Annotated in this window: 51 protein-coding genes; 18 read left to right on the forward strand and 33 right to left on the reverse strand. The window is 71.8% G+C overall.

The features are described from left to right. Positions 1–1,277: 1,277 nt before the first annotated feature. From proC to ACH4VO_RS23915, 10 genes are all read right to left on the reverse strand, one after another. A complete protein-coding gene (gene proC / locus ACH4VO_RS23870; protein WP_360991040.1) occupies positions 1,278–2,087 on the reverse strand; it encodes a pyrroline-5-carboxylate reductase in 810 nt (269 codons plus the stop codon). Positions 2,088–2,144: 57 nt separating this feature from the next. After that, entirely contained in the window at positions 2,145–2,903 is a 759-nt protein-coding gene (locus tag ACH4VO_RS23875) for an ABC transporter permease (protein WP_360991043.1), read from the reverse strand. Continuing rightward, positions 2,900–3,682: an ABC transporter ATP-binding protein gene (locus ACH4VO_RS23880; protein WP_360991046.1), complete on the reverse strand. Its 783-nt coding sequence runs from the start codon at positions 3,680–3,682 to the stop codon at positions 2,900–2,902. Before ACH4VO_RS23880 ends, ACH4VO_RS23875 begins: the two co-directional genes overlap by 4 nt. Positions 3,683–4,446: 764 nt before the next feature. Continuing rightward, entirely contained in the window at positions 4,447–4,620 is a 174-nt protein-coding gene (locus tag ACH4VO_RS23885; RefSeq protein ID WP_360991487.1) for a hypothetical protein, read from the reverse strand. Positions 4,621–4,886: 266 nt separating this feature from the next. Next, complete coding sequence (locus tag ACH4VO_RS23890) at positions 4,887–5,423, reverse strand: hypothetical protein (protein ID WP_360991048.1); 537 nt, start codon at positions 5,421–5,423, stop codon at positions 4,887–4,889. A 413-nt stretch (positions 5,424–5,836) separates the two neighbouring features. Beyond that, the gene (gene ilvD / locus ACH4VO_RS23895; protein WP_360991051.1) at positions 5,837–7,687 is read right to left on the reverse strand and encodes a dihydroxy-acid dehydratase; all 1,851 of its coding nucleotides are present in this window, start codon (positions 7,685–7,687) and stop codon (positions 5,837–5,839) included. A 144-nt stretch (positions 7,688–7,831) separates the two neighbouring features. After that, positions 7,832–9,094 (reverse strand): PQQ-binding-like beta-propeller repeat protein, encoded by a 1,263-nt coding sequence (locus ACH4VO_RS23900; protein ID WP_360991053.1) that lies wholly within the window; start codon positions 9,092–9,094, stop codon positions 7,832–7,834. 153 nt (positions 9,095–9,247) lie between these two features. Then, the gene (locus tag ACH4VO_RS23905) at positions 9,248–9,874 is read right to left on the reverse strand and encodes a TetR family transcriptional regulator (protein WP_360991056.1); all 627 of its coding nucleotides are present in this window, start codon (positions 9,872–9,874) and stop codon (positions 9,248–9,250) included. After that, positions 9,871–10,695 (reverse strand): sugar phosphate isomerase/epimerase, encoded by an 825-nt coding sequence (locus ACH4VO_RS23910; protein WP_360991059.1) that lies wholly within the window; start codon positions 10,693–10,695, stop codon positions 9,871–9,873. Before ACH4VO_RS23910 ends, ACH4VO_RS23905 begins: the two co-directional genes overlap by 4 nt. An 83-nt stretch (positions 10,696–10,778) precedes the next feature. Next, positions 10,779–11,726 (reverse strand): Ppx/GppA phosphatase family protein, encoded by a 948-nt coding sequence (locus ACH4VO_RS23915; RefSeq protein WP_360991062.1) that lies wholly within the window; start codon positions 11,724–11,726, stop codon positions 10,779–10,781. A gap of 118 nt (positions 11,727–11,844) precedes the next feature. On the opposite strand from ACH4VO_RS23915, the gene ACH4VO_RS23920 reads away from it, so the two are divergent. Then, a complete protein-coding gene (locus ACH4VO_RS23920; protein ID WP_360991065.1) occupies positions 11,845–12,684 on the forward strand; it encodes a hypothetical protein in 840 nt (279 codons plus the stop codon). 210 nt (positions 12,685–12,894) lie between these two features. On the opposite strand, the gene ACH4VO_RS23925 is transcribed toward ACH4VO_RS23920, so the two are convergent. Further along, positions 12,895–14,766, reverse strand: coding sequence for a hypothetical protein (locus ACH4VO_RS23925; protein WP_360991067.1), 1,872 nt, complete (start codon positions 14,764–14,766; stop codon positions 12,895–12,897). 186 nt (positions 14,767–14,952) lie between these two features. Here ACH4VO_RS23925 and radA point away from each other — a divergent pair, with 186 nt between their 5' ends. Further along, entirely contained in the window at positions 14,953–16,365 is a 1,413-nt protein-coding gene (gene radA, locus ACH4VO_RS23930; protein WP_360991070.1) for a DNA repair protein RadA, read from the forward strand. Between the two features lie 79 nt (positions 16,366–16,444). Next, on the forward strand, positions 16,445–17,569 hold the full coding sequence (gene disA / locus ACH4VO_RS23935; protein WP_360991073.1) for a DNA integrity scanning diadenylate cyclase DisA: 1,125 nt from the start codon (positions 16,445–16,447) through the stop codon (positions 17,567–17,569). A 277-nt stretch (positions 17,570–17,846) separates the two neighbouring features. On the opposite strand, the gene ACH4VO_RS23940 is transcribed toward disA, so the two are convergent. Continuing rightward, positions 17,847–18,683 (reverse strand): hypothetical protein, encoded by an 837-nt coding sequence (locus ACH4VO_RS23940; RefSeq protein WP_360991458.1) that lies wholly within the window; start codon positions 18,681–18,683, stop codon positions 17,847–17,849. Positions 18,684–18,943: 260 nt separating this feature from the next. Between ACH4VO_RS23940 and ACH4VO_RS23945 the strand changes: the two genes are divergently transcribed. From ACH4VO_RS23945 to cseC, 5 genes are all read left to right on the forward strand, one after another. Further along, a complete protein-coding gene (locus tag ACH4VO_RS23945; protein WP_360991075.1) occupies positions 18,944–19,846 on the forward strand; it encodes an A/G-specific adenine glycosylase in 903 nt (300 codons plus the stop codon). Between the two features lie 188 nt (positions 19,847–20,034). Beyond that, positions 20,035–20,631 carry a SigE family RNA polymerase sigma factor gene (locus tag ACH4VO_RS23950; RefSeq protein ID WP_360991461.1) on the forward strand — a complete coding sequence of 199 codons (597 nt, stop codon included), beginning with the start codon at positions 20,035–20,037 and terminating at the stop codon, positions 20,629–20,631. Next, positions 20,619–21,326 carry a hypothetical protein gene (locus ACH4VO_RS23955; RefSeq protein WP_360991078.1) on the forward strand — a complete coding sequence of 236 codons (708 nt, stop codon included), beginning with the start codon at positions 20,619–20,621 and terminating at the stop codon, positions 21,324–21,326. Before ACH4VO_RS23950 ends, ACH4VO_RS23955 begins: the two co-directional genes overlap by 13 nt. 97 nt (positions 21,327–21,423) lie before the next feature. Beyond that, entirely contained in the window at positions 21,424–22,137 is a 714-nt protein-coding gene (gene cseB / locus ACH4VO_RS23960) for a two-component system response regulator CseB (RefSeq protein WP_360991081.1), read from the forward strand. Beyond that, entirely contained in the window at positions 22,134–23,459 is a 1,326-nt protein-coding gene (gene cseC, locus ACH4VO_RS23965) for a two-component system sensor histidine kinase CseC (RefSeq protein ID WP_360991084.1), read from the forward strand. Before cseB ends, cseC begins: the two co-directional genes overlap by 4 nt. A gap of 353 nt (positions 23,460–23,812) precedes the next feature. Here the strand turns inward: cseC and ACH4VO_RS23970 are convergent, their stop codons facing one another. Then, a complete protein-coding gene (locus ACH4VO_RS23970; RefSeq protein WP_360991087.1) occupies positions 23,813–25,408 on the reverse strand; it encodes an MDR family MFS transporter in 1,596 nt (531 codons plus the stop codon). 134 nt (positions 25,409–25,542) lie between these two features. On the opposite strand from ACH4VO_RS23970, the gene ACH4VO_RS23975 reads away from it, so the two are divergent. Further along, positions 25,543–26,139 carry a helix-turn-helix domain-containing protein gene (locus ACH4VO_RS23975; protein WP_360991090.1) on the forward strand — a complete coding sequence of 199 codons (597 nt, stop codon included), beginning with the start codon at positions 25,543–25,545 and terminating at the stop codon, positions 26,137–26,139. Positions 26,140–26,156: 17 nt separating this feature from the next. On the opposite strand, the gene ACH4VO_RS23980 is transcribed toward ACH4VO_RS23975, so the two are convergent. Next, the gene (locus tag ACH4VO_RS23980) at positions 26,157–26,879 is read right to left on the reverse strand and encodes a M23 family metallopeptidase (protein ID WP_360991093.1); all 723 of its coding nucleotides are present in this window, start codon (positions 26,877–26,879) and stop codon (positions 26,157–26,159) included. An 890-nt stretch (positions 26,880–27,769) separates the two neighbouring features. After that, positions 27,770–30,295, reverse strand: coding sequence for an ATP-dependent Clp protease ATP-binding subunit (locus ACH4VO_RS23985; RefSeq protein WP_069171966.1), 2,526 nt, complete (start codon positions 30,293–30,295; stop codon positions 27,770–27,772). Between the two features lie 427 nt (positions 30,296–30,722). Here ACH4VO_RS23985 and ACH4VO_RS23990 point away from each other — a divergent pair, with 427 nt between their 5' ends. After that, positions 30,723–31,307 carry an SCO3374 family protein gene (locus ACH4VO_RS23990; RefSeq protein ID WP_360991096.1) on the forward strand — a complete coding sequence of 195 codons (585 nt, stop codon included), beginning with the start codon at positions 30,723–30,725 and terminating at the stop codon, positions 31,305–31,307. Here the strand turns inward: ACH4VO_RS23990 and ACH4VO_RS23995 are convergent. From ACH4VO_RS23995 to ACH4VO_RS24040, 10 genes are all read right to left on the reverse strand, one after another. After that, positions 31,286–31,621 carry an Lsr2 family protein gene (locus ACH4VO_RS23995; RefSeq protein WP_069171964.1) on the reverse strand — a complete coding sequence of 112 codons (336 nt, stop codon included), beginning with the start codon at positions 31,619–31,621 and terminating at the stop codon, positions 31,286–31,288. The genes ACH4VO_RS23990 and ACH4VO_RS23995 overlap by 22 nt on opposite strands. Before the next feature lie 144 nt (positions 31,622–31,765). Beyond that, positions 31,766–32,347: an amino-acid N-acetyltransferase gene (locus ACH4VO_RS24000; protein WP_360991099.1), complete on the reverse strand. Its 582-nt coding sequence runs from the start codon at positions 32,345–32,347 to the stop codon at positions 31,766–31,768. Between the two features lie 9 nt (positions 32,348–32,356). Beyond that, positions 32,357–32,791, reverse strand: coding sequence for a BlaI/MecI/CopY family transcriptional regulator (locus ACH4VO_RS24005; RefSeq protein WP_360991102.1), 435 nt, complete (start codon positions 32,789–32,791; stop codon positions 32,357–32,359). Positions 32,792–32,892: 101 nt separating this feature from the next. Continuing rightward, the gene (locus ACH4VO_RS24010) at positions 32,893–33,072 is read right to left on the reverse strand and encodes a hypothetical protein (RefSeq protein ID WP_360991105.1); all 180 of its coding nucleotides are present in this window, start codon (positions 33,070–33,072) and stop codon (positions 32,893–32,895) included. A gap of 46 nt (positions 33,073–33,118) precedes the next feature. Then, a complete protein-coding gene (locus ACH4VO_RS24015; protein WP_360991464.1) occupies positions 33,119–33,712 on the reverse strand; it encodes a hypothetical protein in 594 nt (197 codons plus the stop codon). 139 nt (positions 33,713–33,851) lie between these two features. Continuing rightward, on the reverse strand, positions 33,852–34,649 hold the full coding sequence (locus ACH4VO_RS24020) for a type III pantothenate kinase (protein ID WP_360991107.1): 798 nt from the start codon (positions 34,647–34,649) through the stop codon (positions 33,852–33,854). After that, positions 34,649–35,695, reverse strand: a complete 1,047-nt coding sequence (gene nadC / locus ACH4VO_RS24025; RefSeq protein ID WP_360991110.1) for a carboxylating nicotinate-nucleotide diphosphorylase — start codon at positions 35,693–35,695, stop codon at positions 34,649–34,651. Before nadC ends, ACH4VO_RS24020 begins: the two co-directional genes overlap by 1 nt. Positions 35,696–35,697: 2 nt before the next feature. Continuing rightward, positions 35,698–37,458 (reverse strand): L-aspartate oxidase, encoded by a 1,761-nt coding sequence (locus ACH4VO_RS24030; protein ID WP_360991113.1) that lies wholly within the window; start codon positions 37,456–37,458, stop codon positions 35,698–35,700. Then, on the reverse strand, positions 37,455–38,468 hold the full coding sequence (gene panC / locus ACH4VO_RS24035) for a pantoate--beta-alanine ligase (protein ID WP_360991115.1): 1,014 nt from the start codon (positions 38,466–38,468) through the stop codon (positions 37,455–37,457). The genes ACH4VO_RS24030 and panC overlap by 4 nt, the downstream gene beginning before the upstream one ends. Further along, complete coding sequence (locus tag ACH4VO_RS24040; protein ID WP_360991118.1) at positions 38,465–39,442, reverse strand: DUF2520 domain-containing protein; 978 nt, start codon at positions 39,440–39,442, stop codon at positions 38,465–38,467. Before ACH4VO_RS24040 ends, panC begins: the two co-directional genes overlap by 4 nt. 162 nt (positions 39,443–39,604) lie before the next feature. Here ACH4VO_RS24040 and ACH4VO_RS24045 point away from each other — a divergent pair, with 162 nt between their 5' ends. Continuing rightward, a complete protein-coding gene (locus tag ACH4VO_RS24045; RefSeq protein WP_360991121.1) occupies positions 39,605–40,741 on the forward strand; it encodes a beta-eliminating lyase-related protein in 1,137 nt (378 codons plus the stop codon). Between the two features lie 329 nt (positions 40,742–41,070). Here ACH4VO_RS24045 and ACH4VO_RS24050 read toward each other — a convergent pair whose 3' ends face one another. Beyond that, positions 41,071–41,226: a hypothetical protein gene (locus ACH4VO_RS24050; RefSeq protein WP_360991124.1), complete on the reverse strand. Its 156-nt coding sequence runs from the start codon at positions 41,224–41,226 to the stop codon at positions 41,071–41,073. 104 nt (positions 41,227–41,330) lie between these two features. Between ACH4VO_RS24050 and ACH4VO_RS24055 the strand changes: the two genes are divergently transcribed. Further along, positions 41,331–42,443, forward strand: coding sequence for a DUF5937 family protein (locus tag ACH4VO_RS24055; RefSeq protein ID WP_360991466.1), 1,113 nt, complete (start codon positions 41,331–41,333; stop codon positions 42,441–42,443). 201 nt (positions 42,444–42,644) lie between these two features. On the opposite strand, the gene ACH4VO_RS24060 is transcribed toward ACH4VO_RS24055, so the two are convergent. Together ACH4VO_RS24060 and ACH4VO_RS24065 are read right to left on the reverse strand one after the other, a co-directional pair. Beyond that, positions 42,645–43,319 carry a response regulator transcription factor gene (locus tag ACH4VO_RS24060; RefSeq protein WP_360991126.1) on the reverse strand — a complete coding sequence of 225 codons (675 nt, stop codon included), beginning with the start codon at positions 43,317–43,319 and terminating at the stop codon, positions 42,645–42,647. Between the two features lie 31 nt (positions 43,320–43,350). Then, positions 43,351–44,559, reverse strand: a complete 1,209-nt coding sequence (locus tag ACH4VO_RS24065; RefSeq protein ID WP_360991129.1) for a sensor histidine kinase — start codon at positions 44,557–44,559, stop codon at positions 43,351–43,353. Positions 44,560–44,655: 96 nt separating this feature from the next. On the opposite strand from ACH4VO_RS24065, the gene ACH4VO_RS24070 reads away from it, so the two are divergent. Both ACH4VO_RS24070 and ACH4VO_RS24075 read left to right on the forward strand, forming a co-directional pair. Then, complete coding sequence (locus ACH4VO_RS24070; RefSeq protein WP_360991131.1) at positions 44,656–45,645, forward strand: SAM-dependent methyltransferase; 990 nt, start codon at positions 44,656–44,658, stop codon at positions 45,643–45,645. Positions 45,646–45,675: 30 nt separating this feature from the next. Continuing rightward, entirely contained in the window at positions 45,676–46,818 is a 1,143-nt protein-coding gene (locus ACH4VO_RS24075) for an NADH-quinone oxidoreductase subunit D (RefSeq protein ID WP_360991134.1), read from the forward strand. Between the two features lie 22 nt (positions 46,819–46,840). Here ACH4VO_RS24075 and ACH4VO_RS24080 read toward each other — a convergent pair whose 3' ends face one another. The 4 genes from ACH4VO_RS24080 to ACH4VO_RS24095 form a co-directional block, all read right to left on the reverse strand. Continuing rightward, positions 46,841–47,866 (reverse strand): hypothetical protein, encoded by a 1,026-nt coding sequence (locus ACH4VO_RS24080; protein WP_360991137.1) that lies wholly within the window; start codon positions 47,864–47,866, stop codon positions 46,841–46,843. 183 nt (positions 47,867–48,049) lie between these two features. Beyond that, positions 48,050–49,030, reverse strand: a complete 981-nt coding sequence (locus tag ACH4VO_RS24085) for an ABC transporter substrate-binding protein (protein ID WP_360991140.1) — start codon at positions 49,028–49,030, stop codon at positions 48,050–48,052. Between the two features lie 52 nt (positions 49,031–49,082). After that, complete coding sequence (locus ACH4VO_RS24090) at positions 49,083–49,754, reverse strand: ABC transporter permease (protein WP_360991143.1); 672 nt, start codon at positions 49,752–49,754, stop codon at positions 49,083–49,085. A 3-nt stretch (positions 49,755–49,757) separates the two neighbouring features. Further along, the gene (locus ACH4VO_RS24095) at positions 49,758–50,468 is read right to left on the reverse strand and encodes an ABC transporter permease (RefSeq protein ID WP_360991146.1); all 711 of its coding nucleotides are present in this window, start codon (positions 50,466–50,468) and stop codon (positions 49,758–49,760) included. A 142-nt stretch (positions 50,469–50,610) separates the two neighbouring features. On the opposite strand from ACH4VO_RS24095, the gene ACH4VO_RS24100 reads away from it, so the two are divergent. Beyond that, positions 50,611–51,789 carry a betaine/proline/choline family ABC transporter ATP-binding protein gene (locus ACH4VO_RS24100; RefSeq protein ID WP_360991149.1) on the forward strand — a complete coding sequence of 393 codons (1,179 nt, stop codon included), beginning with the start codon at positions 50,611–50,613 and terminating at the stop codon, positions 51,787–51,789. A 180-nt stretch (positions 51,790–51,969) separates the two neighbouring features. On the opposite strand, the gene ACH4VO_RS24105 is transcribed toward ACH4VO_RS24100, so the two are convergent. Further along, positions 51,970–53,097, reverse strand: coding sequence for an alpha/beta hydrolase-fold protein (locus tag ACH4VO_RS24105; protein ID WP_360991152.1), 1,128 nt, complete (start codon positions 53,095–53,097; stop codon positions 51,970–51,972). Between the two features lie 143 nt (positions 53,098–53,240). Here ACH4VO_RS24105 and ACH4VO_RS24110 point away from each other — a divergent pair, with 143 nt between their 5' ends. From ACH4VO_RS24110 to ACH4VO_RS24120, 3 genes are all read left to right on the forward strand, one after another. After that, positions 53,241–55,076: a phosphatidylglycerol lysyltransferase domain-containing protein gene (locus ACH4VO_RS24110; protein WP_360991155.1), complete on the forward strand. Its 1,836-nt coding sequence runs from the start codon at positions 53,241–53,243 to the stop codon at positions 55,074–55,076. Between the two features lie 175 nt (positions 55,077–55,251). Continuing rightward, on the forward strand, positions 55,252–56,112 hold the full coding sequence (gene folP / locus ACH4VO_RS24115; protein WP_360991158.1) for a dihydropteroate synthase: 861 nt from the start codon (positions 55,252–55,254) through the stop codon (positions 56,110–56,112). Beyond that, on the forward strand, positions 56,109–56,591 hold the full coding sequence (locus ACH4VO_RS24120; protein ID WP_360991161.1) for a nuclear transport factor 2 family protein: 483 nt from the start codon (positions 56,109–56,111) through the stop codon (positions 56,589–56,591). The genes folP and ACH4VO_RS24120 overlap by 4 nt, the downstream gene beginning before the upstream one ends. The last annotated feature ends 214 nt before the right edge of the window (positions 56,592–56,805 follow it).

Consider the following 56,805-nt stretch of genomic DNA (forward strand, 5'->3'; position numbering starts at 1 on the left):
TCTATCAGACTCTTTCGTGTCCGATTCCCGGTCGAAGCGGGTGTGCTTTCCAGTTCTTCGCTTTCGCGTTTCCCTTTCCGGCGATTCCGACTCTATCAGATCCTTTCGGGCCTGATTCCCAGTCAGCGGGGTCCGTCTTCCCGGCCGTTGGGCCGTTCCGACGAGTGAGACTTTAGCGGAATCCCCGGCCCCGAAGCTAATCGGGTCACCTTCGAACGCTGATTCCCCATTCCGCACATGCACACAGAAAGACATGCGACAGCTGTCGCGTGTTTCGAGTGGTTACTGCGGAATGGCTGTCCGGGGACCGACCGGGGTCGGCACTCACGTCGGACAACTCGGAGCACACTACGGATCGGATCCGGCCGTGTCAACCTACGGGCGGCCGTCCGGTCGGCCGCCGACTGCGCGGAAGGCCGGCGGGTAGTCGCCTGCACTCTGGCCGGGAGCGGCCCGAGGTGCCGGCGCCCGGGGAGCTCGCTGCCGAAGCCCGCCCTGCGCGCCACCTCCGGGCCGGGCAGGTCGGTCCGCGCCAGCAGCTTCTGTGCGGGGACCACCCGCTGGGCGACGAGCCGGCGCAGCGGGGTCGTCGCCCAGCGGGTGGCCCGAAGGGGCGGGCGAAGATGGGCCGCCATCCCCGCGTGCACGGCGAGCCCTGCTCCTGTGCGGGGTTCCGCCGGATGGGCGAGCGGATGCGCACGTACGGCCGTGAGGGTGTCCGCCTCCGGGGTCGGTCCGCGGGGGTGGGGTGCTGGATGAACTGTGCCTGCGTGCCCCTACGGGACGGGTCGGTGAGCGTCGACGCCCGAACGTCCCAGCCGTTTCGGCTCCGTGCGCCGTAGGCACCGGTGGGGGGCAGAGGTGGTTCCGGCGGTCGTTCCGCCGATGTCCAGCGGGTGTCCTCCTGGACGAGGAGGCCGTTCCGCACCACGGTGGCTCCCAGGTTCCCTGCGCCCAGCAGCTCGGCAGGTTCCAGCGGGTGACGGCCCGACGGCCGTCCATGAACCCTGCCTGGGCGAGGGCGAACCCGCCGGGGCAGAGCTGCGCGGACCGGGGTGGTCGCGGGTGTCAGGGGGTCGTCCAGGCCGGGGACTGGGACCAGGAGCAGGACGGTCGGGGCCATCCAGGCCGGCGACGGTCGGGGGTGAGGGCCAAGCCCCCGCGTGGGCGCACGGCGCGGACGGTATGGCCCGAACCCGCCGCCGTGTCCCTGCACGGCGGCGGGTTCGCGAGCGTGGTGCGCGGCGAGGAGTGACCGGCCGCGCCGGGGACGGCGGTCAGCCGTTGCCGGAGGCCAGTTCGCGGCTGCGGTCGCGGGCCGCCTCCAGGGCGGCGATGAGAGCGGCCCGGACGCCGTGGTTCTCGAGTTCCCTGATGGCGCTGATGGTGGTGCCGGCGGGGCTGGTGACGGCCTCGCGGAGTTTCACCGGGTGCTCGCCGCTGTCCCTGAGCATGATCGCGGCGCCGATGGCGGCCTGGACGATCAGGTCGTGGGCCTGTGCCCGGGGAAGGCCGAGCAGGATTCCCGCGTCGGTCATGGCCTCCACGAGGAAGTAGAAATAGGCGGGCCCGGAACCGGAGAGCGCGGTCGCCGCGTCCTGCTGTGATTCCGGCACCCGGAGCGTCTTGCCCACGCCGCCGAAGATGGCGTCGGCGTGGGCCAGGTGCTCGGCGGTGGCGTGGCTGCCCGCGGAGATGACGGACATGCCCTCGTCCACGAGGACGGGCGTGTTCGGCATGACGCGTACGACGGGGGTTCCCGCGGTGAGGCGGTCCTCGATGAACGCGGTCGTGATGCCGGCGGCCGCGCTGATGACGAGGCGGTCGGCGGCGACGTGCGGGGCGAGTTCGTCCAGGAGCCGGCCCATGTCCTGGGGCTTCACCGCGAGGATGAGGATGTCGGCGGACTTCGCCGCCTCCGCGTTACTGACGGACTCGACGCCGTAGCGGGTACGGAGCTCCTCGGCCCGCTCGGAGCGGCGGGTGGTGACCAGCAGGTCGGATGCGCGCCAGCCCGCCCGGATCATGCCGCTGAGCAAGGCCTCGCCGATCTTCCCTGTGCCGAGGACTGCGACTGTCTGGGTCATGCGGTTCATCCTCCGGGTGGCGGTAATCGTCGTGGCCGCCATCCTCGCACCGGCCCGTCAGCCGGTGCGGCGGCGGAGGGTGGCCGCTCCGAGGCAGAGGACGAGCAGGGCACAGCCCGCGACGATCAGGATGTCGCGGTAGAAGTCGGCGGTGGCGGCCGTGTGGGTCAGGACCTGGTTCATGCCGTCGACGGCGTACGACATCGGCATGACGTCCGAGATCGCTTCGAGGACGGGGTGCATCCGGTCGCGCGGGGTGAACAGGCCGCACAGGAGCAACTGCGGGAAGATCACGGCCGGCATGAACTGGACCGCCTGGAACTCGGAGGCGGCGAAGGCCGAGACGAACAGGCCGAGTGCGGTGCCCAGGAGCGCGTCGAGCAGGGCGACGAGCAGGAGGAGCCAGGGTGATCCGATGACGTCCAGGCCGAGGACCCACACCGACAGGGCGGTTGCCAGGAGCGACTGGACGACGGCGACGGCGCCGAACGCCAGCGCGTACCCGGCGATCAGATCGCCCTTCCGCAGGGGCATGGCGAGCAGCCGTTCGAGGGTGCCCGAGGTGCGTTCGCGGAGGGTCGCGATGGAGGTCACCAGGAACATGGTGATCAGCGGGAAGATTCCCAGCAGTGAGGCGCCGACGGAGTCGAAGGTCTGCGGGCTGGCGTCGAAGACGTAGCGGAGCAGCGTGATCATCAGGACGGGGACGATCAGCAGCAGCGCGACGGTGCGGGGGTCGTGACGGAGCTGGCGCAGGACGCGGGCGGCGGTGGCCAGGGTGCGGGCGGGGCTCACGGCAGTGGCGGCGGTGTTCATCGGGTCGGCTCCTCGCGGATGGTGGCGGCCTCGTCGACGAGGTGGAGGAAGGCTTCCTCGACGGTGGCGGAGCCGGTCCGGGCGCGCAGCGCCTCGGGGGTGTCGTCGGCGAGGATCTCGCCCTCGCGCATGAGCAGCAGCCGGTGGCACCGCTCGGCCTCGTCCATCACGTGTGACGAGACGAGGATCGTCGTACCCCGCTCGGCGGCGAGGGCGTGGAAGAGGTTCCACAGGTCCCGGCGGAGTACGGGGTCGAGGCCGACGGTCGGTTCGTCGAGTACCAGCAGTTCCGGCGTGCCCAGCAGGGCGACGGCGAGCGAGACGCGGCTGAGCTGGCCGCCGGAGAGGTGTCCGGCGAGGGCATCCGTGTGGGAGGTGAGGTCGACGTCCTGGACGGCGCGGCTGACCGCGTCCCGGCGGGACGCGGCGTGATCGCGGCCGGGCCGCAGTACGGCCGCGAAGTAGTCCAGGTTCTGCCGGACCGTGAGGTCGGAGTAGACCGAGGGGGCCTGGGTGACGTAGCCGACGCGGGGTCGCAGGCCGGAGTGTCCGGCGGGGCTGCCCAGGACGCGGAGGGTCCCGGTGACGTTGGCCTGGGTGCCGACGACGGCCCGCATGAGCGTGGACTTGCCGCAGCCCGAGGGGCCGAGGAGGCCGGTGATCCTGCCCGGCTCGACGGTGAAGTCGAGGCCGCGCAGGACGGTCCGGTCACCTCGTACGACGGTGAGTGCGCGGGCCTCGACGGCTCCCGCGTCCGCGACGACCGAGTAATTCATCATGTGATGAATATGGTCCTGCCGAGGCGCCGCGTCAAGGGATCCGCAGGGACGGTTCCGGGCGAGGCATCACCGGCCGGACGCCATGGAGAACCCCGTGCCGCACACGACGGACACGCGGTCGCGGACGCGGGAGGTACGAGGGGTGGCGGCGGAAGTCCGCTCGGGGCGCTCGACCTTGCCGGTCGGAACAGCGGCGCGGACAGGGGAAACACCGGAGGGGCCATCAGCCACCCGGAGAACATCCGACACTCCGCATCACGTCGTCACGATGCTCGGTCCGTCGACGGCGTCAAGAACCTGGACGGGACGGAGAGGCCGCTCCTCCTGGTCCGGGACCCCGCGCGCGGCGCCCCCTCGGCAAACCGAGTGAGAGCAGCTCGACCCGGTATCCGGGTTCCGCGCCCCAGCGCGTGGCCGTGTCGAACACGCCTGTCAGGCAGGAGATGTCGAGCAGCTCGGTGTCCGGGTAACCGATCACGACCACACGGCGCATCAGCGACCACTGGCGCCCGGAAGACAGGGATCACAGGATTCCAGACACAGTCCGCGCGACGGCCGCTCACCCCGGCAAAGCTGGTGGCATGACAACGACCAGGACCATCGCGTTCGTGCTCTACCCCGGCCTGCCCTCGACTTCGTCGGGCCGCTCCAGGTCATCAGCGCCTTGCAGGAACTCGGACTCGCCTTCGAGGCCGTCACGGTGGCAGCGGCCCGCCAGCCGCTGCCGACGGACAGCTCGGTGTCCGTAACCGCCTCCCACACCGTCACGACGCCTTGAGCACCGCCGCCACGATCGGCCCCGCCGAATCGCCGCCGAGGCCGCCCTGGAGGACCAGGCCGGCGGCGGCCACGCCGCCACGGCAGGCGGTGAACCAGCCGTTGGGTGTGGCCTGGCCGTCGACCTCGGCGAAGCCGGTCTTCGCGCCGTACGCGCACACGGCCGGCGTTGACGAACTCCTCGAACGGCTCCGAGCCGCCGGCTGAGGCTCCGCCACCGACTTCCGGCTCCTGCTTGCGAAGTTCGAACGCATGGCCGTGAATGTGCCCCGGCCGCCCGCTGGCGATCCTCCCTCGCGACGAGTGAAGGCCAGGGCTGTACGCGCCCTCAGCCCCTCGACGGCGGCTTCTCACCAGGGCGGGCCGACTGCTCAGGCTTGAAGATCAACTCATTGCCCCTTCGGCTCGTATCTGGGTCACACCCGTTCTACCTGCGGCCGGGGCGCTTGCCCTTGGTGTTCCTGCGGGCCGCCGGGTTGCCGGTGCGGGTCGAGCGGCGCTTGACGTACTGGGCCATCGCCGTCTCGTACTCCGTACGCCGCAGCTTCTCGCCCGGTGCCTCGGTGAAGGAGCGGAAGAAGTAGGCGAGCAGCGAACCGACGAAGCCGATCGACTTGAGGCCGCGCAGCCGGTCCTCGCCGGACGGGTCCGCGGGGCGGCGGCCGAAGCCCTCCCAGGTCCTGCGGAAGGCGATGGCACTGCAGACGGCGAACATCAGCACGACGAGCATGCCGACGAAATCTCCGACTTCGGCGATCTCCAGCCCCTGGTACGCGAAGCGGAGTACGAAGCACGACGCCACCGCGGCCACGAGGGAGCCCGCGGTGACCCCCGCTCGGCGCAGTGCGTAGCCGCCGTCGTGGTCGACCCAGGTCGTACCGAAGAAACGGAGAGGTTCGGGCTGAGGCCCCGGTGCCGTGCCGCCGCCGGAGGTCGTGCCGGATGCTTCGCTGTTCTCGCTCACGGGGTCGATTATCCCCGGGCGGGAGGCGGTCGTGCCCGTCGCGGCGCGGCGCGACGCAGCCGTCACCGTCCGTGGGGAGACAGGCGTCCCCGAGGTCATGGGCTTCGGGCTCTCCCGGCCGCCGGCCCGGGACCGCAGCGGCGCTGCCGACGGCGCCTGCCGCCCGGTGGTGTCCGGGCCGCCGACGCGGAAGCGGCGGCCCGGGCGGCCGCGGTCGGGAGCGGCGAGGTCCCGCGGGGCCGCCGCCTTCCTGCCGTGGCGGGCCCGGCCGGCGGTCCCGCGCGGCGCGACACCTTCCCGCTCCCCCGCTCCCCCGCGGGTCACGCGCTGTACTGCGTCGCGGGCGGCTCAGGGGCGGTGGGCCCCGCCCTCCCACGACGTCGGGGGCGGGGCCCGGCCGGGAAGGTCAGGCGTCAGCCGAGTCCGGAGACGTCGCGGACCGCGCCGCGGTCGGCACTGGTGGCCATCGCCGCGTAGGCGCGCAGGGCCGCCGAGATCTTGCGCTCGCGGTTCTTCGGCGTGTAGACGCCGTTCAGGGCCGCGCGGCGGGTGGCGAGCTCCGCGTCGGGGACGAGGAGTTCGATGGAGCGGTTCGGGATGTCGATGCGGATCCGGTCACCGTCCTCGACCAGCGCGATCGTGCCGCCGGACGCCGCCTCGGGCGAGGCGTGCCCGATGGACAGGCCCGACGTGCCGCCGGAGAAACGGCCGTCGGTGACGAGCGCGCAGGCCTTGCCCAGGCCGCGGCCCTTCAGGAACGACGTCGGGTAGAGCATCTCCTGCATGCCGGGGCCGCCGCGCGGGCCCTCGTAACGGATGACGACGACGTCGCCCTCCTTGATCTCCTTGCGGAGAATCTTGTCGACGGCGTCCTCCTGGGACTCGCAGACGACGGCCGGACCCTCGAAGGTCCAGATCGACTCGTCGACGCCCGCCGTCTTCACGACGCAGCCGTCCTCGGCGAGGTTGCCCTTGAGGACGGCCAGGCCGCCGTCCTTGGAGTACGCGTGCTCCAGGTCGCGGATGCAGCCGCCGGCCGCGTCCATGTCGAGGGTGTCCCAGCGCTCGGACTGCGAGAAGGCGGTCGCGGAGCGGACGCAGCCGGGAGCCGCGTGCCAGAGCTCGACGGCCTCGGGCGACGGGGAGCCGCCGCGGATGTCCCAGTTCTTCAGCCACTCGGCGAGGGTGTCGGAGTGGACCGCGTGCACGTCCTCGTTGAGGAGACCGCCGCGGTGCAGCTCGCCGAGGAGGGCGGGGATGCCACCGGCCCGGTGGACGTCCTCCATGTAGTACGTACCGCCGGGGGCGACGTTGGGGGCGACCTTCGACAGACAGGGGACGCGGCGGGAGACCTCGTTGATGTCGTCGAGGTCGTAGTCCAGCTCGGCCTCCTGCGCGGCGGCGAGCAGGTGCAGGATCGTGTTGGTCGAGCCGCCCATGGCGATGTCGAGCGCCATGGCGTTGTCGAACGCGGCGCGGGTGCCGATGGAGCGCGGCAGGACCGTCTCGTCGTCCTGCTCGTAGTAGCGCCTGGTGATCTCGACGACTGTGCGGCCGGCCTCCTCGTACAGCGCCTTGCGGGCGGTGTGGGTGGCGAGGACCGAGCCGTTGCCGGGAAGCGAGAGGCCCAGGACCTCGGTCAGGCAGTTCATCGAGTTGGCGGTGAACATGCCGGAGCAGCTGCCGCAGGTGGGGCAGGCGTTCTCCTCGATGCGGAGGATGTCCTCGTCGGAGATGCTCTCGTCGACCGCGTCGCTGATCGCGTTGACCAGGTCGAGCTTGCGGACGGTGCCGTCCACGAGGGTGGCCTTGCCGGCCTCCATCGGACCGCCGGAGACGAAGACCGTGGGGATGTTGAGGCGCATGGCGGCCATCAGCATGCCCGGGGTGATCTTGTCGCAGTTGGAGATGCAGATCAGGGCGTCGGCGCAGTGGGCCTCCACCATGTACTCGACGCTGTCCGCGATGAGGTCGCGGGAGGGCAGGCTGTAGAGCATGCCGTTGTGTCCCATGGCGATGCCGTCGTCCACCGCGATGGTGTTGAACTCGCGGGGCACCGCGCCCGCCGCCTTGATCGCCTCGGAGACGATCCGGCCGACCGGGGCGAGGTGGGTGTGACCGGGGACGAACTCCGTGAAGGAGTTGGCCACCGCGACGATCGGCTTGCCGATGTCCTCGCTCGCTACACCGGACGCGCGCATCAGGGCGCGGGCGCCCGCCATGTTGCGGCCGTGGGTGACAGTGCGGGACCTCAGCTGGGGCATCGTCGCTCGCTCCTTCGACAGAAAAGACTGCCTCCGAGCGTACGCCTCTCGTGCCAAGATCTGGACATGCTGTCCGGAATGCGGGACAGGATGCTCAGCGGGCGGGCAGGGCCGACGCCCCGCCCGTTCCCTGCCGCCGCGCGTTCACACCGCCGGAAGCGCCAGCACGCGTCGCCCGTGGAGCACGGCCAGCCGTTTGCCGCCGGCGACCACGTACCACGGGTCTATCGACCCCGAGCCGTCGTTGTACGTCCAGCGGAGGGTGCCGCTGCGCACGTCGTAGGCCTGGACGCCGCCGTTCTCGTCGAACTCCGTCGCCGCGTACAGAGTGTCCCCGACCTGGGCGAACTGCAGCGGGACCGAGACCTCGCCCAGATCGGCGTTGTGCCACCGCCGCTTGCCGGTGGCGGGATCGACGGCCCAGAGGGCGTGGGCGCTGTCCGAGGCGTAGAGCACGCCGTCGAGAACGGTCGGGCCGTTGAACGTGCCGAACTCCTCGGTCTCCAGGGCCCAGCGCTCGGCACCGTCGTCGAGCGCGAACGAGCGCAGGTGCCGGCCGTCGGCGACGTACACCGCACCGTCGTGGGCGGCGATCCTGTCCCAGTTGGACCTGCTGATCTTCTTCGTCCACAGCTGCCGTCCGGTCGCGGTGTCGCGGACGGTCAGGTTCTCGTGGTGGTCGGTGTAGACGAGGCGGTCGCCCAGCACCGTGGGGGTGATTCCGTACTCCTCGGTCCCGGCGTCCCGCTGCTCGTTCCAGACGGCCTTGCCCGTACGGATGTCGACGGCGGCGATCACGTTCCGCCGGGAGCTGAGGTCCTTCTCCAGAATGCCCGCCAGCACGTACACGCGTTCGGTGTCAGCGCCGATGGGCCGGGGCTGGGAGTACGCGCCGTCCAGGCGGCTGCGCCATGTCTCCTTGCCGGTGGCCGGGTCGAGACCCACGAGGTCGCCGTCGTACTCGCCGCTGGCCAGATAGAGCGTGTCCCCACCCATGATCAGCCGCGCACCCGGCTGGGCGGCACCCGGCAGCGACCACAGCTTCTCGCCGGTGGCGAGGTCCCGTGCCGTCAACGGGTCGTCGGCGATCAGCACCACGTCCCCCACGACCGCCAGCACCTCGTCGCTGCCGAGGGAGCCCACCCCGGCGGCCTCCTGCCACAGGGCACGGGGGGCGCGCCCGGCCGGCGGAGTCGTGAACGCGTCCCCGCCGCCCTTGCCGCCCCCGCCGGGCTTCGGCTTCCCCGTGCCGCCGGAGGCACCGGTCTCCTCGGGGCCGCACGCCGCGGTCACCGCTCCCACCAAGGCGAGGCCCAGCCCCGCGCCGGCCATCCTCAGCAGCCGTCGGCGGGGCATGGCGCCGTCTGCGGCGTACCCGTCCGGCGTGCGTATGTTCCGAGTCGTCACGGTTCGTCTCCCACCATCGTCTTCACCCCGAGCGGTCCGGCTCACGGGTCCCGGACAGCCAACCATCGGTATCCGGCCATGACGGCGCCTGATACCGACTCGCGACAACGTTGTGAAACGACCGGCACAGCGGTCACACAGGCAGGACCGCTGTCATGCGCCGGCCAGATACCGCTGGATCGTGGGGGCCACCATCGCGATGATCTTCTCCGGGTCGGCCGACGCCAGCGGTTCCGCCCGGATGACGTAGCGCAGGATCGCGATGCCGATCATGTGGGAGGCCGCGAGTTCCGCGCGGAAAGTGGGGTCCGGTACGTCGAGCTCCGCCGCGATCCGCTCCAGCAGCCGGCGCAGCACGAATCCGCGCAGCACGTTCGCCGCCGCCTCGTGCGTGAGCGCGGAACGGAGGACGGCCAGCAGCGGCCCCCGGGACACCGGGTTCTCCCAGACCCCGATGAAATAGCGGGCCAGCCGCTCACCGACATCCCTGGAGGGGCCGTCCAGGATCGCGGGGATGACGACTGCGGGCTCGAAAGAGAGTTCGACGGCTGCGGCGAAGACCTCGTCCTTCGTACCGAAGTAGTGGTGGACCAGGGCCGCGTCGACGCCCGCCGCCTTGGCGATGCCCCGCATGGACGTCCTGTCGTAGCCTCGTTCGGCGAATTCGGTCCGGGCCGCCTCCAGGATCCGGGTCCTGGCGTCGGGGCCCGCGGCGCCCGGGGTGCGTGCGGGGCGGCCCCGGCGCCGGGGGGCCGGGCCGTCCGTGGCGCCGGGCGTCACGGGCGGGGGGCCCGCGCCGACGACGCCAAGTGGAGCCGGGTGAAGGCGAGCGCCTCCGCGAGGTCGGCCTCGCGTTCGGCCGACGACATGGCGCGGCGCGTGTTGACCTCGATGACCACGTGGCCGTCGAAGGCGGTACCGGCCAGCCGCTCCAGCAGCTCGGCGCACGGCTGGTCGCCGCGGCCCGGCACCAGGTGCTCGTCCTTGCCCGAGCCCCTGCCGTCGGCGAGGTGGACGTGGGCCAGCCGGTCACCCATCCGGTCCACCATGGCCAGGCCGTCGGTGCGCGCGGTCGAGGTGTGCGAGAGGTCCACGGTGAAGTGGCGGTAATCGTCCTGGGTGACGTCCCACGCGGGGGCGTACGCGAGCATCTCGCGGTCCCGGTAACGCCACGGGTACATGTTCTCCACGGCGAACCTCACGTCGGTCTCGTCCGCCATGCGCCAGATTCCGTTGACGAAGTCGCGGGCGTAGGTGCGCTGCCAGCGGAAGGGCGGGTGGACGACCACGGTCGACGCCCCGAGCTTCTCCGCCGCGGCCCTGGCCCGCTGGAGTTTGACCCACGGGTCCGTCGACCAGACCCGCTGCGTGATCAGCAGACAGGGCGCGTGAACGGCGAGCACCGGAACCTGGTGGTAGTCCGAGAGCCGCCTGAGCGCCTCGATGTCCTGGCTGACCGGGTCGGTCCACACCATGACCTCGACGCCGTCGTAGCCCAGGCGCGCGGCGATCTCGAAGGCCGTAGCCGTCGACTCCGGATAGACGGAAGCCGTCGACAGGGCGACCTTCGCATCCGGGATGCGCACCACTGGTTCTGCCACGTTGACAGGGTACGGGCAGCAGTGGGGCGCACCCGGGGTTCCCCGGCCGAAAGTGACCAGGGCCATGACGGGCCGGACGGCCCTCAGGCGAGCGACACCTGCCCCTGGGGCAGGTGGTCCAGACGGCGCAGGATGACTCCCTCGCGCAGCGCCCAGGGACAGATCTCCAGCTCCTCGACCGCGAACAGGTCCATCGCCGCCTCGGCGACCAGCGCCCCGGCAAGCAGCTGCCCGGCCCGCCCCTCGGCGACCCCGGGCAGGCGCCCGCGCTGCTCGACGGTCATCGCCGACAGCTTGGGCACCCACTCCTCCAGTGCCTTGCGGGTGAGTACACGCTGCACGTACAGCCCGTCGGCGGAGCGTGCGGCACCACCGATCCTGGCGAGCTGCTTGAAGGTCTTCGAGGTCCCCACGACGTGGTCGGGCGGCCCCAGCCGGGCGAACTCGCCGACCGTACGCGCGATGCCGGCGCGGACATGGCGGCGCAGCGCCCGGATGTCCGACGGGTCCGCCGGATCGCCCGGCAGCCAGCCCGCCGTGAGACGGCCGGCCCCGAGCGGCAGCGAGACCGCGGCGTCGGGCTCCTCGTCCAGCCCGTACCCGGCCTCCAGCGACCCGCCGCCGATGTCCAGGACCAGGAGCTTGCCCGCCGACCAGCCGAACCAGCGGCGGGCGGCCAGGAACGTGAGCCGGGCCTCCTCCTCACCACTGAGTACGGCGAGGGCCACTCCCGTCTCGTCCCTGACCCTGGCCAGCACCTCGTCGGCGTTGCGGGCCTCGCGCACGGCCGAGGTGGCGAAGGCCAGTACGTCCTCGCAGCCCTTGTCCTCGGCGGCCTGGAGAGCGTCGGCGACCGTGGACACGAGCCGGTCGACACCCATCGGGCCGATGGCGCCGTCCCGGTCGAGGAGTTGGGCCAGCCGAAGCTCCGCCTTGTGCGAGTGTGCGGGCAGCGGGCGGGCGCCGGGGTGCGCGTCGACCACCAGCAGATGAACCGTGTTCGACCCCACGTCGAGGACTCCGAGTCTCATACCCGGAACGCTACTGCGGCGGGGGGCCGTGGCCGACCGGCAGTGCGAGGGCGGCGGCGTGGGTTCGGCACGCGTCTTCTCCCGCCCGCCGGTTGCCGCCCGGCCTTACTCTGGGCGCGTGCCAAAGACGAAAAAGGCGAAGCCGGACAAAGCCACGAAGAAGCAGAGAACGAAGCAGGAGATGCCGAAGCCGGAGACACCCGGGCCGGACGGGCCCGACGAGAAGGGGCTCGACTTCGCGCGGGCCTGGGTCGAATTCCCCGACCCCGCCGACGACGAGCAGGTCTTCCGCTGCGATCTGACCTGGCTGACGTCCCGGTGGACCTGCATCTTCGGCAGCGGCTGCCAGGGCATCCAGGCGGGCCGCGCGGACGACGGGTGCTGCACGCTGGGCGCGCACTTCTCGGACGAGGACGACGAGAAGCGGGTGGCCGGGCACGTCGCGCGGCTCACACCGGAGCTGTGGCAGTTCCACGACGTCGGCACGAAGACCGGCTGGGTCGGCGTCGACGAGGACGGCGAACGCCAGACCCGGCGCTGGGAGGGCTCCTGCATCTTCCAGAACCGGCCGGGGTTCGCGGGCGGCGCGGGCTGCTCCCTGCACATCCTGGCCCTGCGGGAGGGCAAGGAACCGCTGGAGACCAAGCCGGACGTGTGCTGGCAGCTGCCGGTCCGGCGGACGTACGACTGGATCGACCGGCCCGACGACACACGCGTGCTCCAGGTGTCGATCGGTGAGTACGACCGACGGGGCTGGGGGCCGGGCGGGCACGACCTGCACTGGTGGTGCACCTCGGCGACCTCCGCCCACGGGGCGGGTGAGCCGGTCTACGTCACCTACCGCCCCGAGCTCACCGAGCTGATGGGCACGGAGGCGTACGCCCGGCTGGTCGACCTGTGCGAGCAGCGGCTCTCCTCACTGCTGCCGATGGCCCCGCATCCGGCCGACCCCGGGTAGCCGTGAGCCGTGAGCCGCCCGGCCCGAACCGCCCGGTCCGGGCCGTGGTTCCCGGCGCGGGTATGGCACGTGGGCCGGTACGCCACCTGGGCGGGGTGTGACGGTAGGGCCGGTAGGCAGGACGGCCTGTAGGCAGGCACCGACGTCCTGCCGCCCGGACCGGCCGTCGGTCCGGACGGCAGGACGGACCGGCCGTCGATCCGCGCGCCGTCAGCCGGGCGGCTGCGACGTCCCGCCGGTGTCCGTCGCCGACCCGGACGGCGGCCCGGACGGCGGCGGTTCGGGTGACTCGTCGGTGGGAGACGCTGTGGGGTCGGGTGAGCCGGGCGGATCGGTGGCCGGGGGGTCCGTCGCGGGGGGTGTTGTCGGGTCCGTGGGATCCGGCGGGCCGGTGGGTTCCGTCGGCTCCGGGGGGTCCGTCGGGCCGGACGACGGGGGCGGGGACGAGGGGCCAGGAGAGTCGGGCGAACCGGGGGAACCGGGGGAGCCGGGGGAACCGGGGGAGCCGGGGGAACCGGGGGAACCGGACGACGGGTCCGGAGCCGGCCCCGGCTTTCCGGGGACCGGGGCCGTGACGCCGGACCCGGTGATCGCCACCACGGACCTGGACGGGGTGAGCAGGACGCGCGCGCTCCAGGGGCCCTCCGGCTCGGCCGTCCGGTCGACGCGGACGTACAGGGTGACGCTCCGGCCAGGGGCGAGCGTGCCGAAGGAGCGACTGAGACTCAGCCAGGGGGCGTCCGTCCTGGCCGACCAGGCGACCGGTTCGCTGCCGAGGGCCGTCAGCGTGATCGCCGTCAGGCCTCCGGAGGAGCGGGCCGACACCTCCAGCGTGCCGGAGCCCCGGTGGCCGCTTCCCCCGCTCACGACCTCCGCCGAGACGTCCGGCCTCCGGGCGTCGCCGGGAAACCATCCGCGGCCGTCGGGGCCGGCGTTGCCCGCGTTCTCGTACTCCTCGTAGGGAGTGCCGCCGGATCCCGCTTCCCCGTCCGCGTCCGTCGCCGTGACCGAGGCCCCGTCGCGCCCCTCCCCGGTCAGCGGCGCCCCCCGGTAGGCGGCCCACAGGGCGATCACCGGGGCGGCCACCACCGTGGCCACGACCGTCGTCGTCACGACCCGAGCGCGCAGCCGGTCCCGGCGCGCGGCATGGTCCTTCGGGTCGAGGGGGAAGCCCGTCCGGCCGAAACGCGGAGCGCCCGGCCTGGTCCGTCTGGCCTGGGCCAGGGCGACCCGCACGGAGGGGCGCGGAGCCTCCACGACGGGCAGCGCGGCGGCCGGAGTGACGCTCGCGCCGGGCCAGGGCCCGGCCGCACCCGCCCGCTCGGCGGCCCGACGGCACCGCGGGCAGTCGTCGACATGCCGGACGAGCTCACGGCGCAGGGCCGCGGAGAGGAGCACCCGGTGGCTGCCGACGAGCCGGGCGACCGTGGCGCAGTCACCCCTCTCCACCACGGCGAGGGCAGCGCGGGTGCGTTCCACCTCGCAGGCCGCGGCGGCCAGCAACTCCCGGGCGCCGGCGGGGTCGAGGCCGAGCACGGCCGCGACCGCGCGCGGTGTGAGCCCGTGGCGGACGGCGAGCTCCAGCGCCTCCCGCTGCTCCGGGGTGGTGCCCGCGGCCTCCGGCCAGGCCAGCCGCGCGAGTTCGCGCCGACGGGCTTCCGCCGCCGGGGACTCCGCGCTCCCGGGGCCGGCCGCCGCGTCGGTGGCGGTGCGGGCGCCGGCGGACGGAGCCGGTACGGGGAGCGGCGGGGCGGCCGTACGGCGATGGGCCTGCCGGCCCCGCCTCCGCTCGGTGAGGGCGCGCAGACACGTCCACCTGGCCAGGGCGTACAGCCAGGATTTACGTTCCTCCTCGGCCGCGGGGCACCGGCCGTCCTGCCGTTCCGCGAGCGCGAGGACGGAGCCGAGCGCGTCGGTGGCCGCCTCGTGGTCGCACAGCACGGAGAGGCAGTAGGTGAACAGGCCGTCGAGGTACGGCTCGTAACGTGCGGACGTGCGCGGTCCGGACGGGCGGGGCGCCCGTCGCTGCGCCCGGTGTGCGCCGGTGGTGTGCGCGGAGATCTCCAGCCTGCTGCTCGTCACCTGGCGACCGTAGGCAGGTCTCGGCCGCTCCCTGGTGCCCCTTCCCCGTAATTAACGCTTACGGGTGAACGTATCCCGTGATAGGGGACAGGAATCCCCTATTCCCCTGCATGAGCGGCATCGGACTCACGTTCGCCCTTCGCACCGGCGGACCGGACTGTCGGACCTCCCCTATACGGTGACGCCATGGCTGCCCGTACGAAATCCGCGAAGGACCGGCCGTCCTACCGCTGCACCGAATGCGGCTGGACGACCGCCAAGTGGCTCGGCCGCTGCCCCGAGTGCCAGGCCTGGGGGACGGTCGAGGAGTTCGGCGGCGCCCCCGCCGTCCGCACCACCGCGGCCGGCCGGGTCTCCACCGCCGCCCTGCCGATCGGCCAGGTGGACAGCCGGCAGGCCACAGCCCGCTCGACCGGTGTCGGCGAGCTGGACCGCGTCCTCGGCGGCGGGCTGGTGCCCGGCGCCGTCGTGCTGCTGGCGGGCGAACCCGGCGTCGGCAAGTCGACCCTCCTGCTCGACGTGGCCGCCAAGGCGGCGAGCGACGAGCACCGCACCCTGTACGTCACGGCCGAGGAGTCCGCGAGCCAGGTGCGGATGCGGGCGGACCGGATCCGGGCGATCAACGACCATCTGTACCTGGCCGCCGAGACCGACCTGTCCGCGGTCCTCGGGCACCTGGACGCGGTCAAGCCGTCGCTCCTCGTCCTGGACTCCGTGCAGACCGTCGCTTCCCCGGAGATCGACGGGGCGCCCGGGGGCATGGCACAGGTCCGCGAGGTCGCGGGCGCGCTGATCCGGGCGTCGAAGGAGCGCGGCATGTCCACGCTCCTGGTCGGCCACGTCACCAAGGACGGCGCCATCGCCGGGCCGCGGCTGCTGGAGCACCTCGTCGACGTCGTGCTGTCCTTCGAGGGCGACCGGCACGCCCGCCTCCGGCTCGTGCGCGGCGTCAAGAACAGGTACGGGGCCACGGACGAGGTCGGCTGCTTCGAGCTCCACGACGAGGGCATCACCGGTCTCGCCGACCCCTCCGGGCTCTTCCTCACCCGGCGTGACGAGCCCGTACCGGGCACCTGCCTGACCGTCACGCTGGAGGGGAAGCGCCCCCTCGTCGCCGAGGTGCAGGCGCTGACGGTCGATTCACAGATTCCCTCGCCCCGGCGCACCACCTCGGGCCTGGAGACCTCACGCGTCTCGATGATGCTGGCCGTCCTGGAGCAGCGGGGCCGGATCAGCGCGCTCGGCAAGAGGGACATCTACAGTGCGACGGTGGGCGGCGTGAAACTCACCGAGCCCGCCGCCGACCTGGCGATCGCCCTGGCGCTGGCCAGCGCGGCCAGCGACACACCCCTGCCGAAGAACCTCGTCGCCATCGGCGAAGTCGGCCTCGCCGGGGAGGTCCGCAGGGTGACGGGAGTGCAGCGCAGGCTTGCCGAGGCCTATCGTCTCGGGTTCAAGCACGCCCTTGTCCCGCGTGACCCGGGGCAGATCCCCTCCGGTATGAAAGTCACGGAAGTCGCCGACATGGGTGACGCCCTCAGAGTCCTCCCGCGCCGGTCTCGCCCGGACGGACCACAGGAGGACGGCGCACGCCGGTAGACTTTGCCCTGGTCTCGCCCGCCCGTACGCACGGTATGAGGGACGCAAGGGCACCGAAACCTGTGACCGGAGGAGTGCAGTGGCAGCCAACGACCGGGCGAACGCGCCCGGAAAGTCCGGCCAAGGCACGGGCAACGAGGCGTTGATGCGCGCCTCGTTGAGCGCGGTCGCACCCGGAATGGCCCTCCGCGACGGCCTGGAGCGCATCCTCCGCGGCAACACCGGCGGACTGATCGTCCTCGGTATGGACAAAACGGTCGAATCCATGTGCACCGGTGGTTTCGTGCTGGACGTGGAGTTCACCGCGACGCGGTTGCGTGAGCTGTGCAAGCTGGACGGCGCGCTGATCCTCGACAAGGACATGACCAAGATCCTGCGGGCCGGCGTGCAGCTGGTCCCGGACGCCTCCATCCCCACCGAGGAGACGGGCACCCGCCACCGCACGGCCGACCGCGTCTCCAAGGCGTGTGGCTTCCCGGTCGTCTCGGTCTCCCAGTCGATGCGCCTCATCGCCCTGTACGTGGACGGCGAGCGCCGGGTCCTGGAGGAGTCCTCCGCCATCCTGTCCCGCGCCAACCAGGCGCTCGCGACGCTGGAGCGGTACAAGCTCCGGCTGGACGAGGTCGCCGGGACCCTCTCCGCCCTGGAGATCGAGGACCTGGTGACCGTCCGGGACGTGACGGCGGTCGCGCAGCGCCTGGAGATGGTGCGCCGGATCGCCACGGAGATCGCCGAGTACGTCGTGGAGCTGGGCACCGACGGCAGGCTCCTCTCGCTCCAGCTGGACGAACTGATCGCGGGCGTGGAGCCCGAGCGGGAGCTGGTCGTGCGCGACTACGTCCCCGAGCCGACCGCGAAGCGGTCCCGTACGGTCGCGGAGGCGCTGACCGAACTGGACACCCTCACGCACACGGAACTACTCGAACTCCCGGTGGTGGCACGGGCACTGGGCTACAGCGGCTCGCCGGAAACCCTGGACTCGGCGGTGTCGCCGCGGGGATACCGGCTGCTGGCGAAGGTGCCCCGGCTGCCCGGGGCCATCATCGAGCGGCTGGTGGAGCACTTCGGCGGCCTGCAGAAGCTGCTCGCCGCCAGCGTGGACGACCTCCAGACCGTGGACGGCGTCGGCGAGGCCCGGGCCCGGAGCGTGCGCGAGGGTCTCTCGCGGCTCGCCGAGTCGTCGATCCTCGAGCGGTACGTGTAGGGGTTCCCGCTCACGTCGTCGGGGGGCCGGACCGGGGCCTCCCTGCCGGCCTCTTGCCTCGTTACCCGCCGGAGGGGGCCTGCGCCGCCGGATGCGGACCTCGGCCACCGGCTGCGGTTCTCGCCCGACGGCCGGCCCGGAGCTGACCGATCCGTCCTGGCATGGCGGGGCCAAGCTCCCGTTCAGGCGTCAGTCCGCGGCGAGCGCGGAATCAGTCCACGGCGAACTCCGCGTGAGTCCACGGCGAGCGCGGAGTCAGTCCGCGGCGAGCTCGGTGTCAGTCCTTGGCGAGGACGAACGACACCCGCCGGAGCGGTTCGCCGGGCACCCGCGCCTCCAGGAGGTACGTGCCCGGCGACGCCTTCGCCGCAGCCGGGGTCGCGCACTTCGGAGTGCTCGTCGCGCGGTCCCACTTCACGGTGTGGACGACCGTCGCACCCGCCGGAATCTTCAGGAACACCGGGCCGGCCGGCGCCGGGCAATCCTTGGAGGACCACACCTGTTCGTCCTCCTCACCGGCCTCGGTGACCGTCAGCACCGCGCTCTTCGGGCCGAAGTCGGCCTTGCAGTCGCCGGCCGAGGTGTTCCGCGCGGTCAGCCGGAACTCGGGCTTGTCGTCGGGGCCGTACGTGTTGTCCGTCTCGAGGCCCAACTGGAGTGCGGAGGGGGCGCAGTTCGGGAGGGCCGAGCCGGCCGGCACCTGTACGGCCGGCGTCCCGGTCCCGGTTCCGCCCGCGCCTGGTCCCGCATCCGTACCCGCCGCGGCGGAGCCACCCGTTTCCGTCGTGCCGGAACCTGCCTCGTCCCCCGCTCCGGTGCCGCCGTCGCCGCCGCCGGCACCCGTGTCCGTACCGGCGTCACCACCGCCGGACACTCCCGACTCGTCGCGCCCGCCGGGCGGTTGGCCGATGACCGGGCCGGAGCCGGAGGGGCCGGGGGTGATGGAGGGGGCGGGACCCGAGTCGCCCGACTTCGCGTCGTCCTTCTTCCCGTCGCCGCCGGCCGAGGTGACGGCCCACACGGCCACGGCCGCGAGCAGCGCGATCACCAGCACGGCTACTGCCCTCCGTCGCCAGTAGATGCTGGAGGGAAGTGGCCCGACCGGATTGCGCATAGATCCCACGCTCAGAACTCTACGAGAGTCCGGGGCCAACTCCGGTCCCCAACCGCCGCTCTGATCGACAAGTTTTCCGGATCATCATCACGGCGCGGCCGTTCACTTCCGCTTCCGTCCGCTTTGCCCCACTCGGGCCCAGCCGGTCGCCGCCGAAGGGTCAGAACGGGTGGCGTTATCACCCCGTGAGCCCTCAGCCGGGCCGACACCTCCGTGGCCGTGCCCGATGTCCCGCCTTCCGTGCCAGGATCGTAGGTGCGATGACTGCCACGACTGCGACACACACGCCCCCCGCCTCCCTCCACGACCCCGTCATCGGGTGGTTCGAGCAGCACGCCCGCGATCTGCCCTGGCGACGCCCCGAAGCGGGCGCCTGGGGCGTGATGGTGAGCGAGTTCATGCTGCAGCAGACTCCCGTCAGCCGGGTCCTGCCCGTCTACGAACAGTGGCTGGCCCGCTGGCCGCGCCCCGCCGACCTCGCCGCCGACGCGCCGGGTGAAGCGGTCCGCGCCTGGGGCCGGCTCGGTTACCCCCGTCGCGCGCTACGCCTGCACGGGGCCGCGCAGGCGATAACGGAACGGCACGGCGGCGACGTGCCGCGCGAGCACGGTCAGCTGCTCGCACTGCCCGGGATCGGCGAGTACACGGCGGCGGCCGTGGCCTCGTTCGCGTACGGCCAGCGCCACGCCGTGCTGGACACGAACGTCCGCCGGGTCTTCGCCCGGGCCGCCTCGGGCATCCAGTACCCGCCCAACGCCACCACGGCGGCCGAGCGCAAGCTGGCCCGCGCCCTGCTCCCCGACGAGGAGGAACGCGCGGCCCGCTGGGCAGCCGCCACGATGGAGCTCGGCGCGCTCGTCTGCACCGCGAAGAACGAGGACTGCACGCGCTGCCCGATCTCCGGGCAGTGCGCCTGGCGGCTGGCCGGGAAGCCCGCCCACCAGGGCCCCGCGCGCCGCGGGCAGACGTACGCCGGTACGGACCGGCAGGTGCGCGGGCGGCTGCTCTCGGTGCTGCGTGACTCCGTGGTCCCCGTGCCGCAGTCGGCGCTGGACGCGGTGTGGGAGGAGCCCGTGCAGCGGGCCCGCGCCCTGGACGGGCTGGTCGCCGACGGCCTGGTCGAGCCGCTGGCGAACGGCCGGTACCGGCTTCCCCTGACCTGAGGCGGCACCTCCCGGCGGACGCACGGCTGTCCTGCGGCTGTTACACAACCGATGGACAGCCGTGCGTCCGCGTACGGCTGCTCCGCACACCCTCGTGACAAGCCCTCCGTAACGTCGGCGACGCCGGCGACGGGACCACCTGCCGGCAGCGGGGCCACGGGGATTTCACGGTGACGGAGGCGGTTGTGGTGGAGCAGGGCCAGGTGCTCGAATTCGAGGAGTACGTACGCACCAGGCAGGACGCACTGCTGCGCAGTGCCCGCCGGCTCGTCCCCGACCCCGTGGACGCGCAGGACCTGCTGCAGACCGCCCTGGCGCGCACCTACCGCCGTTGGGAGGGCATCGCCGACAAGTCCCTCGCCGACGCCTATCTGCGCCGCGTCATGATCAACACGCGTACGGAGTGGTGGCGCGCCCGCAAGCTCGACGAGGTCCCCACCGAGCAGCTCCCGGACGCGAGCATCGACGACGGCTCGGAGCAGCGCGCCGACCGCGCCCTGCTCATGGACGTCCTGGGCGTCCTGGCTCCGAAGCAGCGCAGTGTCGTCGTGCTGCGACACTGGGAGCAGATGAGCACGGAGGAGACGGCCGCGGCGCTCGGTATGTCGGCGGGTACGGTGAAGAGCACGCTGCACCGCGCGCTGGCGCGGCTGCGCCAGGAACTGGAGGACCGTGCCGCCCGGAGCCGCGAGGCCGAGCGGACACCGGCGCCGCTTCCGGCACGGATTCCGGCGCAGCGGAAGAGGCGTCACGACGAGCGGGAGCGGGAGCGGTGCGCGGCCTGACAGGCAGCGGTAGCGGCACGGACGGTGCGGCGGCCGGCAGAAGTGGCGGGCGCGGGGCGGGCCTGGCGGCGGGCAGCACGGCGTTGGCCGGGCTCGCCGCCCTCGGGCTGTTCTGCGCCGGCTGCTCGACCGGCGGTACGGGTACCCGGGACGAGGGTCCGGCGGGCAGCAGGCCCGCCGTCCGGGTCACGTCCTCGCACACGGTGCCGTCCGGAACGGCGAAACCGTCCCCGAAGATCAACGCCGTGATGCTCGTCAAGGGTGACCCCAAGGTGAGCCGGCAGCTCAGGGACGGCCTGAAACCGTGCACGGGCGACGAGTACCCGGTCGACACCTCGTACGGCTCGCTCACCGACGGGCCGGCGGCCGACGTCGTGGTCAACGTGATGACCTGCGGTGATTCGGTGGGAGTCGGCACCTACGTCTACCGGGAGGTCCGGGAGGGGTCGTACGAGAACGTCTTCAGCGCGGAGATCCCGGCGGTGTACGGCACCATCGACCGGGGTGACCTGGTGGTGACCACCCAGGTGTACGGCTCGAAGGACGCGGTGGCCTACCCCTCCGGCGAGGACGTGATCACGTACCACTGGACGGCCGGCCGGTTCACCGAGACCGACCGGGTGCACAACGACTTCAACCGTGCCGTGAGCGCCGGGGAAGGCGCCGTTCCCGGACCCGAGAAGACGCAGAACTAGAGCGTGTCCCGAAGAGCGCCGTCCGCCCTCGGCAGACGGCGCTGACCAGGCGCCGAACGCGACGCCGAACCAGCCGGAGAACTGAGAGCCGCACCGTATGGCCGAGACCCACGTCCTCTTCGTCGAGGACGACGACGTCATCCGCGAGGCCACCCAGCTCGCACTGGAGCGGGTGGGCTTCACGGTCACCGCGATGCCCGACGGCCTGCAGGGCCTGGAGGCCTTCCGTGCGGAACGGCCGGACATCGCCCTGCTCGACGTGATGGTGCCGGGCCTGGACGGGGTCAGCCTGTGCCGCCGCATCCGCGACGAGTCCACCGTGCCCGTGATCATGCTGTCGGCCCGGGCCGACTCCATCGACGTCGTGCTCGGCCTGGAGGCCGGGGCCGACGACTACGTCACCAAGCCGTTCGACGGGGCGGTGCTCGTCGCCCGCATCCGGGCCGTACTGCGCCGCTTCGGCCACGCCTCCGGCCAGGGAGGGCAGCCCCGCACGGCGGTCGGCGGGGCACCGGACGAAACCGGCGGGGTGCTGGTCTTCGGCGATCTGCGGATCGACACCGAGGGCATGGAGGTCCGCAGAGGAGGCGCCCAGGTGGGCCTGACACCGACCGAGATGCGGCTCCTGCTGGAGTTCTCCTCGGCGCCCGGCACCGTGCTCTCCCGGGACAGGCTCCTGGAGCGGGTCTGGGACTACGGCTGGGGAGGGGACACCCGGGTCGTCGACGTCCACGTCCAGCGGTTGCGGGCCAAGATCGGTCAGGACCGGATCGAGACGGTCCGCGGCTTCGGCTACAAGCTCCGCGCATGAAGCGGCTGGCCTTGCGGACCGGTGTCCGCTGGAAGATAAGCATCGCGATCGCCGCGGTCGGCGCGCTCATCGCCGTGGCGCTGAGCCTCGTCGTTCACAACGCCGCCCGCGTCTCGATGCTGGACAACGCCCGCGAGGTGCAGCTGGAACGGCTGCTGTTCGCCCAGCGGCTGTATGAGGCGTCGAGCACCCAGAAGCCGGCCCCCAAATTCGGCGCCAAGCTCAACGACCCGGCCCTGCCACCGAGCCTGCGCGCACAGATGCGGGAGAACAGGCGGGCCACCCACGTCGACGAGTACGCGGGCGGGGTGCCCGACGTCTGGGCTGCCGTACCGCTGGCCAACGGCGACGTCCTGTCCCTGCACACCCCGTTCGCCGACCGGAGCGCCACGATCACGGGCGACCTCGACCGGGCTCTGATCATCGGCTCCGTATCCGTCGTGTTCGGCGGCTGCGCCCTGGGGGTGCTGATCGGCGGCCAGCTGTCCCGCCGGCTGCGCAAGGCCGCCGCGGCGGCGGGCAAGGTCGCCCAGGGCAATACGGACGTACGGGTACGGGAGGCCGTCGGCGGCGTCGTACGGGACGAGACGGACGAGCTGGCGCGGGCCGTGGACGCGCTCACGGACGCGCTGAACGAACGGATCGAGGCCGAGCGCCGGGTCACCGCGGACATCGCCCATGAACTGCGCACCCCGGTGACGGGGCTGCTCACCGCCGCCGAGCTGCTGCCCCCCGGCCGGCCCACGGAACTCGTACGGGACCGGGCGCAGGCGATGCGCACCCTGGTCGAGGACGTGCTCGAGGTGGCCAGGCTGGACAGTGCCTCGGAGCGGGCCGAGCTGCAGGAGCTGCCGCTGGGCGAGTTCGTCGGCCGGCGGATCGCGGCGCTGGATCCGGAGATCACGGTACGGGTGGTCCACGAGTCATGGGTCTCCACGGATCCCCGGCGCCTGGAACGCATCCTGGGCAATCTGCTCGGCAACGCCGCCAAGCACGGGGCCGGTCCCGTCGAGGTCACGGTCGAGGGCAGGGTCGTGCGGATACGCGATCACGGGCCCGGCTTCCCGGAGTCGCTGCTGCGGGAGGGGCCGAGCCGGTTCCGTACGGGAAGCAGTGACCGGGCCGGGCAGGGCCACGGCCTGGGGCTGACCATCGCCGCCGGTCAGGCGCGGGTCCTGGGCGCCCGGCTGACGTTTCGCAACGCGGCTCCGGCGGGGGCCGCGGAGGGTACGGGCGGGGCGGTCGCCGTGCTCTGGCTGCCCGAGCACGCGCCGACGAACACGGGGAGCTTCCCCGTCCTGCGGGAGGGGACCGGCGGCTGAGGGCTGACGGGCGGGCCACGGAGGGATGGGGCGTGCAGGCGCTGGGCGGCTGCCGACGGCCGGCCCGACACGGCTCACCGGCTCCCGGCGCCCGCCTTCCGGCTCCCGGCGCCCGCCTTCCGGCTCCCGGCGCCCGCCTTCCGGCTCCTGGCTCCCGGCTCCCGGCTCCCGGCTCACTGACCCTGACTCGGCCACAGGCACCCGTCCCCTGCTGCCGCCTTCCGGCTCACCGCTTCCGGGAGACGGGGCCCGGAGGGCGGAAAGGGGGTGGGCCCCGGAGGCTTCGTCCCGCCTCCGGGGCCCACCCTTCTGCCCTGGGCGCGGACGCCCGGGCCGTACTCCCGTACGCCTGCTCAGACGGCCTGCGACTCCTTGGCGTCCGCGGCCTGCGGCTGCGCCGTACCGCCGTCGCCGTCGGAAGCGGCCTCCGGCTTCGCGCTGCCCCGCAGAGGTACCTCCTTGACGAAGAGCGACGCCAGCAGGGCGACCACCGCGACCGAGCCGCCCACCAGGAAGGCCAGGTGGGTGCCGGAGGCCACCGCGTACTCGTACGCCTCGCGCATCGCGCGCGGCAGCTTCGCCAGGCTCGCCGCGTCCAGCTGGGCGGACTGCGCGGTGGCTCCCCCGCCGCCGCGTGCCGTCATCTCGTCCTGCACCCGGCCGGTGAACAGTGCGCCCATGATCGCGACTCCGAAGGAGCTGCCGAGCGTCCGGAAGAGCGTGGTCGTGGACGAGGCGACGCCCATGTCCGGGAGCTCGACACTGTTCTGGGCGACCAGCATCGTGATCTGCATCAGGAAGCCCATGCCCGCGCCGAGCACCGCCATGTAGACGCCGGAGGTGAAGCGCGTGGTGCCGGTGTCCATCGTGGCCAGCAGGAACAGGCCCGCGATCATCAGCACGCTGCCCGCGATCGGGAAGATCTTGTACTTGCCGGTGCTGGTGGTGATCCGGCCGGCGATCAGCGAGACGACCATCATGGCGAGCAGCATCGGCAGGAGCAGCAGTCCGGAGTTGGTCGCGGACGCGCCCTGGACCGACTGCTGGAAGAGCGGCAGGAAGAGCACCGCACCGAACATCACGAAGCCCGCCATGAAGCCGACCACGGACATGAGGGTGAAGTTGCGGCTGCGGAAGATGTGCAGCGGCATGATCGGCTCGGCGGCCTTCGTCTCGACGAAGAGGAAGCCGACGAGGGAGGCCACGCCGAGGGCGATGAGCTCCATGATCACGGCCGAGTCCCATGCGTACTCCGTGCCGCCCCAGGTGGTGACCAGCACGATCGCGGTGATGCCGACGGTGAGCAGGACGGCGCCCAGGTAGTCGACCTTCGCCTTCCTCCGCTCCTTGCGGGGCAGGTGCAGCACCGCGGTGACCATGGCCAGCGCGACCGCGCCGAGCGGCAGGTTGATGTAGAAGCTCCAGCGCCAGCCCAGGTGGTCGGTGATGGTGCCGCCGACCAGCGGTCCGCCGATCATGGCGATGGCCATCACGCCGGCCATCATGCCCTGGTACTTCCCCCGCTCGCGGGGCGGGACGAGGTCACCGATGATCGCCATGACGCCCACCATGAGGCCGCCCGCGCCGAGGCCCTGGACGGCCCGGAAACCGATCAGCTGGCTCATGTCCTGAGCCATTCCGCTCAGCACCGAGCCGATCAGGAAGATCACGATGGACGTGAGGAAGATGCCCTTGCGCCCGTACATGTCGCCGAGCTTGCCCCAGATGGGGGTGGAGGCGGCGGTGGCCAGGGTGTAGGCGGTGACCACCCAGGACAGATGCGCCATACCGCCCAGATCGCCGACGATGGTGGGCATCGCGGTGCCGACGATCAGGTTGTCGAGCATGGCCAGCAGCATCGCGATCATCAGCGCGAGAACCACCACCCGGACGCTGCGCGCCTGCGGTTCCGGTTTCCCGTCCGCCGTCGATTTCCTCAGTTCCGTCATGTCGTCCGCTCCCCTGGTCCCCTGCTGTGCGATCCGCCGCCGGCCCGACACTTACTTGCCGCCCGGCTAGTTGGCTACACTGAGGAAAGTAGACCCGTACTAGCCGGGCGTCAAGTAAGTTCTGGGAGAGTCGCATGGGCAGCACGCCGCAGCCGCGCCGGGGCAACACCCGCCAGCGCATTCAGGACGTCGCCCTGGAGCTCTTCGCCGAGCAGGGGTACGAGAAGACCTCGCTCCGCGAGATCGCAGAACACCTGCAGGTCACCAAGGCGGCGCTGTACTACCACTTCAAGACCAAGGAAGAGATCCTCAACAGCATCTTCGAGGACCTGAACCGGCCCGTGGAGGATCTCCTCGTCTGGGGCAAGGAGCAGCCGCGCACCCTGGAGACGAAGAAGGAGATCCTGGTCCGCTACAGCGAGGCGCTCAGGGCGGCCGCCCCGCTCTTCCGCTTCATGCAGGAGAACCAGGCGACGGTACGCGACCTGACCATCGGCCACACCATCAAGCACCGCGCTATCGCGCTGGTGGATCTGATCAAGGAGCCGGACGCCCCGCTCACCGACCAGGTCCGCTGCTTCACGGCCCTGTTCGCCATGCACGCCGGGATGCTCGCCCTCCAGGACGCCGAAGGCGACCCCGAGGAGAAGCGCAAGGCTGCTCTCGAGGTCGCCGTCGAGCTGGTCACCCGTGCCCACCACGATCAGGGCTCGGCCGGGCCCGCCGCGTAGGGCGGACGCCGGACGCGTCAGATGGAGACGTGCACGGAGTTCAGGAACGAGACCGGGTTGATCGCCGAACCGTAGTTCGGGGTCGTGCGGATCTCGAAGTGCAGGTGCGGGCCACTGGAGTTCCCGGTGTTGCCGGACAGGGCGATCTGTTCGCCCGTCTTCACGTGGTCACCGATGTTCACCTGGATCTTCGACAGGTGGGCGTACTGGGAGTACTTCCCGTTGGAGTGCTTGATCACGATGGCGTTGCCGTACGCGGGACCGTCGCCGCCCCCGTTCGGGCCGGCCTTGACGACCGTGCCGGAGTGCGCGGCCTCGACCTTGGTGCCGATCGGGACGGCGAAGTCCTGACCGGAGTGCTTGTGGGCCCAGCGGGAACCGCCGGTGCCGTAGGTGGCACTCAGCACGTAGTGCGCGACCGGCGCCTCCCAGGAGGCGGCCTTCTTCTTCGCGGCCTCGGCCTTCTTCTTCGCGTCGGCCTTCTTCTTCTCGGCCTTGTCCGCCGACGCCTTCTTGGCGGCGGCAGCGGCCTTGCTCTGGGCGGTCGCCTGCTGGGCGACGGAGTCGGCAGTGACGGAACCGGCGAGGGCCGCGGTGCCCGCGCTACCCGTCGTGCCGGACGCGAACGCAGCGCCCGCGCCGAACACCATCGACACACCCAGGCCTGCGGCCACGACGGCACCGCTCACACGGGGCATGGACGGGCGGCGGGAGGACTGGAACGTAACGCGCTTCGACATGCGGGGAGAACCTCCGGGGTGACTGGACCCGACGCTCCGGCCGGGCTTGCTCCACCTTGGTAACCCGCACCCCCGGAAACACTCAAACACCCCATCTACGATGAAAAGCCGTAGAAGGTGCCACGGGAATGCACCGCGACAGCCACGCGGAACCTCCGCCGAACGAGGTCGCACCTGACTCCTCGGATCAGGTTCAACTCCAGACGGAACGCCACCTTAAGGGGCAGTAGGGCACCTTTTCGGACAGATAACCACGAAGCGGGAGGCTCCCCGGGTCCTGCCGCGCGCCGGACCGTTGAACGATCAAGGATTTTTCCCCTATGCGCGCTAGTAGGCCCGAAATCGCCTGTGCGCCTTGTCACCGCCGGTGGGCCCGAAGACTGTCCGTTTCGGGACCTTCGGCCCCCGGGGCCGCACACTCACGCGGCGGGCATCCCCTCAGCGGGCGCGAGGTCTTCATGGCTGACGTGGGACAGTGCCGACGCCCCAGGGGTCCCAGGCCCACGACCGGGACGGCAGGCCCCGGAGCTTCCAGGCCGCGTCCGGGGCTTGCGCGCCACCCCGCGTCCCCCAGACCACGTCCAAGGACCCGCAGAACTCCCCGGCCGCGCCTCCGGGCTTCGCGCCCCGGCCGCCGACCGGGCACGCGCAAGAGCAGCCCGGCTGGCCGACCTTGCGTACCCACCGTGCCACCCGCGTTCCCCAGGCCCACGTCCGAGGCCCCCCGACTCACCGGGCGCGCGACCCGACCTCGGGTACCGGACCGGGCGCGGCGGGCCCGACCGGCCGGCTCCGCGTGGCACACCCCGACCGACGGGAGAAGGGGCTGCCCCGGACCGTGACCGGTCCGGGGCAGCCCCTTCTCTACGCTCAGGCGCTCAGGGAGCGCCTTACGCTTCCTTCGACAGGTTCGGGCCGCCGCCCGCAGCCTGCTCGATCGGCGGGACGTCGGGCAGTGCCGACTTCTCCTCGCCACGGAACGAGAACTTCTTCTCGTCGCCCTCACCCTCCGTACCCACGACCACGATGTGACCGGGGCGCAGCTCGCCGAAGAGGATCTTCTCGGAGAGGATGTCCTCGATCTCGCGCTGGATCGTCCGGCGCAGCGGCCGGGCGCCCATCACGGGGTCGTAGCCCTTCTTCGCGAGGAGCGACTTGGCCTCGGCACTGAGCTCGATGCCCATGTCGCGGTCCTTCAGGCGCTCATCCACCTTGTCGATCATGAGATCGACGATCTGGATGATGTCTTCCTCGGTGAGCTGGTGGAAGACGACCGTGTCGTCGACACGGTTGAGGAACTCGGGCCGGAAGTGCTGCTTGAGCTCTTCGTTGACCTTGACCTTCATCCGCTCGTAGTTCGTCTTCACGTCGCCCTGGGCGGCGAAGCCCAGGTTGAAGCCCTTCGAGATGTCCCGGGTCCCGAGGTTGGTCGTCATGATGATGACCGTGTTCTTGAAGTCCACGACCCGGCCCTGTGAGTCGGTCAGGCGACCGTCCTCCAGAATCTGGAGCAGGGAATTGAAGATGTCGGGGTGGGCCTTCTCGACCTCGTCGAAGAGAACGACGGAGAACGGCTTGCGGCGCACCTTCTCGGTGAGCTGGCCACCCTCTTCGTAGCCCACGTAACCGGGGGGCGATCCGAAGAGGCGGGAGACCGTGTGCTTCTCGCTGAACTCCGACATGTCGAGGGAGATCAGCGCGTCCTCGTCACCGAAGAGGAATTCGGCGAGCGTCTTGGAGAGCTCCGTCTTACCGACACCGGACGGGCCGGCGAAGATGAACGAGCCACCGGGGCGCTTCGGGTCCTTCAGACCGGCCCGCGTACGGCGGATCGCCTGCGAGAGGGCCTTGATGGCGTCCTTCTGCCCGATGACGCGCTTGTGGAGCTCGTCCTCCATGCGCAGCAGACGCGAGGACTCCTCCTCCGTCAGCTTGAAGACCGGGATACCGGTGGCCGTGGCCAGGACTTCGGCGATGAGCTCGCCGTCGACCTCGGCGACGACGTCCATGTCGCCGGCCTTCCACTCCTTCTCCCGCTTGGCCTTCGCCGCCAGCAGCTGCTTCTCCTTGTCCCGGAGGGACGCCGCCTTCTCGAAGTCCTGGGAGTCGATCGCCGACTCCTTGTCGCGGCGGACACCCGCGATCTTCTCGTCGAACTCGCGGAGGTCCGGCGGCGCGGTCATCCGGCGGATGCGCATCCGGGAACCGGCCTCGTCGATCAGGTCGATCGCCTTGTCCGGCAGGAAGCGGTCCGAGATGTACCGGTCGGCCAGGGTCGCCGCCTGGACCAGTGCCTCGTCCGTGATGGAGACCCGGTGGTGGGCCTCGTAACGGTCGCGCAGACCCTTGAGGATCTCGATTGTGTGCGGAAGCGACGGCTCCGCGACCTGGATGGGCTGGAAGCGGCGCTCGAGAGCGGCGTCCTTCTCCAGGTGCTTGCGGTACTCGTCGAGCGTCGTGGCACCGATGGTCTGGAGCTCGCCTCGCGCCAGCATGGGCTTGAGGATGCTCGCCGCGTCGATCGCGCCCTCGGCGGCACCCGCACCCACCAGGGTGTGGAGCTCGTCGATGAACAGGATGATGTCGCCGCGGGTGCGGATCTCCTTGAGGACCTTCTTCAGGCGCTCCTCGAAGTCACCGCGGTAGCGGGAACCGGCGACGAGTGCGCCCAGGTCCAGCGTGTAGAGGTGCTTGTCCTTGAGCGTCTCGGGGACCTCGCCCTTGACGATGGCCTGGGCCAGGCCCTCGACGACCGCCGTCTTGCCGACACCGGGCTCGCCGATGAGGACAGGGTTGTTCTTCGTACGGCGGGAGAGCACCTGCATGACCCGCTCGATCTCCTTCTCGCGCCCGATGACCGGGTCGAGCTTGGACTCACGAGCGGCCTGGGTGAGATTCCGGCCGAACTGGTCGAGCACCAGGGACGTGGAGGGCGTGCCCTCGGCGGGGCCGCCGGCGGTGGCCGCCTCCTTGCCTCCCGAGTACCCGGAGAGCAGCTGGATGACCTGCTGCCGCACCCGGTTCAGGTCGGCGCCCAGCTTCACGAGGACCTGGGCGGCGACGCCCTCGCCCTCGCGGATCAGGCCGAGCAGGATGTGCTCCGTGCCGATGTAGTTGTGGCCGAGCTGAAGGGCCTCGCGGAGCGACAGCTCCAGGACCTTCTTCGCCCGGGGGGTGAAGGGGATGTGCCCGGACGGGGCCTGCTGGCCCTGGCCGATGATCTCCTCCACCTGCTGGCGGACCGCCTCGAGCGAAATCCCGAGGCTCTCCAGGGCCTTAGCGGCGACACCCTCACCCTCGTGGATCAGGCCCAGGAGGATGTGCTCGGTGCCGATGTAGTTGTGGTTGAGCATCCGGGCTTCTTCCTGAGCCAGGACGACAACCCGCCGCGCGCGGTCGGTGAACCTCTCGAACATCGTTAATCGCTCCTCAGAGCGGTCAGGCAGTAAGGGGTCGGTCCCCTCCCTGTCCTTCCGCAGCTTAGTCCCGCAAGCAGGGACCGCTCATTTCAACTGCCGACACCCGCGATGGCCTCCTGCCCCGAACGCCGACAACTGCTCCAACCCGATGGTGCGAGACGATGTTCCCGCAGGCCAGGCAGATAGCCCTTTCGCCAGTACGCCGATGGCGAACGTGAGACGTTTTGCCTGCGTGTCGCCCCTTCCCACTAGGGATGTCTTACCCGCACCCACCGACAGTCCATGCGGCGCACCCCCGTTCCCTCCGCTACGGGCGAACAACCTTGCGTCGGCGCACGCTCCTGTACGCCCCCGAGGCGGATACCCAGGGCGACAGGTCGACGACCTTGCGTAACCTCGCGAGCGGTGCGGCGGTTCACCCGACATGGCTCCCCTCGTCCCGCCTCCCCGCTCGTCGCCGGAATCCGACGACCGCGCGCAGTGGTACGCACGCGAACTCGACTGGGCCACCGCGAGCGGGCCTCCCGCGATGCTGCTGACGGGAGTGCGCTTCGACGTACTGGACCTGCCGGCGGAGGCCGGGCACGCGGCGCTGCGCCGCGTGGGGCGCACCGGCCCCGTGGCGTTGGACGGGCCACGGATGCGTCTCCTGGTGACCGTCGGCAGCGCCGACGAACTGCCCGGGCTGCTCGACTGGCTGGACTGGGGCGGCATCGCCCTCGACCTGACGGTCATCGGCGCGGGCGGGCACATGACAGCACCCGTGCCGCCCGGCGGTGCGGCAGCCCGGCCGGGGGCCGCGTTCTGGCTGCGGCCCCCCGCACCACGGCAGGAGGTGGAACCACTGCTCCCGGCCCTGGCCGGCCTCGGGAGCAGGGGTGGGGATGCTCCCGATCTCGTACAGCTGCTGGACGCGGCGGCCACGGAGTGCCACCGGGCCCGGCTGACGCGCGCCCGGACGCACCTGCCGGCCGATCGCGCGGCAGATCAGCCGTTGGCCTTCTCGTAAGCCTCACGGATCTCGGCCGGGACACGGCCGCGGTCATTCACATTGTGGCCGTTCTCGCGCGCCCACTTACGGATCTCCGCCGTGTCCTTGTTGCCGCCGGAAACCGCGCGGCCCTTGCCACGGCCGGTCGCCGCGCGGCCACCGGTGCGACGGCCACTCCTGGTGTACGGCTCGAGAAGACCACGGAGCTTGTCCGCGTTGGTCGTGGTGAGGTCGATCTCGTACGTCTTGCCGTCCAGGGCGAACGTCACGGTCTCGTCCGCCTCGCCACCGTCGAGGTCATCAACAAGAAGGACCTGAACCTTCTGTGCCACCGGATTTCCTTTCATCGAAAATGCAGTACGCGGAAAGGAAACCGCTTTTCCCCGGAAAACACAAACCCCCGGGAGAGGTTCGGGAGTGCAAGAACACGGGAAACATGCGCGATTCGGACATAGGGTTCGGGCACCTTCCACCCTTCACAGGTGCAGAAGCATCCGGCTGTTGCCCAAGGTGTTCGGCTTCACCCGTTCGAGACCGAGGAACTCCGCCACGCCCTCGTCATAGGAACGCAGCAGCTCGCTGTAGACATCTCCGTCGACGGGCGTCTCGCCGATCTCGGTGAAGCCGTGCTTCGCAAAGAAGTCGACTTCGAAGGTGAGACAGAAAACCCGCCGGACACCGAGCCAGCGCGCGGTCTGCAAGAGCTTGTCCAGAACCTGATGGCCGACTCCTGCCCCCTTCATGCCGTGGTCGACGGCGAGAGTGCGCACTTCGGCGAGGTCTTCCCACATCACGTGCAGGGCGCCGCAGCCGATGACCCGGGCGTCCTCGTCGCGTTCGGCGACCCAGAACTCCTGGATGTCCTCGTAAAGAGTGACCGTCGCTTTGTCGAGCAGGATGCCTTCGGAGACGTACCCGTCAAGGAGATCGCGGACGGACGCCACGTCGCTGGTCCTGGCCCGCCGTACAGTGATGGCGGGCCTTTTTACCGACGGGTCGGTATGAAAATCTGTATCCAGCTCGGTATCCGGCTCGGTTTGCGGCAGCTCTGAGGACATACCCAGACGCTATCGCCCGGCCTCCGGCGGCGTCCCATCGGCCGGAGGACCCTCGTGGGGCGAGTCCGGAGACGGTTCCGGGAAGGTGGGTGCGACGATGCGCATCGCGTCCTGGAGAGCCTCCCGCTGCTCGGCCGACATCATGCCGAAGAAGGCGACCAGCGCGGCAGCCGGGTTGTCACTGCGCGACCACGCTTCGTTCATCAGTGCGGCGGAGTACGCGGCACGGGTGGAGACAGCCGTATATCGATATGCCCGGCCGTCCACTTCCCGGCGGACCCAGCCCTTCTGATGGAGATTGTCCATTACCGTCATGACGGTCGTGTACGCGATGGAACGCTCCCGCTGAAGGTCCTCCAGGACTTCGCGCACGGTGACCGGACGGTTCCATTGCCAGACCCGTGTCATCACGGCGTCTTCCAGCTCTCCCAATTGGCGCGGCACAGCGTCACCTCGGTGCTAGATGTCTGGAATGAGGCATTTTCGGGACGACAAAAGGGCGCACGGCTCCGAGGAGCCGTGCGCCCTTCGTGCGTGGATCCGGTTCAGGCACCCTCGGGCCGCGGCGCCTGCTGCGCCGATTCCGCACGGGCGAACGCCGCGTCCACGGCGGCGTCCTCCTTGGCCTTGTTCGGGCCACCCTGGCTCTTGATGATCGTCACGACGAGACCGATGAAGAAGGCGGCCATCACCACGGGCGGCACGAGCGCGGATACGTAGTCCATGCCGTCCAGGGTAGCGAGTCCGGCATTCCGGTCCCGCCCGGCACCCCTACGACACGGCGCGCTCCTCGGGCCGGGGCGGGGGCGAGGGGCGGCGGGGCGGAAAGACCTCGGACGGCTTGGGCATCGGACGCTCACCCGGGGCAGCCGGGCGTCCCGGGGCCGCAGGCCTCGCCGGCTCCTTGGGACGTTCGGGCTCCTTGGCCGCCGCGAGGCCGCCAGGAAGGGCCAGCAGCCGGCTGCGCGGCGCGGGCGCCGTCGCCGGAACGGCGCGGCCGGCGAGGCGTGCGCGCACCGAGCGTTCCGCGAGCACCTGGCAGCGCTCCAGGAGCGCTGCGGCGACCGGTCCGGCACGCAGGGCGCGCAGGGCCGCGAGGTCGTCGGGGCGGGGGTCGTAGCCGGCGGCGAGGGCGTCCTGGAGGAGCTCCAGATAGCCACTGAGCGATCCGGGGAGCGCTTCGCGGTAGCGGGCGAGGTCGGCGAGGAGGAAGGCGCGCAGCCGTCCCGCTTCGCTCACCACCTCGTCCACCGCGCCCGCGAGCCGCAGGCAGTCCTGGACATCCTCTTCCGGCAGGGGCGTGGGGTGGAGGGCGTTGGCGAGAGCGCGTCGGAGCACCCGCAGCTCGTCCGCGCCGAACGCCATGCCGCCGCGTGATCCGTAGGGCGTGGGCATGACGCGACAATACGTGCTAAATGGACAAATCCGCTTAACTGGCTACTCGGCGGCGCGCCGTTCCGCACCGCGCCGCCGAGTCGTTCCCGCAGGTGACCGCGGGCTGTTCCTACCTCCGGGCGATGTTGCGCTCGTACACCAGGCGCAGGCCGATGAGCGTCAGCCAGGGCTCGTGCTCGTCGATGACGGAGGACTCACCCAACACCATCGGAGCAAGGCCCCCGGTCGCGATGACGGTGACCTCGTCGGGGTCGGCCGCCAGCTCCTTCTTCATGCGCTCGACCACGCCGTCGATCTGCCCCGCGAAGCCATACACGATGCCGGACTGCATGGCCTCGACGGTGTTCTTCCCGATCACGCTGCGCGGCCTGGCGAGCTCGATCTTGCGGAGCTGGGCGCCCTTCACCCCGAGCGCCTCGACCGAGATCTCGATCCCGGGCGCGATCACCCCGCCCGTGTACTCGCCGCGGGCCGACACCGCGTCGAACGTGGTGGCCGTGCCGAGGTCCACGACGATGGCCGGACCGCCGTAGAGCTCGACGGCTGCCACCGCGTTGATGATGCGGTCCGCGCCGACCTCCTTCGGGTTGTCCGTCAGGACCGGCACGCCCGTCTTGACGCCCGGCTCCACGAGGACGGCGGGGACGTCGCCGTAGTAGCGGCGGGTGACCTCGCGGAGCTCGTGCAGCACGGCGGGGACGGTCGAGCAGATGGCGATGCCCTCGATGCCGTCACCGAGCTCCACCCCGAGCAGCGGATGCATGCCCATCAGGCCCTGGAGGAGCACCGCCAGCTCGTCGGCGGTGCGGCGGGAGTCGGTGGAGATCCGCCAGTGCTCGACGATCTCCTCACCGTCGAACAGGCCGAGGACCGTGTGCGAGTTGCCGACGTCGATGGTGAGCAGCATCAGGCGTCGGCCCCGTCGGTCGGGGCCGGGGCGTCGCGGAAGTCCAGGCCGATGTCGAGGATCGGCGAGGAGTGCGTGAGCGCGCCGACGGCCAGGTAGTCGACGCCCGCCTCGGCGTACGCCCGGGCGGAGTCGAGGCTCAGCCGGCCGGAGGACTCCAGCACCGCGCGGCCGCCGACGAGCGCGACCGCCTCCGCCGTCCCGGTCGGGGTGAAGTTGTCCAGCAGGATCAGGTCGGCCCCCGCGTCGAGCACCTCGCGGACCTGCTCCAGGGTGTCGACCTCGACCTCGACCGGCAGCTCCGGGAACGCCTCCCTGACCCGCTTGAACGCCTCGGCGACCCCGCCCGCCGCGATCACGTGGTTGTCCTTGACCAGAGCCGCGTCCACGAGCGACATGCGGTGGTTGACACCCCCGCCGCAGCGCACCGCGTACTTCTCCAGGGCGCGCAGCCCCGGAGTGGTCTTACGGGTGTCGCGGACCTTGGCCTTCGTGCCGTCGAGCACGTCCGCCCAGGCCCGGGTCGCGGTCGCGATCCCGGAGAGCCTGCAGAGCAGGTTCAGGGCGCTGCGCTCGCCGGTGAGGAGGTCGCGGGTGCGGGTGGTGACGGTGAGCAGCTTCTGGCCGGCGACGACCCGGTCGCCGTCCTCGACGTGGCGCTCGACCTCGAACTCGTCCGTGCAGACGATGGACAGCACGGCCTCGGCCACGCGCAGGCCCGCCACGACGCCGTTCTCGCGGGCGGTGAAGTCACCCGTGGCGACGGCGTCCTCGGCGACGGTCGCGACGGTGGTGACGTCGACCCCGCCGTCCAGATCCTCCTCGATCGCGACGTGGGCGATGTCCTCGACCTGGACGGGGTCCAGCCCGGCCTCGGCCAGGAGCTGGGCCAGGGCGGGATCCAGCCCGCACTCCAGCCCGTCCGGGTCGTAGCCGTCGCCGCAACCGCACCCGTCGCCGCAGCCGCCGGACTCGGCGGGTGCGCCGATGTGGATCAACGGTACGTCCACGGGGGTGGGGCGCGGGTTCTCTTCGGGCGTGCTCACGGTTACTGCTCCTCTGGGACGTCGGCGGGGTGGTGCCGGAGGCTGCTGGGTCCTGCGAAGTCTGCTGAGTTCCCGGGCTCCACGGGCGGGAACGCCGCATCCCGGGTCCGGCGGACGACCGGCCGCAGGTCCGGAGCGAGGCGGACGACGAGGTGACGGCGCCATCCCTCGTCGTCGCGGTCGGGCCGGTCCTCGCGCCAGTGGCAGCCGCGGGTCTCCTCGCGCTCCCGGGCGGCGGCGACCAGGACCCGCGAGACGAGGAGGAGGTTGGTGGCCTCCCACGCCTCCACGCCGGGTACGGCGTCCTTGGCGGCGTCCTCCCCGGCACCGGGGACGGCGGCCGTCCGCTGGAGCACCTCCAGTTCCTCGGCCGCGGCGGCCAGGCCGTCCGCCGAGCGGATGACTCCGGCGCCCCTGGTCATGATCCGCTGGATGCGGGTCCGGGTCTCCGCGGTGAGCAGCGGGACCGTCTCCGCGGTGGCGTCGGGCGCCTCGGCCGGCAGGGGCCGGTCCCGGGGTCCGCCGGCCACGATGTCAGCCGCGATGCGCTCGGCGAAGACGAGCCCTTCCAGCAGGGAGTTGGACGCCAGCCGGTTGGCGCCGTGCACGCCCGTGCAGGCGACCTCCCCGCAGGCGTACAGGCCGGGGACGGTCGTACGGCCCCTGAGGTCGGTGCGGATGCCTCCCGAGGCGTAGTGCGCGGCGGGGGCCACGGGGATCGGCTCCGTGACCGGGTCGATGCCGTGGGAGCGGCATGCGGCCAGGATCGTCGGGAAGCGCTCCTCCCACATCGCGGCACCGAAGTGACGCGCGTCGAGGTACATGTGCTCGGCGCCGAGCAGGTGCATCTGGCGGGTGATGGCCTTCGCCACGATGTCACGGGGGGCGAGCTCCGCCAGCTCGTGCCGGCCCAGCATGAAGCGGGTGCCGGAGGCGTCGACGAGATGGGCGCCCTCGCCGCGTACCGCCTCCGACACCAGGGGCTGCTGGCCCTCGGAGCCGGCGCCGAGGAAGAGGACCGTCGGGTGGAACTGGACGAACTCGAGGTCGGAGACCTCCGCTCCCGCGCGGAGCGCGAGGGCCACCCCGTCGCCCGTGGAGACCGGCGGGTTGGTCGTGGCGGAGAAGACCTGGCCCATGCCCCCGGTGGCCAGGACCACCGCCGGGGCGCGGACCGCGCCGACACCGTCGTGCTGGCCCTCGCCCATGACGTGCAGGGTGACACCGGCCGTACGGCCTTCGGCGTCGGTGAGCAGGTCGAGGACGAGGGCGTTCTCGACGGTGTGCAGGGCGGCGGAGCGGACGGCCTCGACCAGGGCGCGGGAGATCTCCGCGCCGGTCGCGTCTCCGCCCGCGTGCGCGATGCGGCGTCGGTGGTGGCCGCCCTCGCGGGTCAGGGCGATGGCACCGGAGTCCGTGGTGTCGAAGTGCGCGCCGGTCTCGATCAGCCGGCGGACGGCGCCGGGTCCCTCGGTGACGAGGGTGCGCACGGCCGTCTCGTCGCACAGTCCCGCCCCGGCGACGAGGGTGTCGTCCAGGTGCTGCTCGGGGGTGTCGCCCTCACCGAGCGCCGCGGCGATGCCGCCCTGTGCCCAGCGGGTCGAGCCGTCGTCGAGGCGCGCCTTGGTGACGACCACGGTGGCGAGGCCCGCGGCGGCGCAGCGCAGCGCGGTGGTGAGACCGGCAACGCCGGAGCCGACCACGACGACGTCCGCGTCGATGGCCCAGCCCGGGGCAGGGGCGGTCAGCCGTATTCCGGTCACGTGAGGGCTCCGAGGGTCAGCGGGATGTTGTCGATCAGGCGGGTGGCGCCCACCCGGGCCGCGACGGCGAGGACCGCCTCCCCACCGTCGCGGCCGTCGGGGATCTCGGTGAAGTCCGACGGGTCCACGAGCGCGAGGTAGTCGAGGGCGAGCGGCACCGCTTCCCGGGCCGCCTCGTCGAGCACGGCCTGTGCGGCGGCGCGCACGTCGGCGGGTCCCACGGCGGGCCTGGCCTGCGCCACCGCCTGCGAGTCGGCGGCCGCACGGGCCTCCCCGATCCGGTGGAGGGCGGCGGCCCTGCCCTGGCGCCCCGGAACGGCCGTGGCCCGCGCGTGCAGCGCCTGCTGGGCCGCCAGCCGGTCGCGGGCCGCGAAGAGGGCCCGGGACAGGGCGAGCGCCGTGCGGCGTTCGCCGGCGGAGAGGAACCTGTTGCGGCTGGACAGCGCCAGGCCGTCCGGGTCACGGACCGTCGGTACGGCGACGATGTCGACGCCGAAGTCGAGGTCGCGGACCATGCGGCGGATCAGTGCCAGCTGCTGGGCGTCCTTCTGGCCGTAGAACGCGGCGTCGGGCCGGGTGAGGTGGAGGAGCTTGGCGACCACGGTGAGCATGCCGTCGAAGTGCCCGGGCCTCGACGCGCCCTCCAGCCGCTCGCCCATCGGGCCGGCGGTGATCCTGACCTGGGGTTCGCCGCCGGGGTAGACCTCGTCGGCACCGGGGGCGAAGACCGCGTCGGCACCCGCCTCGGAGGCGACGGCGAGGTCGGCCTCGATGGTGCGGGGATAGCGGTCGAGGTCGGCGGCCTCACCGAACTGGAGCGGGTTGACGAAGACGGTGACGACGACCTGTCCGCCGGGGCCGACGGCGGCGCGCGCCGTGCGGATCAGGGTGGCGTGGCCGTCGTGGAGCGCGCCCATCGTCATGACGACGGCGCGCTGCGCGCCGGCGGGCCGGCGGAGCGCGTGCAGCTCACCGATGGTGCGCAGCAGGGTGGCGGGTGCGGTGGTCATCGGTTCTCCCCCGGACCGGCCTCGCCGGTTCCGTGTGTTCCGTCGGTGCCGTTCCCCGCGGCGGCGCGGTCGGAGAGGACGTCGAGGAGGTCCTCCGCCGACTCCGGCTTGAGCAGGCCGAGGGCCAGGGCCCGGTCGGCTGTGGTGCGGGCCATGGCGAGGTAGCCGGCCACCGCCTGCGGGGCGTGGGCGCGCAGCTCGTGTATGTGCGCGGCCACCGTGCCGGCGTCGCCCCGGGCGACCGGGCCGGTCAGCGCCGCGTCACCGGAGCGCAGGGCGTTGTCGAGCGCCGCGCCGAGCAGCGGTCCGAGCATCCGGTCGGGCGCGGCCACGCCCGCCTTTCCCAGCAGCTCCAGGGACTGGGCGACCAGGGTGACCAGGTGGTTGGCGCCGAGGGCGAGCGCCGCGTGGTAGAGCGGACGGGACTCCTCCGCGACCCATTCGGGTTCGCCGCCCATCTCGATGACGAGGGCTTCGGCGGCGAGCCTGAGCTCCTCGGGCGCGGTGACCCCGAAGGAGCAGCCGGCCAGCCGCTGGACGTCGACGGAGCTGCCGGTGAAGGTCATCGCCGGATGCAGCGCGAGCGGGAGGGCCCCGGCCCGCAGGGCGGGGTCGAGGACCCGGGTCCCGTACCGCCCCGAGGTGTGCACGATCAGCTGGCCCGGCCGGACGGCACCCGTCTCGGCGAGGCCCTCGACCAGGCCGGGCAGAGCGTCGTCGGGAACGGTCAGCAACACGAGCTCGGCGCGGGCGAGGACGTCGGCCGGGGTGACCAGGGGCACGTCGGGGAGGAGCGCGGCGGCCCGGCGCCGGGACGCGTCGGAGACGCCCGACACCGCGACGGGGCGGTGCCCGGCGAGCTGCAGCGAGGCGGCGAGGGCGGGGCCGACCCGGCCCGCGCCGACGACGCCGACGGTGAGGCGGGCGGGGCGGTCCCTCGCGTCGAGGGGTTCCTTGGAAACTGATGCGTTCACGCGGCGGTGGCCTTCCGTTCCAGTCCGCGGGGGGTACCGGACGATTCCTCTGCATGCTACGCCAGCGCGTCCCGGCACCCCCGGCCGTCCACAGCCTGTGGGTAACTTCCGGGGCCGGGAAACGGGATGGGGAACGGCGGCGGCAGGCGCGATGATCGTCCCATGACAGTCACCGATGAGCAGAAGCAGCGGAACCGCAGGCTGGCCGCGTGGCAGCGGTCCACGAGGACGCTGGCCCGCACGTCGGCCGACCACACACTGGGCGAGCGGCTGGCCGCGCTGGCCGCCGACGCGGGCGCGGTCCACGACCTGAGCGGGTGGACGGACGTGTACGGCGACGGGGTCGTCGCCGAGCTGGAGCGGCGGACGGCGCAGCTGCTCGGGATGGAGGCCGCGGCCTTCTTCCCGACGGGCACGATGGCCCAGCAGGTGGCGCTGCGCTGCTGGGCGGGGCGCACGGGCAGCCCCGTCGTCGCCCTGCATCCGCTCTCCCACCCGGAGGTGCACGAGCGGGGCGCGCTCGCCTCGGTGAGCGGGCTGCGCACGGTGCATCCGACGTCCGAACCGCGGTTGCCCACGGCGGAGGAGATCCACGGCTTCCCCGAGCCGTTCGGCACGCTGATGCTCGAGCTGCCGCTGCGCGACGCGGGCTTCGTCCTGCCCTCCTGGGAGGAGCTGGAAGCGGTCGTGGCCGCCGCACGGGAGCGGGACGCGGTGGTACACCTGGACGGAGCCAGACTGTGGGAGTGCGGACCGCACCTCGGGCGCGGGCTGCCGGAGATCGCGGCCCTCGCCGACAGTGTGTACGTCTCGTTCTACAAGTCCCTGGACGGGCTGTCCGGGGCGGTGCTCGCGGGCCCCGAAGCACTGGTCGACGAGGCGCGGACGTGGCGCCACCGGTACGGCGGTCAGGTCTTCCAGCAGTACCCGGCGGCGCTCTCCGCGCTGCTGGGCCTGGAGCGGGAGCTGCCGAGGCTGCCGTCGTACGTGGCGCACGCGAAGGTGGTGGCGGGGGCACTCGCGGAGGCCTTCGCCGAGTCCTCCGTACCCTGGTCCCGGGTGCACCCGGACCCCCCGCACACGCACCAGTTCCAGGTGTGGCTGCCGTACGGGGCCGAGGTGCTGGACGAGGCGTCGGTGCGGCAGGCCGAGGAGACGGGTGTGGCGCTCTTCCGGCGGTGGTTCGCCGGGCCGCCCGGCATCTCCTTCACGGAGGTCACCGTGGCGGGGCCGGGACTGGAGTGGACGGCGCAGGACGTCCGGGCCGCGGTGGCGGACTTCGTGCGACTGCTGGACTGAGGGCTGTCCCGGGATTCGGCCTTACGGCCTGGCGTGGGGCTGGGGCCGTCCCTGCCCCGCGTCCGGGCCGGGCTGCGGGCCGCCCTGCGCTGCTTCACCCAGGGTTCGGCCCTGCCCATGCCGGGCTCGGGTGCGGCCAGGCCCCCCGCCAGGCCCGTCCCTGTTACCGCGTCCGGGCTCAGGTGCGGCCCTGCCCGCGTCCGGGCCCGGGTTCTTCCCCGTACAGGATCGTCGGCGCCGCCCGCCTTCGGCCGGCCCCGGCTGCGGCGCTCCTCGCGCCCGGGCTGCCCCGGAGTCGGTGCCCCGCCCGCTCCCGGGCGGTCCCCGGTTCAGCCGGCGCCGCCCGCGCCTTCGGTCCAGGCACGGAATCTCCTGCGCAGTTCGCGCAGGACGTCCCAGTCGTGGCGGCCGGGCAGCGGGGGCGGCACCTCGCCGTGCCGCACGGCGCGGTAGCTGTCGAGCATGTGCTGCTGAACGATGTCCATGGGCCCAGCGTGAACCCGTCCGCACCGGCCGGCCCGTGGATTGACGGCCGCCGTCAAATGGCGGCGGGCCCCGCTCGGCCAGGCCCCACTATGGAGGGGTGAGCGTGCATATCGACATCGCCGGCCTGCCCCCCGAGCGCATCGTTTTCGAGATCTCGCCCCTCGCCGAGCTGGGGCTGGCTCTGCACGCGCTCTCCGAGCCGGGGCACCATCCGGGCCTGCACGGCTGGGCCACCGCGACGGCCGCCGCTCTGGAGCCGGACCTGGCGGACCGGCTGCACGAGGCGGAGTTCCTCTGGCGGAACACCTTCTCCGACGTCTTCATGCCGTTCGCCGGTGTCCGCGGCGGGGACGGCAGGACCGGCTCCACCCTCGCCGAGGACCTGGACATCCTCGACAAGCTCGACGACGAGCGGTTCGTCTCCGCGGCTCTGGAGTTCACCTGCGCGAGCCAGTACGGAGCCGGAGGGCCGTCCCCCCTCACCGACGCCGGCATGCGCGCCCGCGCGCTGGACCTGGCCGCTGCCAGAGGCCCCAAGCAGACGGAGTTCACCCGGGAGCTGCTCAGCGACCCCGCCGCCGTACGGGGATGGGTCCGCCGTCTCTTCGAGGACTGTGACCAGGCCTTCTTCGCCGCCACCTGGCAGCGCGTCCAGGTCCAGCTGGCCGCCGACGCCCGCCACAAGACCGAGGTACTGCGGCGCAAGGGCGTCGCCGCGGCGATGAACGCCGTGTCGGCGGCCCTCTCCCTGGACGAGGACGCGGGCAGGATCTGCGTCGACAAGCTGACCGTCGGCCGCGCCGACGCCTCCGGCTCCGCGGCGGGCACCGGGCTCACGCTCGTCCCGACCAGCTTCGGGTGGCCCCATCTGATGGTGCTGCACGCCCCTGGGTGGCGGCCGGTGATCCACTACCCGGTGCACGCGCCCGAGCTGCCCTCCCCCGCCTCCGTCGAACTGCTCCAGCTGCGGATGGAGGCCCTGGCCCATCCGATGCGGATGCGCCTCTGCCGCAACCTGGCCCGCTCCCCGTACACCACGGGGGAGCTCGCCGACTCGCACGGCATCACCCCACCCGAGGTCTCCCGCCACCTCGCGGTACTCAAGAAGGCCGGCCTGGTGACCACCCGGCGGCGCGGCCGGTACGTCCTGCACGCGCTGGACCTGACCGTGGTGGCCCGCCTGGGCAGCGACTTCCTGGAGGGCGTCCTGCGCTGAGCGCCGGTGGGCCCGGTCGAACCGGATGGGCCAGGTGCCCGTCCAGAAGCGGCACAAACCAGTGCCGCAGCAGGCGGCTCGGACCGGGACCGACGTGCTCGGGACCGCGCACCACGCTGTCGGGCAGCCGCCGCCCCCGTCCCTGCACCGTCTGCGTCCTGCCGCCGAAGCGCCCGCCGGCCCGGCTCGGGGCTCCCGCCCTCAGCCCGGCTGACCGCCCGCCCGGACCAGGCCGGTCTCGTACGCGAGCACCACGACCTGTACGCGGTCGCGCAGAGCCAGTTTGGTGAGGATGCGGCCGACGTGCGTCTTCACGGTCGCCTCCGACAGCACCAGGCGGGCGGCGATCTCGCCGTTGGACAGGCCCTGGGCGACCAGCATCATGACCTCGCGCTCGCGCTCGGTCAGCTTGCCGACATGCTTGTGCTGCGGCTCCTTGCCGCTGCTGGGCAGCATCGGGGAGAACCTGTCGAGCAGCCGGCGGGTGGTGGACGGGGCGACGACGGCATCGCCGCTGTGCACGGAACGGATGGCGGAGAGCAGCTCGCCGGGCGGCACGTCCTTGAGCATGAAACCGCTGGCGCCCGCCTTCAGCCCCGAGAACGCGTACTCGTCGAGGTCGAACGTGGTCAGGATCAGCACCTTGGGCGGATCGGGCTGCGCGCAGATGCGCCGGGTCGCCTCGACGCCGTCCAGCCGGGGCATGCGGACATCCATCAGCACCACGTCGACGGTGGTGGCCCGCAGGACCTCGATCGCCTCCGCCCCGTCGCCCGCCTCCGCGACGACCTCCATGTCCGGCTGGGCGGCGAGCACCATCCGGAAGCCGGTGCGCAGCAGCACCTGGTCGTCGACGAGCATCACGCGGATCGCCATGAGGGGTCCTGTCCTTCTGTCACTGGCATGGTCACTGGCCGGCCGCCTTGAGCGGGAGAAGCGCGCTGATCCGGAAACCGCCGCCCGGGCGGGGCCCCGCGTCGAGCGTGCCGCCGACCATGCCGACCCGCTCCCGCATGCCGATCATTCCCTGTCCCGCGCCGTCGGCCCCACCGTCCACGTAGAGCTCGTGCGCGGCGCCCCGGCCGTCGTCCTCGACCAGCAACCCGAGTCCGTCGTCGAAGTAGACGAGCCGTACGCTCGCCCCGGCATCCGGACCCCCGTGCTTACGGGTGTTGGTCAGGGCCTCCTGGACGATGCGGTACGCGGTCAGCTCGACCCCGCTGGGCAGCGGGCGCGGGGTTCCCTCGATCTTGAAGTCCACCTCGAGGCCGGTCCGCCTGACCTGGCCCACCAGGTCCTCGATCTGCTGCACGTCGGGCTGGGGCACGTACTCCCCGCTCTCCTGGGTGTCGCCGGTCCGCAGCACCCCGAGAAGCCGGCGCATCTCGGCGAGCGCCTGGCGGCCGGTGACGGAGATCGTCTCCAGCGCCTGCCGGGCCTGATCGGGAGAATTGTCCATGACGTAGGCGGCGCCGTCCGCCTGGACGACCATCACCGAGACGTTGTGGGCGACGACGTCGTGCAGCTCGCGGGCGATCCGTGCGCGCTCGGCGGCCACGGCGACCTTCGACTGGGCCTCCCGCTCGCGCTCCAGCCGGGCGGCGCGCTCCTCCAGCTGGCTGAAGTAGGCGCGTCTGGTGCGTATCGAGTCGCCGAGCACCCAGGCCAGGACGAACGGCCCGGTCATGACGACGACGATGAACACGGACTGCGGCCAGCTGTTCGACGGGGTCTCCTGCGGCCAGCGCAGCATGGACAGTCCGGCCGCGACCAGGCTGCAACCCAGGGCGAGCCGGGAGGCCCAGCGCTCCCCGACGGTGGCCACGGTGTACGTGATCACCAGCAGGGCGAAGTCCGCCGGATTCGGCCGGACGCCGAACACCAGCTGAGCGGCGCCCATCAGTATCGCCAGGAGCAGCATCCGCTCGGGCGCGCGGCGGCGCAGCGCGACCACGGCGCACAGGCCGACGGCGATGGGCACGGCTGCCACGCGTTCCCGGCCACCACCGGTCTGGCCCTGCACGATGGACACGCCGGAGATCCCGAGGAGGACGACAGCCCAGAAGGTGTCGACGCCCGTCGGGTGTCTGCGGATGAAATCGTAAAGGCGCTGCACGTTACCCAGCGTAGGGACAGCTGATCGGTGCCCGGGTCAGCCGAAGGGCCGATCCGGGTCCTGGGACCGTACTCCCCAAGGTGGAGACTTGCCTACGTGACGTATGACTGGTGCGGCTGGCGGGAAGCGGCGGAGACCGCCTTGTACGGGCAAAAGGGCTTCTACCGGCGGCCCGAAGGTCCTGCGGGGCATTTCCGCACCTCGGTGCACGCCTCCCCGCTGTTCGCCGCGGCAGTCGCGCGACTGCTGGTCAGGACGGCCGGTCTGCTCGGGACCGACGCGGTCGACCTGGTGGACGTCGGAGCGGGCCGGGGTGAGCTGCTGACCGGAGTCCTGGCGGCGCTCCGGGAGCGGCCCGCCGCCCAGGGGCTCGCCGTGCGGGCGTACGCCGTGGAGCTCGCGCCCCGCCCCCCGGGGCTGGATCCGGGCATCGAGTGGTGTACCGAGCCGCCCCGGGGTGCGCGGGGCCTGCTGTTCGCCAACGAGTGGCTGGACAACGTCCCCACCGACATCGCCGAGGCGGACGGGGACGGGGTCGCCCGTTACGTGCTCGTCCGGCGGGCGGACGGCGAGGAACGGCTGGGCGATCCGGTGACCGGCGCGGACGCGCGGTGGCTCGACCGCTGGTGGCCGCTGTCGCGGCCGGGTGAGCGGGCGGAGATCGGCCGGCCGCGCGACGAGGCGTGGGCGCGGGTCGTCGGCTCGCTCAGCGGCGGGGTCGCGGTCGCCGTGGACTACGCCCATGTGGGAGGAGCCCGGCCGCCGTTCGGGACACTGACCGGGTTCCGGGCGGGGCGCGAGGTGCGCCCCGTGCCCGACGGGAGCTGCGACCTCACCTCGCACGTGGCACTGGACGCCTGCGCGGCGGCGGCCGGCGGGGAGGCGGAACTCCTGGACCAGCGGGCCGCGCTGCGGGAGCTGGGGGTCAACGGCGAACGGCCGCCCCTCTCGCGGGCGTCGTCCGACCCGGCCGGCTATGTACGGGCCCTCGCCTCGGCGGGCGAGGCGGCCGAACTCACAGCGCGCGGCGGGCTCGGGGACTTCGGCTGGCTCCGGCACCGGGTGACGCCGGGCTCCGCCGCCTGACCGCGGACCCGACGAGGGATACTGTCCCGCATGACGGAGACGACGGTCGGCATCGGCGGCGCGGCAGAGAGCACCGACATGGTGCTCAACATCGGTCCGCAGCACCCCTCCACGCACGGGGTGCTCCGGCTCCGGCTCGTACTCGACGGCGAGCGCATCCAGCACGCGGAACCGGTCATCGGCTACATGCACCGCGGCGCCGAGAAGCTCTTCGAGGCCCGGGACTACCGGCAGATCATCATGCTGGCCAACCGCCACGACTGGCTGTCGGCCTTCTCCAACGAGCTCGGGGTCGTCATGGCCGTCGAGCGCATGCTCGGCATGGAGGTCCCGGAGCGCGCCGTGTGGACGAGGACGCTGCTGGCGGAGCTGAACCGGGTACTGAACCACCTCATGTTCCTCGGCTCCTACCCTCTCGAACTCGGCGGGATCACACCGGTGTTCTACGCGTTCCGGGAGCGCGAGGAGTTGCAGGCCGTGATGGAGGAGGTCTCCGGCGGCCGGATGCACTACATGTTCAACCGGGTCGGCGGCCTCAAGGAGGACCTGCCCGCAGGCTGGCTCGGCCGGGCCAGGGACGCCGTGGCCTCCGTGCGCTCCCGCATGGACGTCTACGACCGGCTCGTCCTCGGCAACGAGATCTTCCGGGGCCGCACCCGCGGGGTGGGTGTCCTGTCCGCCGAAGCCGTTCATGCCTACGGGGTGTCCGGGCCGATCGCCCGCGCCTCGGGCGTCGACTTCGACCTGCGGCGCGACGAGCCCTATCTGGCGTACGGGGAGCTGCGGGACACCCTGAAGGTCGTCACCCGGACCGAGGGTGACTGCCTGGCCCGCTTCGAATGCCTGCTGGAACAGACGCACAACGCGCTGGACCTGGCCGACGCCTGCCTGGACCGGATGGCCGGCCTCGCGCCCGGGCCCATCAACCAGCGACTGCCCAAGGTCCTCAAGGCCCCGGAGGGCCACACCTACGCCTGGACCGAGAACCCGCTCGGCATCAACGGCTACTACCTGGTCTCCACGGGCGAGAAGACCCCCTACCGGCTGAAGCTGCGCTCCGCCTCGTACAACAACATCCAGGCGCTCACCGAGCTCCTGCCCGGCACCCTGGTCGCCGACATGGTCGCGATCCTGGGGTCGCTCTTCTTCGTCGTCGGGGACATCGACAAGTAACCGCGCCCCTCGGCCACGGCGGTCACGAGATCGCGCTGCGCAGCCGTACGACGTCCAGCTGTTCGGTCTCGTCGTGCGCGGTCAGGTCGATGACCTTGCCGACGGCACGGTTCTCGGCAGCGCCCGTACGGTGCGCCGCCAGCGCCTCCTGGCCCACCACGTCCGCGAGGTCCTCGTTCTGCACGGACTCGAGCTCGGCGGTGTTCGCCTTCTGGGTGCCGAAGAAGTCGAAGCTCCCCTGCGGGACGACGTGGCGGCGCGCGGCGGCGTACGGGACGACGGCCGAGGCCGCCGGAACGGCGCGGGGCACGCGCACGGGTGCGGGCGACGGCTGAAGTGCGGGGAGGGCCGCGGCGGGACGGCGGTGCTGGTGGTCACCCGCTCCGGCGACCGCCGCGTGCTTCCCCCTCGGGCCCTCGCCCTCCGGGTCCCGATCAGCGGCCCGCTCCAGGTCCCGCTCCCTGGCCGGTTCGGCCGTGCGGCGCGCCTCCTGGAGGGCTGCGTTGCGCGTCAGGTCCTGGAGGGCCTGCGCGGCCCGTAGGTAGGCGTCGGGTGTGGGTGTGGAGCGTGCGGCGGGCAGCTCGCGCGGTGCGGACGCTTCGATGGCGAGCTGCCTGCGGCCCTCCAGAGCGCTGGCCCGCTCGGTCTCGGCGTTGGCGTAGCGGCGCAGCAGGGCGGCGTGCTCACCCCGGAGACCGGCGAGCTCCACGCGCTTGCGGCGCAGCTTCGTCTCCAGCCGGGTGCGCAGGGCCCGTGACTCCTCGAGATCGGACTCGAGCTCGGCTATGCGCTCCTCGGCCTTCCACTCGTCACCGGCCCTCGCCCGGGTCAGTTCCGCGACGCGTAGCCCCGCGGCACGGTCCCAGCTGCGCATCAGGTACGCGCCGGAGAGCGCGACGGCGGCGGTGGCCGCCACGAGTCCGCGCAGGGGCACGGGGTCCGCGAGGAGCCAGGCTCCGGCGGCACAGACGACCGACACCCCGGCCACCACGGTGGGCGGCAGGATTTTGTGAAGGGGTGGCGAATGGCGGTGGCGTCCACGTGGCATGGCCCGAAATTTACCGTGCTCGCCGGTCAGTTGGGAGACCGCCCGGCAATCTGTTCCCGGGCGGTTACTCAGGACCCGCACAGTGGATCATGCTGAACCCCCCGCACGGCACCGCACCTCTGTCCGGCCGGACCCGGTCGAAAGCCCTTCACGGTCTCGCGGAAGGCACTTCGCCGCGCTCTTCTACTTCTTGATCAGCCCCTTGGACCGCAGATAATTCCTGGCCGCGTCGGCGGGCTTGACGCGCTCGGCGTCGACCTTGAGGTTGAGTTCCGCGAGGTCCTCGGTGGTGAGTACGTCGGTGAGCTTCCCGAGCGCCGCGGCGATCTCCGGAGAACCCGCGTCCTCGGCATTGAGTACAGGCAGGACGTTGTCGGCGTTCTGCAGCTTCTTGTCGTCCTCCAGGAACACCAGCCCGTAGGTGTCCAGCACCGCGTCCGTGGTGGTCGTGAGGACCAACTGGTCCTTCCCGTCCTTGACCGCCTGCTTGGACTGGGGTGTTCCGACACCCTTGGGGTCGATGCCGGTGACGTCGATTCCGTACGTCTTCTTCAGGCCCGGGGCGCAGAAGGGGCGCACCTCGCACTCGTCACCCGCCGCGATCCTCACCTTCAGCTTCGACCGGCCGAGGTCGGAAAGCGTCTTGAGGTCGTTCTTCGAGGCGAATTCCCCGCTCACCGCGAAGGCGTTCTGGTCGACCGCCTTGCCGGCCGGGAGGACCTTCAGACCGAGCGGCGTCGCGAGCTTCTCCAGCGCCGCCACGGTGGCCGCGGCGTCACCGGAGGCGACCGGCGCGGCTTCCGCCTTCTTCACCCCGTTGACCTTGGCGTTGAGGAATTCGGCGAGGGTCGCCGCGTATTCGGGGACGACGTCTATCTCGCCCTTCTCCAGCGAGGGTTCGTACAGTTCACGGTTCTTCACCGTGGTGACCGAGGTGCTGTATCCGGTGTCGCCCAGGAGCTGGGCGTACAGCTCGGCGAGCACCTTGGACTCGGTGAAGGCCGCGGCTCCCACCACCAGCGAACCCTTCGCGGAGCCGGCGCCCGCGCCGGTGTCCGGGCCGCCCTTCTTGTTCTCCAGGCTGTCGCCGCCGCAGGCGGCGAGCGAACCCGCCAGCGCGACCACCGCGACGACCGCACCCGCTGTGCGCGAGATCCTGCTCATGATGTTCTCCGTCCGCGAGAAAAAAAGTGTGTGCACGTCGAAAGCCCGGTCCTCATGCGGACCGGCGGCGCCCGGGCGCCAGCAGCCGGTCCAGCGCCACGAGCACGCCCTCGACCACCAGGGCCAGCAGGGCGACCAGGACGGCTCCCGCGAAGACCTGGGCCGTGTCATAGGTGTTGAATCCGGCGGTGATGATCCGGCCGAGGCCGCCGAGGCCGACCATCGCCGCGATCGAGGCCGTGGCGACGACCTGGACGGCGGCGGAACGCAGACCGGTCATGATCATCGGGTAGGCCAGTGGGAGCTCGACCCGCAGGAAGAGCTGCCCGCCCGACATCCCCATACCCCGTGCGGCCTCCACCACCGGCCTGTCCACCTCCGTCATCCCGACGTAGGCGTTGGTCAGCAGCGGTGGCACGGCGAACAGCACCAGCGCGATGACTGTGGGCAGATAACCGGAGTTACGCAGGGGGGTCATCATGAAGAGCGCCAGTACCGCGAAGACGGGGACGGCCCGCCCCACATTGGAGATGTTGACCGCGAGCGCACCCCCCTTGCCGATGTGTCCGAGGTACAGGGCGAGCGGCAGCGCGAGGGCGCAGGCAGCCCCGAGAGCGACGCCGCTGACGAAGAGGTGCTCGCCGAGCCGGTGCGTGGCGCCGTCGTCCCCGGTCCAGTTGGCCCCGGTGACGAGCCAGGTCCAGGCGTCCCCGATGATCCCCACGGTCTAGCCCGCCTCCGTCTTCGCGATGCCCGTCGGCACGGCGGATATCCGTATCCGGGTCCAGGGCGTGAGCAGGTGCTGCAGACCGAGCAGCAGCAGATCCGCCACCACCGCGAGCAGCACGCAGAGCACGGACGCGGTGAGCACCTGGGCCTTGAAGAAGCTGGGCAGCGCGTCCTCGATGAGATTGCCGAGACCGCCCTTCCCGACGAGGGAGCCGACCGTGGTCAGTGCGACCGTCGAGACCGTGGCGATCCGAAGTCCGGCCATCAGGGCGGGCAGGGCCAGCGGGAGTTCGACTTCCCAGAGCAGCCTGCCGGGACCGTACCCCATGCCTTGCGCGGCTTCCCTGGCCTCCTGGGGGATCGCTTGGAGGCCCGCCAGGATGTTCCGCACGAGAATGGTCAGTGAATAGAGCACGAGACCGGTGACGACCAGCGCGGCGGAGAGTCCGAAGAGCGGCAGCAGGAGCGAGAACATCGCCAGCGACGGCACGGTGTAGAGCACGGTGGTCAGGCCCAGCACCGGTCCTGCGAAATGCCGTCCGCGGCGTGCGAGCAGCGCGAGCGGAAAGGCGACCGCGAGCCCGATCAGCACCGAAAGCGCCGTGATCCAGATGTGCTGGACCGTCGCATCGGTCAGCTCCTGGCTCCGGGAGCGCAGATATTCTCCGCAGATCCAGTCGTTCGCCACCAGGCAGTTCCGCTCGGCCATCCGCCCCTCACCCCCCGTTCACCGCGGCCGCTCCGCAGCGGATCCGATCACCGGTGACCCTATCCTCGACCACTGACAATCGCCGAGGCTGTCGTATTCCGGCAACACGTCCTTCACAGAACCCGCGTCACAATGGGGAACCATGATCCGTTTCGAGCACGTCACCAAGCGGTACGCGGACGGCACGACCGCCGTCGACGGCCTTTCCTTCGAGGTCGCCGAGGGGGAACTGGTCACGCTCGTCGGACCTTCCGGCTGCGGCAAGACGACCACCATGAAGATGGTGAACCGTCTGATCGAACCGACCGAGGGCCGGATATCGCTCGCCGGGGACGACATATCCTCCATCGACCCCGTCCGACTCCGGCGCCGTATCGGCTATGTGATCCAGCAGGTGGGACTCTTCCCGCACCGGACCGTGCTGGAGAACACGGCGACGGTGCCCCATCTCCTGGGCTGGAAAAGGGCGAAGGGCCGCGCGCGCGCCGCCGAACTGCTCGACCTGGTCGGACTGGATCCCTCCGTTTATGGCGACCGCTATCCGGAACAGCTCTCCGGCGGTCAGCGCCAACGGGTGGGTGTGGCGCGGGCGCTGGCAGCGGATCCTCCTGTCCTGCTGATGGACGAGCCTTTCGGCGCGGTCGACCCCGTCGTCCGCGAAAAGCTTCAGAACGAATTCCTGAGACTGCAGGCACAGGTCCGCAAGACGGTGCTGTTCGTCACGCACGACATCGAGGAGGCCGTCCGGCTCGGTGACCGCATCGCCGTGTACGGGCAGGGCCGCATCGAGCAGTTCGACTCGCCCGCCACCGTGCTCGGTGCGCCCGCGACACCGTACGTCGCGGACTTCGTCGGGGCCGACCGCGGCCTCAAGCGGCTCTCCGTCACGCCCATCGAGGAGAGCGACCTGGACCAGCCGCCGGTCGTGCACCTCGACGACCCCCTGCCACGGGCGACCGAGCGGCTGCGGGCCGAGGGGGCCCGCTGGGCGGTGGTGCTGGACGGCGAGGACAACCTGCACGGCTGGATACCCGCAGGCGGCGGGCCGGCGGCGGCCGGGGGAACGGTTCGCGAACACGCCCGTCGGATGGAGGCCTGGCTCCCGCTCGGCGCCCCGCTCAAGCAGGCCTTCGCCACGATGCTCCAGCACGACGCGGGATGGATCGCCGTCATCGACGAGGGGAGCGCCGGTCGCTTCCTCGGCGTCCTCACTCCGGCACGCCTCCACGAGGCCCTGCGCCGCTCGATCGACGCGGACGCGCAGGACGTCCCACGGGCGGAGGTCGCCGTCGAGACGGTCACGAAGGTCGACTCACGCTGAGCGGGGTGGGCGCCTCCCGGGGCACCGGCGAGGCGGGGGCGGCCTCGGGGCAGGGGCAACCTTGAAGCAGGGGCCACCTCGAAGCAGGCCGCCGGCGGGCCCGGAACCGTACCGCGCCGCCCCCGCGTTCAGCCCCCGCGTTCAGCGCCCGGGTTCAGCGCCCGGGTTCAGCGCCCGGGTTCAGCGCCCGCTGAGCCTGCCGCTCATCCACTCAAGCGCCGGAGGGATCTCCCGCCGCCAGGTGTTGAAGTTGTGCCCGCCGCTGTCGAGCACGATCGAGGACACCCTGGCGGGGGCCTTCACCCGGGCGATGAACTCCCGGGTCGCCCCGAGGTTCCCCTCACCCTGGCGGGACGTCGTGACAAGGAACGACGAGGCGGCCGCCGGCGGCCGGTGCGCCAGGGTCCACAGCAGGTCCGCCCGACGGCGCGCAGCCCGGTCACCGTGGAACAGGTCGCCGGTCGTCGGGTCCTCGGCCGCCTTGTAGTAGGCCGAGAGCCCGGCGCTCGCCGCGAATCCGTCCGGGTGGTGCATCCCGATCTTCAGTGCGCAGTAGCCGCCGGTCGAGTTTCCGATGATCCCCCAGTTCGCGGCGCGGCTGCCGACCCGGTAGGTCCGCGAGACCGCCTGGGGCAGGTCCCGCGCGAGGAAGGTCTCGGTCCGGGGACCGCCCGGGACGTCCACGCACTCGGTGTCCCGGGGCGGCGCCACCGTCGGCCTCAGCATCACCAGGATCATCGGCTGCGCCCTTCCCGCCTTCACCAGGTCGTGCACGGTCTGCGGATAGCGCAGCCCCTTGAAGAGGTTCTCGGCCGTCCCCGGGTAGCCGGTGAGCACGACGACCGCGGGGAAGCCGCGCCCGGCGTTGGCCGGCTGGAAGTACTCCGGCGGCAGGTAGACGTAGGCGGCGCTGTCGATCCCGGACGTGCGGCCCGAGACGACGACCTTGTCGATCCGGCCGCCGACCTCGGGTCTCCCGCCCCCCGGCACGTCCGGCCGCACGCTGCCGATCCGGGCCGTCGTGCTCCCGGGTGCGCCGATGTCCGTCCCGTGGTCGACGACCGTGCCCAGTTCCTGCTGCCGCCCGAACAGGTCGGCCCAGGAGCCGTAGAACAGGAAGGAGTTGTTGGCCATCAGGCCGACCGCGACGAAGAGCGTCAGCTGGGTCGCCAGCAGGAGGCCGACCCGGCCCGCCACCGCGCGGGCGGTACGGGCGGCCAGCCGGGGCCAGAGACGGATCGTGACGGCGAACAGCGTGACGGCCACGGCTGCCGCGACGGCCAGAACAGCGTTGCTGGTGAGACCCATGAGTACAGATGAGCTTTCTGTGCGTGAAATTTCCGCAAAGAGGATGAACCCACTTCGCGGAAGCTTCGTCCTAGAGGTCGCACATCGTCCGTAGGGGCTTCGGCCGACGGACTCAGGAATCTCTCGCGGAGCCACGGGAAGCGATGTCTGTCACGGTAGATGGGGACAAATCCAGAAAGGTTCCGTTCGCGGTCCGCGGACGCGGGCTTCTGCGCGGGCCACGGCCCGAAGCGGTACCGGCGCTGATCGGCAGCGCCTGCACGATCGTCGGCCTGATCGACGTCGCCGCAGGCGTCTTCCCCCGCTTCCGGCACAGCCGGATGCACACCCTCGCCGAGGTGCTCCCCGGCGCCCTCGGCCCGTTCGCCGCGGCGCTCTCCCTCAGCTCGGGGGTCCTGCTGCTCCTGCTCGCCCACGGCATCAAGCGGCACAAACGGCGCGCCTGGCGGGCGGCCGTGGTCCTGCTGCCGGCGGGCGCCGTGGCGCAGTTCGTCTACCGGCACTCCCTGATCGGCGTGCTCGTCTCGCTGGTGCTCTGCTACCTCCTGGTACGGCACCGGGGCCAGTTCGCGGCGCTCCCCGACCCGAGGAGCCGCTGGCGGGCCCTGGCCAACTTCGTTCTGCTCGGGGCGGGTTCGATGGCCCTGGGCCTGGTGGTCGTCAGCGTGCACCCGGGGCGCGTTGTCGGAAACCCCTCCATCGCCGACCGGCTCCAGCACGTGCTGTACGGCCTGTTCGGCTTCGAGGGGCCCGTCGACTACGCCGGCACGACCTCATGGACGGTGGCGTACTCCCTCGGCTCCCTGGGTCTGCTGACCGCCGTCACCACGATCTACCTGGCCTTCCGGCCCGAGCACCCGGCCGCCCGCCTCACCGAGGACGACGAGGTGCGGCTGCGGGCGTTGCTGGACAAGCACGGGGGCCGCGACTCCCTCGGGCACTTCGCGCTCCGCCGCGACAAGGGCGTGGTCTTCTCCCCCAGCGGCAAGGCCGCCGTCTGCTACCGCGTGGTGTCGGGCGTGATGCTCGCGGGGGGTGACCCGATCGGTGACGTGGAGGCCTGGCCGGGAGCCATCGAGCGCTTCATGGACGAGGCCAGGGCGCACTCCTGGACACCGGCGGTGATGGGCTGCAGCGAGACCGGCGGAGAGGTGTGGACCCGCGAGACCGGGCTGTCCGCGCTGGAGATCGGCGACGAGGCGGTGGTGGACGTCGCGGATTTCTCCCTGGCCGGGCGACCGATGCGCAACGTGCGGCAGATGGTGAAGCGCATCGAGCGTAACGGCTACGAGACCCGGGTCCGGCGCGCACGCGACATCGGCGACACCGAACTCGCCCGCATCCGCAAAGCCGCCGCCGACTGGCGCGGTACGGACACCGAGCGCGGCTTCTCCATGGCGCTGGGCAGGATCGGTGACCCCTACGACGGTGACTGTGTCGTCGCGACCGCCCATCTGGCGGATTCCGGCGCGGCGGATTCCCCGCACGGAGACCTGAAGGCGGTGCTCCACTTCGTCCCGTGGGGCCGCGACGGCCTCTCCCTGGAGCTGATGCGGCGCGACCGCTCGGCCGACCCCGGCATGAACGAACTGCTGATAGTCGCCTCCCTGCAGGCCGCTCCCGCACTCGCGGTCACCCGGGTCTCGCTGAACTTCGCCATGTTCCGCTCGGCTCTCGCCCGCGGCGAACGGCTGGGCGCGGGACCGGTCCTGCGCTGCTGGCGAGGACTGCTGATCTTCCTGTCGCGCTGGTTCCAGATCGAGTCGCTCTACCGGTTCAACGCGAAGTTCCGGCCCCGCTGGGAGCCCCGTTTCGTCGTCTACCGCACCGGCCGCGATCTTCCCCGCATCGGTCTCGCCGCCCTCCGGGCCGAGGGCTTCCTGCACCTCGCGCCGCCCCGCCCGTTCCGCCCCCGCGCTCCCCGGCCCTGCGCCCACCGCCCGGACCTGCCGGCCGAGCACGCTGCCCGCGCGGTTTGACCGACCCGTTCCCGGGCCGGCCTCTCAGGGCCCTGCACCCCATTGCCGGGGGTCCGGCCCGATACGGCAGGTTCCGAGGCGCCCCTCCGCCACGCGATCGCACGCACCGGACGCCGTCGGCCCTGCCCTCCGGGCAGGCGGCGCTCCTCTCGCCACACGCCCTAGGCTGGGGCACATGAGTACGTTGCGAGGACGGGGCACAGTGCAGGGCCTGCCGGAGTGGGACCGCTGCGCGGTTATGGGTGTCGTGAACGTGACGCCCGACTCCTTCTCCGACGGAGGCCACTGGTTCGACACCACGGCGGCGATCAAGCACGGTCTCGGGCTCGTGGCCGAGGGAGCCGACCTCGTCGACGTGGGCGGTGAGTCCACCCGCCCCGGTGCCAGCCGGGTGGACGAGGCGGAGGAACTGCGCCGGGTGATCCCCGTCGTACGGGGGCTCGCCTCCGAGGGCGTCACCATCTCCGTGGACACCATGCGGGCGCGCGTCGCCGAGCAGGCCGTCGCCGCCGGTGCGGCCCTGGTCAACGACGTGAGCGGTGGGCTGGCCGACCCGGACATGGTCCCGGTCGTCGCTGCCTCCGGCGTGCCGTTCGTCGTGATGCACTGGCGCGGCTTCAGCGAGTCGATGAACAGCCGCGCCGTCTACGACGATGTCGTGGCCGACGTGGTCGGCGAGCTGCGCGCCCGCATGGACGCCGTGATCGACGGCGGGGTCGCCCCGGAGAAGTTGGTGATCGACCCCGGGCTCGGCTTCGCCAAGAACGCCGCCCAGGACCTGGCGCTCATCGCCCATCTTCCCCGGCTTCGCGACCTGGGCCGGCCCCTGCTCGTGGCTGCCTCGCGCAAGAGATTCCTCGGCCACGTCCTGGCCGGTGAGGGCACGGCTCCGCCGCCCGCACGTGAACGCGACGCCGCCACGGCCGCCGTCTCCGCCCTCGCGGCGAACGCGGGCGCCTGGGCGGTACGCGTCCACGCCGTACGGCCCACGGCCGACGCCGTCCGGGTCGCCCGCGCCGTCGAGGGAGCCGCATGAGTACCCCCCGGGACGAACACGAGGCCGCCGCAGCCGACATCCGAGCCGTAGAACAGGCCAACACCGCCTTCTACGAGGCGATGGAGCGAGGCGACTTCGACGCGCTCTCCGACCTCTGGCTGCCGGGCGAGGACCTCACGGTCTCCTGCGTCCACCCCGGCTGGCCGGTGCTCACGGGGCGCGGTGAGGTGCTCCGCAGTTACGCGCTGATCATGGCCAACACCGAGTACATCCAGTTCTTCCTGACCGACGTCGGCGTCGCGATGACCGGCGACACCGCGTTGGTGACCTGCACGGAGAACATCCTCAGCGGCGCCCCGGCGGAGGACGGCGCCGCGCTCGGACCGCTCGTCGGCCAGCTCGTCGTCGCCACGAACGTGTTCCGGCGCACACCGGACGGCTGGAAGCTCTGGTCCCACCACGGCTCCCCCGTACTGGCGGAGACCGGCGAGGAAGAGGACGAGGACTCACCGTCCTGAGCTGCGGGCGTCAGGCGGATGCCCTCGGCGAGGAACAGTCCCGGTCCTGGGGGGATTGGACGACCGGATCACCGGGTATACGCGGCTCCCGGCCCCCTACCGGCAGACCCGACGCCCCACGCGTGAGCCCTGTCGGTGCCCGCGGGTAGATTCACAAGACGGCACCCTTCCGCCCGCACGCGCGCGGGTGCCGCCCCGACCAACGACAGCAGGA

Source organism: Streptomyces sp. NPDC020780, from assembly GCF_044334475.1.
Lineage (GTDB): Bacteria > Actinomycetota > Actinomycetes > Streptomycetales > Streptomycetaceae > Streptomyces.

Bases quoted from the DNA above. Each gene is read 5' to 3' on its own strand.
- cseC (WP_360991084.1), top strand. From the start codon at position 22,134: ATGAAGCGGCTGGCCTTGCGGACCGGTGTCCGCTGGAAGATAAGCATC.
- ACH4VO_RS24095 (WP_360991146.1), bottom strand. From the start codon at position 50,468: ATGGCCGAGCGGAACTGCCTGGTGGCGAACGACTGGATCTGCGGAGAA.
- ACH4VO_RS23990 (WP_360991096.1), top strand. From the start codon at position 30,723: ATGGCTCCCCTCGTCCCGCCTCCCCGCTCGTCGCCGGAATCCGACGAC.
- ACH4VO_RS23880 (WP_360991046.1), bottom strand. From the start codon at position 3,682: ATGATGAATTACTCGGTCGTCGCGGACGCGGGAGCCGTCGAGGCCCGC.
- ACH4VO_RS24010 (WP_360991105.1), bottom strand. From the start codon at position 33,072: ATGGACTACGTATCCGCGCTCGTGCCGCCCGTGGTGATGGCCGCCTTC.
- ACH4VO_RS23980 (WP_360991093.1), bottom strand. From the start codon at position 26,879: ATGTCGAAGCGCGTTACGTTCCAGTCCTCCCGCCGCCCGTCCATGCCC.
- ACH4VO_RS23970 (WP_360991087.1), bottom strand. From the start codon at position 25,408: ATGACGGAACTGAGGAAATCGACGGCGGACGGGAAACCGGAACCGCAG.
- ACH4VO_RS24045 (WP_360991121.1), top strand. From the start codon at position 39,605: ATGACAGTCACCGATGAGCAGAAGCAGCGGAACCGCAGGCTGGCCGCG.
- ilvD (WP_360991051.1), bottom strand. From the start codon at position 7,687: ATGCCCCAGCTGAGGTCCCGCACTGTCACCCACGGCCGCAACATGGCG.
- ACH4VO_RS24020 (WP_360991107.1), bottom strand. From the start codon at position 34,649: ATGCTGCTCACCATCGACGTCGGCAACTCGCACACGGTCCTCGGCCTG.
- panC (WP_360991115.1), bottom strand. From the start codon at position 38,468: ATGACCACCGCACCCGCCACCCTGCTGCGCACCATCGGTGAGCTGCAC.
- radA (WP_360991070.1), top strand. From the start codon at position 14,953: ATGGCTGCCCGTACGAAATCCGCGAAGGACCGGCCGTCCTACCGCTGC.
- ACH4VO_RS23940 (WP_360991458.1), bottom strand. From the start codon at position 18,683: ATGCGCAATCCGGTCGGGCCACTTCCCTCCAGCATCTACTGGCGACGG.
- ACH4VO_RS24100 (WP_360991149.1), top strand. From the start codon at position 50,611: ATGATCCGTTTCGAGCACGTCACCAAGCGGTACGCGGACGGCACGACC.
- folP (WP_360991158.1), top strand. From the start codon at position 55,252: ATGAGTACGTTGCGAGGACGGGGCACAGTGCAGGGCCTGCCGGAGTGG.
- ACH4VO_RS24015 (WP_360991464.1), bottom strand. From the start codon at position 33,712: ATGGCGTTCGGCGCGGACGAGCTGCGGGTGCTCCGACGCGCTCTCGCC.
- proC (WP_360991040.1), bottom strand. From the start codon at position 2,087: ATGACCCAGACAGTCGCAGTCCTCGGCACAGGGAAGATCGGCGAGGCC.
- ACH4VO_RS24085 (WP_360991140.1), bottom strand. From the start codon at position 49,030: ATGAGCAGGATCTCGCGCACAGCGGGTGCGGTCGTCGCGGTGGTCGCG.
- ACH4VO_RS24110 (WP_360991155.1), top strand. From the start codon at position 53,241: ATGTCTGTCACGGTAGATGGGGACAAATCCAGAAAGGTTCCGTTCGCG.
- ACH4VO_RS24105 (WP_360991152.1), bottom strand. From the start codon at position 53,097: ATGGGTCTCACCAGCAACGCTGTTCTGGCCGTCGCGGCAGCCGTGGCC.
- ACH4VO_RS23975 (WP_360991090.1), top strand. From the start codon at position 25,543: ATGGGCAGCACGCCGCAGCCGCGCCGGGGCAACACCCGCCAGCGCATT.
- cseB (WP_360991081.1), top strand. From the start codon at position 21,424: ATGGCCGAGACCCACGTCCTCTTCGTCGAGGACGACGACGTCATCCGC.
- ACH4VO_RS24080 (WP_360991137.1), bottom strand. From the start codon at position 47,866: ATGCCACGTGGACGCCACCGCCATTCGCCACCCCTTCACAAAATCCTG.
- ACH4VO_RS24075 (WP_360991134.1), top strand. From the start codon at position 45,676: ATGACGGAGACGACGGTCGGCATCGGCGGCGCGGCAGAGAGCACCGAC.
- ACH4VO_RS24120 (WP_360991161.1), top strand. From the start codon at position 56,109: ATGAGTACCCCCCGGGACGAACACGAGGCCGCCGCAGCCGACATCCGA.
- ACH4VO_RS24000 (WP_360991099.1), bottom strand. From the start codon at position 32,347: ATGTCCTCAGAGCTGCCGCAAACCGAGCCGGATACCGAGCTGGATACA.
- ACH4VO_RS23945 (WP_360991075.1), top strand. From the start codon at position 18,944: ATGACTGCCACGACTGCGACACACACGCCCCCCGCCTCCCTCCACGAC.
- ACH4VO_RS23875 (WP_360991043.1), bottom strand. From the start codon at position 2,903: ATGAACACCGCCGCCACTGCCGTGAGCCCCGCCCGCACCCTGGCCACC.
- ACH4VO_RS23915 (WP_360991062.1), bottom strand. From the start codon at position 11,726: ATGAGACTCGGAGTCCTCGACGTGGGGTCGAACACGGTTCATCTGCTG.
- ACH4VO_RS24060 (WP_360991126.1), bottom strand. From the start codon at position 43,319: ATGGCGATCCGCGTGATGCTCGTCGACGACCAGGTGCTGCTGCGCACC.
- ACH4VO_RS23985 (WP_069171966.1), bottom strand. From the start codon at position 30,295: ATGTTCGAGAGGTTCACCGACCGCGCGCGGCGGGTTGTCGTCCTGGCT.
- ACH4VO_RS24050 (WP_360991124.1), bottom strand. From the start codon at position 41,226: ATGGACATCGTTCAGCAGCACATGCTCGACAGCTACCGCGCCGTGCGG.